This is a genomic window from Caballeronia sp. ATUFL_F1_KS4A (assembly GCF_023630905.1).
Taxonomy (GTDB): Bacteria; Pseudomonadota; Gammaproteobacteria; order Burkholderiales; family Burkholderiaceae; genus Caballeronia; species Caballeronia zhejiangensis.
In genome coordinates this window covers 1-56,247 of record NZ_JALQEB010000010.1, presented here as the reverse complement: position 1 = coordinate 56,247, position 56,247 = coordinate 1, and the positions used below count along the sequence as shown (strand labels likewise).

The window sequence follows — 56,247 nt, the reverse complement described above, 5'->3', positions numbered from 1 at the left end:
CCGCGCACGCCGACGGGAATCGCAGCGCCGATGCGCGGTGCGCGCCGCACGACGACGAACGGCGCGCGCGCGAGCGACGCGGCGACCCACGCCGGCGCGTTGTCAAAGGCGGCCGTCCCGGGCGCGATCCGCAGCAAATCGTGCGGACGCGGCGCGCGCTCCATCACGCGGTCCATCAAACGCTCCACTGCTCGCGCATGCGCCTGCGCACCTCGATCGATGCGGCGCGCGTGCGTTTCGCATCGGCGGAAGAGAGCCGGTTCGACAGATCGCGCGGACCGTTGCGCGCATCCTTCACCGCCGCCGCGAGCGATGCCTTCACGCGCTCGATGTCGGCGGAAGAGGGCGCGTCGGCGTCGACGCCTTCGATCAGTTCGTGCAGCAAGCCGAGCTTCGCGTAGGCGCTCATCTTGTACGACATCGGCAGGACCGCGTCGCCGAGCGCGTCGAGGCTTTCGACGCTGCGCCGCGTAACGCGCGCGGCGGCTTCCTTGCCCATCGCGTGGACGGCCGTGCCGGGCGCGTCGAGCGCGACGATGCGATTCGCCTGATAGCCGTGCGCGAGATACGCGCCCGACATCGCCGGTCCGACGATCAGCGCGATCACCGGATGGCCCGCGAGCCGCGCGCTCGCGTAGGCATCGACGGCGGCGGCGCACGCGAGATGAATGCCGAGCAGTTCTTCGCGACGTCCGTACGCCTGGCTCTTCACATCGACGACGGCGACGATGGCGCGCTTCACCTCGGCATCGCGATCGGCGTCGATCGTTTCGCGCACGGCGCGTGCGAGCAGCCAGCCCTGTTCGAGGCCGACGACGTTATCGGTCGCGCGCGGGAAGCGGTTCTGCGGATCGGGCACGACGGCAAAGAAGCTCGCGCGTTCGCCATCGAGAGCGCCTTCGCGCACGCGGATCGGCCCGCGCTCCGATTGCGTCGACGCAGAAGTCAGCGCGTCGAGCCAGCGCTCGCCGCGGGAAAGTGTGTCGGTCATGATGCGCCCCACAGTTTGCGCAAGGTGTCGGGATCGATGACGTCGGGGTTCACGTCGGCGAGCCGCGCGATGAAGCCATCCACGTTCTCCGTGCGATGCCGCGGCGGCACGCCGCGCCTGAACGCCGCGAGCACGGCGTCGCGCACGTGCTCGGTATCGTCTTCGACGAGCGTGTCCGCAAGACCGACCGCGACGCGTTCCTCGCCGCCGATCATCGACCAGATGAGGCGCCGGTCGCCCGAATCGAGTTCCTCGATGCCCGCTTCCTGCTCGATCACCTCCGGCCCGTTCATGCCGAGGCGCGCCTGCCGCGTCATCACCAGCTCGGTACAGAGCGCGGCCGCGAGCGACATGCCGCCGAAGCAGCCGACCATCCCGCCGATCACCCCGACGACAGGCACATGAGCCCGCAGCGCGACGATCGCCGCCTGAATTTCGGCGATGGCCGCGAGCCCGAGATTCGCTTCCTGCAGACGCACGCCGCCGGTTTCGAACAGCACGACGGGACGGATCGCGCGCCCGGCTTCGAATTCGCTCAAGGCCATTTCGAGCGCGGCGGCGATCTTCGCGCCGGATACTTCGCCGATGCTGCCGCCCTGAAACGCCGGCTCGATCGCGGCGATCACCGCCGGTTCGCCGCCGAGCATGCCGCGTGCGATGACCGCGCCGTCATCCGCCTGGCAGACGATGTTCTGCATCGCGAGCCACGGCGATTCGATGCGGTCGAACGGGCCGAGCAGTTCGCGGAACGTGCCTTGGTCGAGCAGCGCGTGCGCGCGTTCGCGCGCCGTCATTTCGATGAAGCTGTGCCGCGCGAGAAACGTGTCGTGCGCGTTCATGGCGTGTCTCCTTCGCTTTCGCTTGCTTCGACGGCTTCGTTGAGTCGCAGCATGACGACGCCGGGCGTCGCGCCGAAATCGTTCAGTTCGATTTTCGCCGCGCCGTCGTAGCGCTGGAAGAAGCGGTCGAGCACGCTTTTCCAGACATGGCCGTAGCCATCGACGCTCGTGCGGATCACCACTTCCGCGTTCGCACTTTGTGACGGCGAAAGCAGCACTTCGAGATCGCCCGAGCCGACGACGCCCACGTGCGCGCGGCGCGTGACGGGCCGTTTGGCCGGATATTCGTATCGCATGTTTTCCATCGTTCGTTCCTCTTCAGGGCAAGCGCCTGAGACTGTCGAGAAAGAGTGTCGCCGCGAGCAGGTCGGCCGCGCCGCCGGGCGATGCGTTCAGCTTCATCAGTTCTTCGTGAAGCGCCTCGAGCGCGCGACGGCCCGCGACGCTCGCCGCTCCGCCGCAAGCGATCACATCGCGCGCGCCGCGTTGCGCTGCTTCGAGCGCGGGCATTCCGCCGCGATGCAGAAGACACGTATCGTCCAGCGACGCGATGATCGCGACGAGCGCATCGAGCCGCGCGTCGGATTCGGCGAGTCCGCTTGCGCGCGCGGCGTCCAGCGCGGGCAGGCCGACGAGCCGCGCGTGCGGAAAACCATCGCGCGCTTCGCCGCGTGCGCCCGCCACGCGATAGCGTTCGCTGACGCGCGCACCGTGGCTCTTCGTTGCCGTTAGCGGCGCGTAGCGATCGTCGAAACGGGCGATCTTCGCCGCCGAGAAGCAGATCGCGCCGCTGTCGTCGGGCGCGTGCATCGCCGCGCCCGCGCACAGCAAACCGATGATCCAGATCGCGCCGCGATGCGCGTTGCTGCCTTCGGTTGCGCGCATCATCGCGGATTCGCCTTCGCGGCCGATGCGCGCCAGTTGCTCGCGCAAGATCTGCGACGGCTCCGCGTGCGACGCCGCGCGCGCGATCGCGAGAAACGTCGGATGCAGGGCGCGAGCGGAACGCAGCATCGTGTCCAGATCGAGATCGCGATGCGCGCCGCTGCCGCGTTCATCGACGAGCGCGGGCTTCGGCGTGAGACGCGCCTCGGCGATCAGCGCATCGACGGCGCATTGCGCGATGAGCGGCGGCGACGCGACCGCGCGCGCAAGTTCGCGAAGAGCCGGCTTCATCACCAGCTCCGGAAGCGCGCGGGCGGCACGTACAAGCCGCCCGACCACGCGACGAGATCGTCGATGCTGCGCGCCGCGAGCAGCGAGCGCTTGGCTTCGCCGCGCCGCACGCCCAGATCTTCCGGATACGCGACGATGCCGCGCCGTCTCAATTCCGCCGTCTTCGCGGGATCGGCGCGCATGCCGATCGGCGTCACGCCCGCGACCGCCGCGAGCGCGGCGCGGCGCTCGTCGACGCCTTCTGCCGCGTGCAGATACGCGATGCCTTCTTCCGTCACGACGTGCGTGACATCGTCGCCGTAGATCATCACGGGCGCGATCGGCATGCCGCTTTTCTCGCCGACGGCAATCGCGTCGAGCGCATCGACGATGGTCGGCTCGCCGCCTTTCTTGTACGTCTCGGCCGTCTGCACGACGAGCTTGTGCCCGCGCGCGATCTTCGGATTCGGGCCGTCGTCCTTCAGGAGCTTGAGCCACGCTTCGCTCGAATGACGCCGGCCGCGCGGATCGTGTCCCATGTTCGGCGCGCCGCCGAAGCCCGCGAGCCGCCCGAGCGTGACCGTCGACGAATTCGCGTCGGCGTCCATCTGCAAGGTCGAGCCGATGAAGAGATCGACACCGTATTGCCCCGCGAGCTGGCAGAACACGCGATTCGAGCGCAGGCTGCCGTCGCGGCCGGTGAAGAACACATCGGAGCGCGCCGCGATGTAGTCCTCCATGCCGACTTCGCTGCCGAAGCAATGCACGCTGTCCACCCAGCCGGATTCGATCGCGGGAATCAGCGTCGGATGCGGATTGAGCGCCCAGTTCGTGCAGATCTTTCCTTTGAGGCCGAGCTTCTCGCCGTATGTCGGCAACAGCAGTTCGATCGCGGCCGTATCGAAGCCGATGCCGTGATTGAGCGCCTTGACGCCATAGCGCTCGTAGATGCCGCGGATCGTCATCATCGCCATGAGAATCTGCAATTCGCCGATGTGACGCGGATCGCGCGTGAAAAGCGGCTCCACGGCGAACGGACGATCGGCCTCGACGACGACATCGACCCACGAGCCGGGAATATCGACGCGCGGCAGTTCGTCGACGATTTCGTTCACCTGCGCGACCACGATGCCATGCCGGAACGCGGTGGCTTCGACGATCGTCGGCGTGTCCTCGGTGTTGGCGCCCGTGTACAGATTGCCATGCCGGTCCGCCTGCACCGCGCACACGAGCGCGACCTGCGGCGTCAAGTCGATGAACATGCGCGCATACAGTTCGATGTACGTATAGATCGCGCCGATCTCCAGCATGCCGTCTTCGAGCAGTTGCGCGACGCGCAGGCTTTGCGGCCCGGCGAACGCGAAATCGACCTTGTGCGCGATGCCTTGCTCGAAGAGCGCGAGATGCTCGGGACGGCTGATGCTCGAGATCAGCAGATGGATGTCGTGCACGCGGTCCGGATCGAGCTTCGCGAATGCGCGCGAGAGAAAGTCCGCCTGCTTCTGATTGTTGCCTTCGAGCGCGACACGGTCGCCGGTGACGATGAGCGCACTCAACGCATCGACGATGTGCGCGGCATCGAGCACGGAGCCGTTCATCCACGGCTCGATCAGCTTAAGACGCCGCGCCTTTTCCTGCGCGCGCGTGTTCCAGTTGCGGGTTTCAGCGATGACGTCGTTCATTGGTCGGCCTTGACGGAATTCGATCGGGAAGATGCGCGGCGTTTCTTCTTCTTGACGTGGCTCGATTGCGCGAGCGCCTGGGCATCGGCGAGAAAGCGGTAGAGCAGGTCGCCCGTCGCGAGCAGATGGCGCGCGACGAGCGTCTGCGCCTGTTCGATATCGCGCGCGGCGAGGGCATCGAAGATCGCGCGGTGCTCGGCATCGGATGAATCCTTGTGGATCGGCAGACCGAGCTTCAGCCGCAAATAGCGTTCGCCGCGCCGATGCATCTGGCCGATCAGCTCCATCAGCCGAGGACGGTCGGCGGGCGCGTAGAGCGCCATGTGGAACTGCTCGTTGCGCACGACGTAGAGCGTCGGATCGGGCTCGTTCTCGGCGGCTTCGAGCAGGCGTTTCGCGTCGGCAAGCGTTTCGGGCGTGTGATGCGCGATCGCAATGCCGATCGCGAGACTTTCGAGCGATGCGCGAATCTCGTAGATCTCGCGCGCCTCGTCGGCCGATTGCAGACTGACGGCCGCGCCGCGATTCGGCTCGATTGTCACCCAGCCTTCGCTTTCGAGCTGGCGGAACGCTTCTCGCACCGGAATGGCGCTGACCGAAAACTGCCGGGCGATCGCGTCCTGCCGCAGCGGCTCGCCCGGCAACAGCGAGCCATCGACGATGGCGGCGCGCAGCGCATCCGCGATGAAGCGCGACGTGCTCTGGCGCGGTTCGAACTGCGCGTCGCGAAATGAGGCCGGAGTCGATCCGGCTGAGAGATCTGTCGGCATGGCTAGGTGAAAGTGCGGACTTGTCGTGTCTCGATGTTCAAATATTATATATAAAAACGCACACGGTACTTCGGTGCTTTCCCTAGACGCCATAACAAACATTTTTAACCGGCGCGTCGCTAATTCCTTTGGAGACATGGCCATGCCCAGCACGCTGGATCGACAGATAAGCGCCACGCGCGCCACGAAGACACCGCTCAACCGGTCGCAGATCACCGGTTTCTGGGGTGCGTGGGCCGGCTGGACGCTCGACGGAATGGATTCGTTCATCTACGCGCTCGTGCTCGCGCCGGCGCTCACCGAATTGCTGCCGCGTTCGGGCTATGATGCGACGCCGGCGAACATCGGGCTTGCGGGCTCGATTCTCTTCGCGCTCTTTCTCGTCGGATGGGGACTGTCGTTCATCTGGGGACCGCTCGCCGACCGTTTCGGACGCACGAAAGTGCTCGCGGCGACCATCTTCACGTTCGCGATCTTCACCGGCCTTGCGGCGACCGCGCATAACGTGTGGGAGCTCGGCTTCTATCGGTTTTGCGCGGGCGTGGGGATCGGCGGTGAATGGGCGCTCGCGGGCACGTATGTCGCGGAAGCCTGGCCGGATGACCGCCGGAAGATGGGCGCGGGTTATCTGCAGACCGGCTACTACGCGGGCTTCTTCCTCGCCGCCGCGCTCAATTACACGATCGGCGCGACGTTCGGCTGGCGCGCGATGTTTCTCGTCGGCCTGTTTCCGGTCGTGGTGTCGATCATGGTGCTCCTGCGCGTGAAGGAAACCGACAAGTGGGAACGCGCCGAAACCGCTCATCCGCACGTCAAGCACGAGAGTTCGCTGAAGGCGATCTTCAATGCGCAATATCGCAAGCGGACGATCGTCGCGGCCGTGCTGCTGACGGTGGCGATCATCGGCTTGTGGGCGGGCGCGGTGTATGAACCGTCGGCGGTCGTTCAGCTCGCGACGAAGGCGGGCATGGACAAGCACGATGCCGCGCGCATGGCGTCGATCGCGACGGGGCTGCTTTCGATCGGCACGATCGTCGGCTGTCTCGCGCTGCCGCCGATGGCCGAAAAGATCGGCCGCAAAAAGACGCTCGCGGTGTATTTCGTCGGCATGGCAGCGTCGATCGCGCTCGCGTTCGGCTGGGCGTTCTATCTGCCGAACGGCCTGGTGCCGTTCATCGCGCTGCTCGTCGTGCTGGGCTTCTTCGGCGGCAACTTCGCGCTCTTTTCGCTGTGGCTGCCCGAGCAGTTCGAAACCCGCGTGCGTGCGACGGCCTTCGCGTTCTGCACGTCGGTCGGGCGCTTCTTCGGCGCGATCGTGAACTTCGGCATCGGCGCGATGGTGCTCAACATGAAGACGCTCGGCGTGCCGATTGCCATTACCGCGATTGCGTTTCTCATCGGTCTCGCGGTGATCCCGCTCGCGCCGGAAACCAAAGGCCAGGAACTGCCGAACTGATCTTCGCTGCGCCTCTCACGAACGGCGATCTTCGCGATGCGAGGGCCGCCGTTTTTCCATCTGCACGAGCTTACTTTTCGTAAGTTTTTCCTCAGTAATAGCAGGTTACGAAGTCGAACACTCGATGCGGCATCCGTCCGATATAGTCCGGTCAACACAACAAACAACCCATCGGGGTGGGGCTTTACATGAACAAGGTATCGAAGGCTTCCGTGCTGGCTGGCGCCGTGATGTTCGGCGGTCTGATGGTGTCCGGCGCGGCCAATGCGGGTGTGTCCGTGGGCGTGAACATCGGGGTGCCCGCGCCCGTGTACGTCGCGCCCGAGCCGGTCTATGCGCCGCCTCCGCCGCCCGTCGTGTACGCGCCGCCTCCGGCGCCGGTCTACGTGCAGCCGGCCATCGTGGTCGGCTGGCATGGCGATCGTTACTGGGATGGCCGTCGCTACTGGGATCGCGACGATTACTATCGCCACTACGATCATGGCCGCGGCCACGATCACGACGGCCATGACCACGGCCGTCACAACGGCTGGCGTTGATCGTCCCGCGCCGCCCGGCGTCCGTCGCCGAAAGCCACTCGTTCGTCACGGGTGGCTTTTTTGTTGCCGCTTGAACGTGGAAGGGCGAATTCCCAGTAAAACAACAACGCCGCGAATTCTCACCCGCGCGATGTAACAAAAGGTAAGGTTTCTCCAGACGTAAAGCGCGAGCAGGCAATAACTTACAAAGCTGAAATATTGCGTCGAAAGGTTTTCGTTATATTTGAGCGCAAGCGAACAAGTACAAAGCGAGGTCCGGTTGCATATGAAAAAGAAGTTCTCGGGACGAATCGTGGCCGGTGTGCTGACCATGGCGGCGCTGAGCGCGACGGGCATCGCGCGCGCGGCGGATGTTCATGTCGGCGTGAATATCGGCATTCCGGCGCCGGTCTACGTCGCGCCGACGCCGGTCTATGCACCGCCTCCGCCGCCCGTCGTCTACCAGCCCGCGCCGATGTACGCGCCGCCGGTCGTCATCGGCTGGCATGGCAGCCGGTACTGGGACGGCCGACGCTATTGGAGCCGCAACGACTACTATCGTCATTACGGGCACGGCCGTCCGCCGCCTCCGCCGCGCCCGCATGGTCCGCCGCCGGGGCACGGTTACGGACATGGCAACGGGCACGGCAACGGACATGGCGGCCCGCACGGCTATCGTTGAGCGCAGGGCGCGGTCATCGCGGCAAATAAAAAACGCCGCTCACCTGAAGTGAGCGGCGCTTCGTTTTGAAGCTGCGAACGGGCGCTTATTCCGCGTCGCCGCCCATTCCGCCGACGACCGCATGGAATCCGGCATCGACGTGGACGACTTCCGCGCTCATGCCGCTCGACAGATCCGACAGCAGGAACGCGGCGACATTGCCCACTTGCTCGATCGTCACATTGCGCTTGAGCGGCGCATTCTGTTCGACGAAGTTCAGAATCTTGCCGAAGCTCTTGATGCCGCTCGCCGCGAGCGTCTTGATCGGGCCGGCCGAGATGGCGTTGACGCGTACGCCCTTGGCGCCGAGCGACTGCGACGCCGCCATGTAACGCACGCTCGCCTCGAGCGATGCCTTCGCGAGGCCCATCGTGTTGTAGTTCGGCAGCGCGCGCTCGGCGCCGAGATACGACAGCGTGAGCAGCGACGAGCCGTCTTTCAGCATCGGCAGCGCGGCTTTCGCAAGCGCGGGGAAACTGTAGGCGGAGATGTCGTGCGCAACGCGGAAGTTCTCGCGCGTCATGCCGTCGAGGAAATCGCCCGCGATTGCCTCGCGCGGCGCGAAGCCGATGGAGTGCACGAGGCCGTCGAGCGAGTCCCAGCGTTCTTTCAGCGACGCGAACAGCGCATCGATTTGCGCGTCGTCGGCGACGTCGCACGGATAGACCATGTCGCTGCCGAACTCGGTCGCGAACTCGGTGATGCGCTCCTTGAAGCGCTCGCCGACATACGTGAACGCCAGTTCCGCGCCTTCGCGCTTGCAGGCCGCGGCGATGCCGTAAGCGATCGAGCGGTTGGACAGCAGGCCCGTCAGCAGAATTCGTTTTCCAGCGAGAAAGCCCATGAATGCTCCTTCTTTGATGTCAGTGTCGCGGCGCGCACCGGTTGTCCGATGCCGCGCGGGGTCGTGCGTGGCGCGATCGGCCAGTCGACAACCCTTGGGTCGCAGGCCGAGCGGTGCGTGATTTTGGGTAGAATTCTCTCACATCGCAATGCCTCGCCTTAAGATTCCCGCGGCTCGCGCTTCGGGTTTCCGGCCGGGTCACTCCATCGCGTCACACACTCAAATCGCGCCCAGAGGCACATGACGATCCGTTTATGCAGCGCCTCACGCTTGGTCCTGACCTGGTCGCTGGCCGCATCGGCTGCATGGCTCGCGAGTCCGGCTTACGCGGTGCATGCCATCGCGCAATACGGCGAGCCGAAATACCCGGCCGGTTTCAAGCACTTCGATTACGTGAATCCCGACGCGCCGCGCGACGGCACGCTCGTCCTCGCGAACCCGAACCGGCTGACGAGCTTCGACAAGTTCAATCCGTTCACGTTGCGCGGCAATCCCGCGCCCGGTCTTTCGCTGATGTTCGAGAGCCTGACGACAGGCAGTTCCGACGAAGTGTCGACCGCTTACGGCCTGCTCGCCGATGACATTTCCGTCGCGCCCGATGGCATGTCGACCACCTTCCACATCAATCCGAAAGCGCGCTTTTCCAACGGCGATCCGGTCACGGCGGAAGACGTGAAGTTCTCGTTCGAGATGCTCAAGAGTCCGCTTGCCGCGCCGCAGTTCTCCGTGTACTTCGGGCAGATCGCGCGCGCGGTGATCGTCGATCCGCAGACGATCCGCTTCGAGTTCAAGATCGCGACGCGCGAGATGCCGCTGCTCGCGGGCGGCATTCCGGTGTTTTCGCGCAAGTGGGGCATGAAGCCGGACGGCACGCGCATTCCGTTCGACAAGATCGCGTTCCAGAAGCCCATCGGCAGCGGGCCGTATCTGATCGATCGTTACGACAACGGCCGCACGATCTCGTACCGGCGCAATCCGGATTACTGGGGCGCGGCGCTGCCGGTGCGTGTCGGCACGTTCAATTTCGCGCACATCGACTACAAGCTTTACGGCGATCCGACCGCGCGCCTCGAAGCGTTCAAGGCGGGCGAGTACGACGTGCTGGTCGAGTACGTCGCGCGCAGTTGGGTGCGGCGCGATATCGGCAAACGCTTCGACAGCGGCGAGCTCATCAAGCGCGAGTTCCCGCACCACAACGGCACCGGCATGCAGGGCTTCTTCATGAACACGCGCAAGCCGCTCTTCAAGGACGTGCGCGTGCGTCAGGCGCTCGATCTCGCGCTCGATTTCGAGTGGCTCAACCGGCAACTGTTCTTCAATCAGTACAGGCGCATCGACAGCTTTTTCGTCAACACGGATCTGCAGGCGAAGGGATTGCCGAGCGAAGGCGAACTCGCGATATTGAACCCGCTGAAGAAGCAGCTCGATCCTTCCGTGTTCGGCGAGATGCCGCGTCAGCCGGACACCGATCCGCCCGGCTCGCTGCGCGCCAATCTCATCAAGGCGCGCGAATTGCTCGCTCGAGCCGGCTGGACGTATCGCGACGGCGCGCTGCGCAACGCGAAGGGCGAGCCGTTCGTCTTCGAGATTCTCGACGACACCGGCGGCGGCGCGTCGATGGAGCCGGTCGCGGCCGCGTTCGGGCGCAATCTGCAGAAGCTCGGCATCACGATGAACTTTCGCACCGTCGATTACGCGTTGATCCAGAAACGTCTCGATGCGTTCGACTTCGACATGACGAGCGTGCGCATGCCCGACGTGCAGGTGCCGGGCACCGAGCAGGTTTCGCGCTTCGGCAGCAAGTCCGCGGACGAGCAGGGCTCCGACAATCTCGCAGGCGTGAAGTCGCCGGCCGTCGATGCGATCCTGCAGACAGTGATCTCCGCGCAGACGCGCGAGCAACTGGTGGACGCGACGCACGCGCTCGATCGCGTGCTGATCAACGGCTACTATGTGGTGCCGCACTGGTACTCGGCGACGCATCGCGTGGCGTATCGGAATACGCTGGCGTACCCGTCGACGCTGCCGCTGTATTACGGCGCGGAAGAGTGGGTCATATCGACGTGGTGGGCCAAATCCGGGCCCGCCGCGCACGCGGCGAAGTAACGAGGACGCGCCATGTGGAGCTACATCCTTAAACGCATTCTCTTGATGATCCCGACGCTCATCGGCGTGTTGACGCTCACGTTCGTCGTGATCCAGTTCGTGCCGGGCGGTCCGGTCGAACAGGCGGTGCACGACTTGCGGCGCGGACAGTCCGAAGGCGGCGGCGGCTTCGGGCTGCGCACGCATACGGGCGTCGATGCGCAGCAGGTCGAGCAACTGAAGAAGCTCTACGGCTTCGACAAACCGCCGCTGCAACGCTACTTTCTGATGCTCGGCAAGTTCGCGCGCTTCGATCTCGGCGAGAGTTATTTCAGGCATCAGAGCGTGTGGTCGCTGATCGTGTCGAAGCTGCCGGTGTCGATCAGCATCGGCTTGTGGACCTTCTTCATCACGTATCTGATATCGGTGCCGCTCGGCATCGCCAAAGCCGTGAAGAACGGCTCGAAGTTCGATGTCGCGACGAGTCTCATCGTGCTCGTCGGCTTTGCGATTCCGGGCTTCGTGCTCGGCGTGCTGCTGCTCGTGCTGTTCGGCGGCGGCACGTTCTGGCAACTGTTTCCGCTGCGCAATCTCACGTCCGACAACTGGGCGACGCTCTCGCTCGGCGGCAAGATTCTCGATTATCTGTGGCACATCACGTTGCCGGTCGTGGCGTCGGTGGTGGGCAGCTTCGCCGTCGTCACGATGCTCACGAAGAACGCGTTCCTCGACGAAATCCGCAAGCAATATGTGCTGACCGCGCGCGCCAAAGGCTTGAGTGAGCGGCGCGTGCTGTGGAAGCACGTATTCCGCAACGCGCTCTTGCCGCTGATCGTCGGTTTTCCGGCGGCGTTCATCGGCGCGTTCTTTACGGGCAGCCTGCTGATCGAGACGCTCTTTTCGCTCGACGGCCTCGGACTGCTCTCGTACGAATCCGTCGTGCGGCGCGACTATCCGGTCGTGCTCGGCACGCTTTATCTCTTCACGCTGATCGGCCTCGCGACGAAGCTCATCTCGGACCTCTGTTACGTCTGGGTCGATCCACGCATTCAATTCGAACAACTGGAGCGCTGATTTGAATCGAGCCGCTTCACCGGAATCGTCACGGCGCGGTGCCAACGGCAGCGATGCGCAACCGCTGCGCGGCGCGGCATCGGTGCCGCCAGGACGGCGCGTATGGCTGCGCTTCAAGCGAAACAGGCTCGGATACTGGAGCCTGATCGTGTTCATCGCGGCGTTCGTCATCAGTCTCGCGGGGCCGCTGTGGTCGAACGACAAGCCGCTCGTCGTGCGCTATCAGGGCCACTTTTACTTTCCGCTCGTGAAGACGTATGCGGAGACGACCTTCGGCGGCGACTTTCCGACGCCCGCCGATTATCTCGATCCGTTCGTGCGCGATCGCTTCAGCGCGCCCGGCAACTTCGCGATCTATCCGCCGAATCACTACTACTACGACACGCTCAACTATTTTTCGAAGGGCTCGAACCCGGCGCCGCCGTCGCGCGAGAACTGGCTCGGCACCGACGATCGCGGCCGCGACGTGTTCGCGCGCCTCGTCTACGGCTTTCGCGTGTCGGTGCTGTTCGCGCTCGTGCTGACGGCGATCGGCACCGTGCTCGGTGTCGTCGCGGGCGCGGTGCAGGGCTACTTCGGCGGCAGGATCGATATCACCGGGCAACGCCTGATCGAAATCTGGAGCGCGTTGCCGGAGCTTTATCTGCTGATCATCTTCGCGTCGATATTCGAGCCGAGTCTCATTCTTTTGATCATCCTGCTGTCGCTGTTCGGATGGATCGGCCTGTCGGATTACGTGCGCGCGGAGTTTCTGCGCAACCGCACGCAGGACTATGTCCGCGCCGCGCGCGCGATGGGTTTGTCGAACTGGCAGATCATCTGGCGGCACGTCTTGCCCAATAGCCTGACGCCCGTCATCACGTTCCTGCCGTTTCGCATGAGCGGAGCGATTCTCGCGCTCACGAGCCTCGATTTTCTCGGCCTCGGCGTGCCGTCGCCGACGCCGTCGCTCGGCGAGTTGCTCGCGCAGGGCAAGGCCAATCTCGACGCGTGGTGGATTTCGCTGTCGACGTTCGGCGTGCTCGTCGCGACGCTGCTCCTGCTGACCTTCATGGGCGACGCCTTGCGCAACGCGCTCGATACGCGTATTTCCGATGCCGTGAAAGCCGGAGGCGGGCAGTGACGGAGCCGCTACTTTCGATCGAAGACTTGCGCGTGCGCTTCGGCGACACGCTCGCGGTCGATGGCGTCAATCTCGACATTCGCGCGGGCGAGCGTGTGGCGCTCGTCGGCGAATCGGGCTCGGGCAAGAGCGTGACGGCGCTGTCGGTGTTGCGCCTCGTGCACGAGGCCGAAGTGAGCGGATCGATCCGCTTCAACGGCGAGGAATTGCTGTCGAAAAGCGAACGCGCGATCCGAGGTCTGCGCGGTTCCGACATCGCGATGATCTTTCAGGAGCCGATGACCGCGCTCAATCCGCTCTACACGGTCGGGGACCAGATCGGCGAGACGATCCGCCTGCACGACGGCACGAGCCCGCGGGAGGCGAGAAAACGCGCAATCGCGCTGCTCGCGCGTACCGGGATCACCGAGCCGGAAAGGCGCGTGGACAGTTATCCGCATCAGCTTTCGGGCGGACAGCGTCAGCGCGTGATGATCGCGATGGCGCTCGCCTGCCGGCCGCGGCTTCTGCTCGCCGACGAACCGACCACCGCGCTCGACGTGACGATCCGCGCGCAGATCGTCGAGTTGCTGCTCGAACTTCAGCGCGATGAAGCCGAAAAGCGCGGCATGGCGGTGCTGCTCATCACGCACGACCTGAATCTCGTGCGGCGCTTCGCCGAGCGCGTCGCGGTGATGGAGAAGGGCGTGCTCGTCGAAAGCGGCACGGTGGAGGCCATTTTCGCGTCGCCGCAGCATCCGTACACGAAGCGGCTCATCGAGAGCAAGCCGAAGCGCAGCGTGCTGCCGGTGCTGCCCATCGCCCCAGTGCTGCTCGATGCAAAGGATGTGTCCGTCGATTACCCGACGCGTCTGCCGGGTTTCGCGGGCTGGTTCCGGCGCGGCCGCTTCAAGGCCGTCGACGACGTCACGCTGACGGTGCGCCAGGGCGAGACGCTCGGCATCGTCGGCGAATCGGGTTCGGGGAAATCGACGCTCGCGATGGCGCTACTCGGCCTGCAGCGCATCTCGAACGGCGCGGTGGAGTTCCAGGGGCGCGCAATCGGCGATTTTCGCGGACGCGAAAAAACCGTGCTGCGCTCGAACCTGCAAGTGGTGTTTCAGGACCCGTTCAGCTCGCTCTCGCCGCGGCAGACGGTGGAGCGCATCGTCGGAGAAGGGCTCGCGCTGCATCGACCGGAACTCGATGCCGCCGCTCGACGGGCGAAAGTGATCGCCGTGCTGCGCGAAGTCGGCATGGAGCGCGCGGCGCTCGATCGCTATCCGCACGAATTCTCCGGCGGACAGCGCCAGCGCATTGCGATCGCGCGCGCGCTCGTGCTCGAACCGAGCATCCTGATCCTGGACGAGCCGACCAGCGCGCTCGATGTTTCCATTCAAACTCAAGTGCTTGCGCTTCTGGCCGATATTCAGAAGAAGCACAATCTTGGTTACGTTTTCATAAGCCACGACCTGCAGGTGATCGGCGCGATGGCTCATCGCGTCGCGGTCATGCGGAATGGTTTTGTCGTGGAGTCGGGGGAAGTAGAGAAGATTTTTGCGAACCCTTCTGACGAATACACAAGAAAGCTTCTGAAAGCATCGCTAGTTTCCTAAAAATCTTTCTTTTTCGCCAATTGGGTGCGCGTCTCAATTGTATTTTTCTATTTCTTTTGACAGTTAAATACTTTATGGCTAGTATCCCTCCAAACTTTCACGTATCTCCCTGATTTAGCAGCTTTTAATTGTAAAACCTACCGACCGATGCAGCCACTAACGATGACTCAGACATGTGCGCGCGCCGCCGCGAGCATGTTAATCGGCCTTCTGATGACAACAACTTCCGGCGCGTTCGCCGACGAAGTCAGCAGTAGCAGCCAAAATGCCAACAACGGCATTTTCTCCAGCAAATCCAGCGATGCAGCAAGCGCAGACGCCGCCAGCAATCCGGGCGGCGCGAAGTCGTTTCTGTCGGGCGTGGCGAGCAAGGCGGGCGACGTCGTCGTCGGCGCGCTCAACATGATCGGCGTGCGTTATCGCTGGGGCGGCAACACGCCGGATTCCGGTCTCGATTGCAGCGGCTTTGTCCGCTACGTTTTCCAGGACACGCTCGGCATGACCTTGCCGCGCCGCGCCGAGGAAATGAGCCGGGTCGGCGAGAAAGTGACCGTCTCCGATCTGAAGCCGGGCGACCTCGTGTTCTTCAATACGATGCGCCGCTCGTTCTCGCACGTCGGCATCTATATCGGCGACAACAAGTTCGTGCATTCGCCGTCGACCGGCAGCACGATCCGTGTCGACGACATGGAAGACGGCTATTGGGAAAAGCGTTTTCAGGGCGCGCGTCGCATCGAGAACGCGCAAGTCGGCGACGGCGCGGAACTGCGCCAGCGCGTGAGCGCGTCGATCGGCGGTTACTGATCGTCTGTCGGCATCGAAAAAAGCCTGCCTCCTTTGCGGACGCAGGCTTTTTTGTTTTGCGTTCGGGCGCGAGGTAAAGTCAATCGGCGCAATCGGAAAGCCTCATTGCACACGTCATCAAAAGTCGTTATAGTTTTTGAATGAACTTTTTCACGTTCCCCTTCTCGTTGTTTCCGGCTAGTGCGTCGCTACGCGCACTATCGCTGCTAGCGCGCCTACCGCGCTGATCCTTCACGCCTCCCGTCTGCTCGTCCATTCAGGTTTTCGACGCCAGCGGTGGCGCGAACACCCGAATTCCCTTTTGAGTTTCGTCTCGATATCTCCAACAATCGATAAATCTCCCCACAGGAGCCCAACATGGCAGCAGACAAGTTGATCATCTTCGACACGACCTTGCGCGATGGCGAGCAGTCCCCCGGCGCGTCGATGACGAAGGAAGAGAAGATCCGCATCGCGAAGCAACTGGAACGCATGAAGGTCGACGTGATCGAGGCCGGCTTCGCGGCCAGCTCGAACGGCGACTTCGACGCGATCCACACCATCGCGGGGCTCGTGAAGGACAGCACGGTCTGCTCGCTCGCCCGCGCGAACGACAAGGACATCCAGCGCGCCGCCGATGCGCTCAAGCCCGCCGGCCAGTTCCGTATCCACACGTTCATCGCGACGTCGGCGCTGCACATGGAGAAGAAGCTGCGCATGACGCCGGAGCAGGTCTACGACCAGGCGCGCCTCGCGGTGCGTTTCGCGCGCAAGTTCACGGATGATGTCGAATTCTCGCCGGAAGACGGCAGCCGCTCGGATATCGATTATCTCTGCCGCGTGCTCGAAGCCGTGATCGACGAAGGCGCGCGCACCATCAATATCGCGGATACGGTCGGCTACGGCGTGCCGGAGCTCTACGGCAATCTCGTCAAGACGCTGCGCGAGCGCGTGCCGAACTCCGACAAGGCGATCTGGTCGGTGCATTGCCACGACGACCTCGGCATGGCGGTCGCGAATTCGCTCGCGGGCGTGCAGATCGGCGGCGCGCGTCAGGTCGAATGCACGATCAACGGTCTGGGCGAGCGCGCGGGTAATACGTCGCTCGAAGAAATCGTGATGTCGGTGAAGACGCGCAAGGATTACTTCGGCCTCGATCTGGGCATCGACACGACGCAGATCGTGCCGACCTCGAAGCTCGTCTCGCAGATCACCGGTTTCGTCGTGCAGCCGAACAAGGCGGTCGTCGGGGCGAATGCGTTCGCGCACGCTTCGGGCATCCATCAGGACGGCGTGCTGAAGGCGCGCGACACCTACGAAATCATGCGCGCGGAAGACGTGGGCTGGAGCGCGAACAAGATCGTGCTCGGCAAGCTGTCGGGCCGAAATGCGTTCAAGCAGCGTCTGGAAGAACTGGGCGTGACGCTCGAATCCGAAGCCGATGTGAACGCGGCATTCGCGCGCTTCAAGGATCTCGCCGACCGCAAGGCCGAAATCTTCGACGAAGACATCATGCAGATCGTCTCCGAGGAATCCGCCGAGGCGCAGGCGAAAGAGCACTTCCGCTTCGTGTCGATGAAGCAGCATTCGGAAACCGGCGAGCAGCCGCAAGCGAAGGTCGTGTTCGCGGTGGAAGGCACCGAAGTCACGGGCGAAGCGCGCGGCAACGGTCCGGTCGATGCGACGCTGCACGCGATCGAATCGAAGGTCGAGAGCGGCGCGGAGCTCGTGCTGTATTCGGTCAACGCGATCACGACCGGCACGCAGGCGCAGGGCGAAGTCACCGTGCGTCTGTCGAAGAGCGGTCGCATCGTGAACGGCGTGGGCACGGATCCGGACATCGTCGCGGCGTCGGCGAAGGCGTACATCGCCGCGTTGAACAAGCTGCATTCGAAGGTCGAAAAGCTCAATCCGCAGCTTTGATTCGATCGGTCGAAACGCAAAAAAGCCCTCTTCGCGAGGGCTTTTTACATGGCGTCGATGCGCTCAGAACAGATTGCGCCGATCCGGATCGTGCAACGGATCGGGCGTTTTCTGCGTCATGCGCAAGATGCCCTGCTCGTCGAAATAGAAGTTGTACATCAGATACCAGATGTTCGCCTCCATGTAGCGATAGGTCCAGACTTCGCGCTTCATCAGCGGAAAGTACGACGTCTCCACGGGCCGCCCGAAGTTCACGAGCACGTCCTGCCTCGTCCAGGTGCCGATCTGCGCCTTGTAGAACTCGTTTTCGTCGAGCACTTGCCGAACATTGACGATCTTGCCGGAAGCGTCGATATCGGCGGCGGTGGTGAATTCGCCGAGCGGTTGCGTCGGCCACATCAGGCGCTTGCCGCCATTGGGCAGATCGTAGATTTCGCGCGGCGGGCCGAGGCGGGCGGTGATCGTCGAGGCATCCGCGCCAGCCTGATAGTTCTGCCACGGCTGCGCGCAGGCGGACAGAAGGAGCGCGACCCCGGCGCATGTCAGCGATGCGCGCATGCGGTTGAGTATGTGCAGCATTGAAGCCTCCACGTGCTTGCTCCTCGCGGCGGCGAGCAGCGTTTGTTCGATGTTTCCCGTGATTTTGACATGCGCGCGCGGCAAAGCATTCTCCGATACGTCGCGGCATTCAAGCCGATGTGTCGGCAATCGCGACTTGCGCGGGGCGCGCGCTGCAGCCTATGATCCGCGCTTTCGGCGGATCGGCGGAAACTCATGAAGGACGGAACCAGCGCGCGCGCGATGCAATGGCTGCGCATCGCGGCATCGGCGTGTCTTGCCTTGTCCATGACGGCGCGGGCGGCCGAATTGCCACCCATCAAGCTCGCGCTGATCGAAGGCATGTCCGGCCCGTTCGCGAACGCCGGCGCAATGGTCGAGCGCAATCTGCGTTTCGGCGTCGAGCGCGTGAACGCGCAAGGCGGCGTGAAGCTCGCGGACGGCGCGCATCCGCTGCAACTCGTCGTGCTCGATGGCAAGGGCAGCAGCGAGGCGAGTCTCGTGCAGCTGCGTGCGGCGATCGACGAGAAGATCGGCTTCGTCATGCAGGGCAACAGTTCGGCGGTGGCGGCGGCGCTCGTAGCGGCTGTCGACCGCCAAAACGCTCGCGAGCCGGATCGCCGCGTGCTGTTCCTCAATTATTCCGCCGACGATCCCGCGCTCACCAACGACGCGTGCAGTTTCTGGCATTTCCGCTTCGACGCGCACGCCGGCATGCGGATGGATGCCCTCGCCGATGCGCTGAAAGACGATCGCGCGGTGAAGAAGGTTTATCTGCTCAATCAAGATTACAGCTTCGGCCACGATGTGAGCCGCGAGGCACAGCGCGCGCTCAAGGAGCGGCGCCCGGATATCGCGATCGCGGGCGACGAATTTCATCCGATCGGGCGCGTGAAGGATTTCGCGCCTTACATCGCGAAAATCCGCGCGAGTGGAGCGGACGCGGTAATCACCGGAAACTGGGGCAACGATCTGACGCTTCTCGTCAAAGCCGCGCGCGAGCAGGGGCTCGACACGAAGTTCTACACGTTCTACGGCAACAGTCTGGGCGCTCCGGCCGCGCTCGGCGATGCCGGCGTGAAGCGCGTGATCGCCGTGGCGGACTGGCATCCGAACGCGGGCGGCGCTGCGTCGGACGCGTACTATCGCGCGTTCAGAGCCCGCTATCCTGCCGCCGCGGACGATTACCTTGTCGCGCGTATGCCGCTGATGGTAGAAATGCTCGCCGCCGCGATGACGCGCGCAAAAAGCGCGGACCCGCTCGCGGTGGCGCGCACGCTCGAAGGCATGAAGTTCGACGGCGAAGGCTTCCACCCGATGACCGTGCGTGCCGAAGATCATCAGGTGATCCAGCCCCTTTACGTCATGGAAATGGACAAGGCGGGAACGAAAGGCGTCGCGCTCGATAACGAAGGCTCGGGCTACGGCTTCCGCACGCTTCTGAGCGTCCCCGCCGACAAGACCGCGCAACCGACGACGTGCCGCATGTCGCGCCCGCCGCGCTAAGGCGCCGATTCGCCCCGCGCAGAAGTGCTTCGGCGAGACATTGCACTGTGCTATACTCTGCGCTTCGTTTTTGGCGCATTGCCGGAAACGATTCACTTTTTGTAAATCCACGGCACGGCCTTTCTTCCGTGACCGCCTGTCTGTATCAAAGGAAAAGCAAATGTCCGTAGCAGAAATCAAGAAATCCGACATCGTCGCTGAATACGCACGCGGCGCAAACGACACCGGTTCTCCCGAAGTGCAAGTCGCACTGCTGACGAGCCGCATCAACGAACTCACCGTCCACTTCAAGTCGCACTCGAAGGATCACCACAGCCGCCGCGGTCTGCTGCGCATGGTGAGCCGTCGTCGTAAGCTGCTCGACTACCTGAAGGGCAAGGACGCGGATCGTTATCGCTCGCTGATCGAAAAGCTGGGTCTGCGCAAGTAATTGGCGCCAAGCGTGGCTTTGCGGCCAACGTCCTAATGAAGTGCCTGTGTCAGTCCGCTGATACAGGCACTTTGTTTTTGTGCGTTTCGGTCGCGAAGTGGTGCCCGATCGTGTTTTCGGCAATCGGCGCCCATAGTTGCCACGCAGTCGGAAGTTTCGGCAGTTCATAAGCTTTATCCCGGATGAGTCCATCCGGTCCGACACTCGGTCCAGCCTCGCAGCGGAGCTTTGTGTCATTCCAGCGCGACGACGTTCATCGAAACGCATCGCGCTGGAATGGCATAACACACCTCTCAAGCGCGGCTCCGGACCTTCCCGCACGCGCCAGTCGACCGGCGCGGCGCAAACGTAGAAGGAGTCGAAATGTTCAATAAGATCGTCAAAGAGTTCAAGTGGGGACAGCACAACGTCCGCCTCGAAACGGGTGAAATCGCCCGTCAGGCGAGCGGCGCGGTGATCGTCGATGTCGAAGATACCGTCGTGCTCGCAACCGTCGTCGGCGCGAAGACCGCCAAGCCGGGCCAGGACTTCTTCCCGCTGACCGTCGACTACCTCGAAAAGACCTATGCCGCCGGCAAGATCCCGGGCGGCTTCTTCCGCCGCGAAGGCCGTCCGTCGGAAGGCGAAACGCTGATTTCGCGTCTGATCGACCGCCCGCTGCGTCCGCTGTTCCCGGAAGGCTTCTATAACGAAGTTCAGGTCGTGATCCACGTCCTGTCGCTGAACCCGGATGTCCCGGCCGACATTCCGGCGCTGATCGGCGCGTCCGCCGCGCTCGCCGTGTCGGGACTGCCGTTCAACGGTCCGGTCGGCGCGGCACGTGTCGCGTACATCAACAACGAGTACGTGCTGAACCCGACGCGCCCGCAGATGAAGGAATCGGCGCTCGATCTGGTCGTCGCGGGCACGGAGCGCGCGGTGCTGATGGTCGAATCGGAAGCGCAGCAGCTGTCCGAAGAAGTGATGCTCGGCGCGGTCGTTTTCGGCCACGAGCAGATGCAGACCGCCATCGACGCGATCCATGAACTCGTGCGCGAAGGCGGCAAGCCCGAGTGGGACTGGCAGCCGGCGCCGAAGAACGAAGCGCTCATCGCGCGCGTCACGGAAATCGCCAAGCCGGAACTCGAAGCGGCTTATCAGTTGCGCAACAAGCAGGCGCGCTCGGCCAAGCTGAAGGAAGTCTACGCGGCGACGTCGGCGAAGCTGGCGGAAGAAGCCGCGACGGGCGGCACGGTCGCGGCCGATGCGGCGACGGTCGGCAACGTCCTGTTCGATATCGAAGCGAAGATCGTCCGCACGCAGATCCTGAACGGCGAGCCGCGCATCGACGGCCGCGACACGCGCACCGTCCGTCCGATCGAAATTCGTACGGGCGTATTGCCGCGCACGCACGGCTCGGCGCTCTTCACGCGCGGCGAAACGCAGGCGCTCGTCGTCGCGACGCTCGGCACGAAGGGCGATGAGCAAAGCATCGACGCACTCGAAGGCGAATACCGCGAGCGCTTCATGCTTCACTACAACATGCCGCCGTTCGCGACGGGCGAAACCGGCCGCGTCGGTTCGCCGAAGCGCCGCGAAATCGGCCACGGCCGTCTGGCGAAGCGCGCGCTGGTCGCGTGCCTGCCTAGCGCCGACGAGTTCGGCTATTCGATTCGCGTCGTGTCGGAAATCACTGAATCGAACGGTTCGTCGTCGATGGCTTCGGTCTGCGGCGGCTGCCTCGCGCTGATGGACGCCGGCGTGCCGATGAAGGCGCACGTCGCGGGCATCGCGATGGGCCTGATCCTCGAAGGCAACAAGTTCGCGGTTCTGACCGACATCCTCGGCGACGAAGATCACCTCGGCGACATGGACTTCAAGGTGGCCGGCACGTCGCAGGGCGTCACGGCGCTGCAGATGGACATCAAGATCCAGGGCATCACGAAGGAAATCATGCAGGTCGCGCTGGCGCAGGCCAAGGAAGGCCGCATGCACATCCTCGGCAAGATGACCGCCGCCGTTCCGACGACGAATACGGAACTGTCGGACTACGCGCCGCGCATGATCACCATCAAGATCAATCCGGAGAAGATCCGCGACGTGATCGGCAAGGGCGGTTCCGTGATCCGCGCGCTGACGGAAGAAACCGGCACGACCATCGACATTTCGGACGACGGCGTCGTGACGATCGCGAGCACGAGCGCGGAAGGCATGGCCGACGCGAAGAAGCGCATCGAGAACATCACGGCGGAAGTGGAAGTCGGCCAGGTCTACGAAGGCCCGGTGCTCAAGCTGCTCGATTTCGGCGCGATCGTGAACATTCTGCCGGGCAAGGACGGTCTGCTGCACATCTCTGAGATCGTCAACGAGCGCGTGAAGGACATCAACGACTATCTGAAGGAAGGCCAGATCGTGAAGGTCAAGGTCATCCAGACGGACGAAAAGGGTCGTGTGCGTCTGTCGGCGAAGGCGCTTCTGAACGAAGGCGCGCAGCAGGCAGAACCGACGCACCCGCAGCAGTAATGCGGTAATGTGTAGACGGCCGGCCGCTTCAGCGAGCCGGCCGTTTTCATGTATGACGCTTGGGACGCTATGCATTGTCCGACGCGTCATCGGACTCGATGGCAGTGTGTGGAGCGCGGATTGCTTCGAGGCGCGCGCAGTGCCATCCGGTTCGGATGCACACTAACTCTGGGCGGCACAGGGAGAGCATATGAAGGCCATCGAAATCACTGAGTTCGGCGCACCTGAAGTTCTCAAACTCGGCGAGCGTCCGACGCCTGCGCCGGGCAAGTGCGAGGTGTTGATCAAGGTGGCCGCTTCCGGCGTCAACCGGCCGGACGTGTTCCAGCGCAAGGGCGCTTATGCGCCGCCGCCGGGCGCGTCGGATCTCCCGGGGCTGGAGGTTGCCGGTGAGATCGTCGATGGCGATTTCGATCCGAAGCACAACCCGTTCGGTCTGAAAAAAGGCGATCGTGTGTGCGCGCTGCTCGCGGGCGGCGGATACGCCGAATACGCGGCGGCCCCGCTCGAACAGTGTCTGCCGGTGCCGAAGGGTCTGTCGGACATCGAGGCGGCATCCTTGCCGGAGACGTTCTTCACGGTGTGGAGCAACGTGTTCGAACGCGGTCAGTTGGGCGCGGGCGAGAACGGCGAGGAAGAAACGCTGCTCGTGCAGGGCGGGTCGAGCGGCATCGGCGTGACGGCGATTCAGATCGCCAAAGCGCTCGGCTTTCGCGTGTTCGCCACGGCCGGCACCGATGAAAAGTGCCGCGCGTGCGAAGCGCTCGGCGCGGAGCGGGCGATCAACTACAAGACGGAAGATTTCGTCGAAGTAGTGAAGTCGCTGACGAACGATCGCGGCGTCGACGTCATTCTGGATATGGTCGCTGGCGACTATCTCCAGCGCGAGCTCAAGGCGCTTGCCGACGGCGGGCGCATCTGCGTGATTGCGCTGCTCGGCGGCGCGAAGGCGGAGATCAATCTGAACGACGTGCTGCGCCGGCGTCTCGTCATCACGGGTTCGACGCTGCGTCCGCGTCCCGTCGCATTCAAGGCGAAGCTCGCGGCGAAGCTGAAGGAGCGCGTCTGGCCGGAAATCGAGGCGGGGCGCATCAAGCCGGTGATCCATCAGGTGTTCCCGGCGCGCGATGCAGCCGCCGCGCACGCACTGATGGAAAGCAGTACGCACGTCGGCAAGATCGTGCTCGACTGGCGCGACGACGCGTGAAATTCGCCGGGAGCGAGCGTTTCATGTTGCGGCTCGCTTTTGATGGTTTGACCGGTTTCGTCGTAACACAGTAAAATCGCCTGTTTTGCAGGCAGTTTGCGGTTCGTAGCGGTTCATTCTTATAACAGGGCGGCTGACCACGTGCATGCAACAAGCCGCCACCGACTGACGAGACATATGTCCAGAGAACGAGCGAAACTGGTGGTGGGCAACTGGAAGATGCACGGCCGCATCGGAGAAAATGCGACCTTGCTGATCGAGGTCGCCGCGGGCGCATCGGCTTTGCAGAAGGGCGTGAGCGTCGGCGTGTGCGTGCCGTGTCCGTATCTCGCGCAATCGCAAGCGCTGCTCAGCGGCTCGGTGGTGCGCTGGGGCATTCAGGACGTGTCGGCGCATACGGGCGGTGCGTTCACCGGCGAAGTCGCGGCCGAGATGGCGGCGGACTTCGGCGTCACGTACGCGATCGTCGGGCATTCGGAGCGACGCGCGTATCATCGCGAAAGTCCGGAACTCGTCGCGTCGAAAGCGCAGCGCGCGATCGAAGCGGGCCTTACGCCGATCGTCTGTGTCGGCGAGACGCTGGAAGAACGTGAGGCGGGCACGACGGAGCGGATCATCGGCACGCAGCTCGAAGCCGTGTTGCAGGCGCTCACGGAAGAGCAGGCGGCGGGCATCGTGGTCGCGTACGAACCGGTCTGGGCGATCGGTACGGGCAAGACCGCGCGGCCGGGGCAGGCGCAGGATGTTCATGCGTTTCTGCGTCACAAGCTGCTGGAGAAGGGCGCAACGGTTGCGAACGTGCCGCTCTTGTATGGCGGCAGCGTGAAGCCGGAAAACGCGGAAGAGCTGTTCGGGCAGAAAGACATCGACGGCGGGCTGATTGGCGGCGCGTCGCTGAAGTCGAAAGATTTTCTGGCGATCTGCCGGGCGGCGCAAACCGTGACGCATTGAGCGTCGAACGGCGAGCGGGCAGGGCAGGCGAAAGAGCATAGTGCGACACGAAGGTGTCACGGAAACATCAGGAATCGGGTGAGTTGAAATGCTGTATTTGAAGACATTGATTATCGTCGTTCAGTTGCTGTCGGCGTTGGGTGTAATCGGCCTCGTGCTGCTCCAGCACGGCAAGGGCGCGGACATGGGCGCGGCGTTCGGTAGCGGCGCATCGGGCAGTCTGTTCGGTGCGACGGGCTCGGCCAACTTTCTGTCGCGTACCACGGCCATTCTCGCCGCGATCTTCTTCGTGACGACGCTGGCGCTGACCTATCTCGGAAGCTATAAGCCGCAGACGTCCGCGGGTGTGTTGGGCGGTGCGGCTCCTGTGCCGGCATCGGCTCTGGCCGTGGCCGCATCAGGAGCGTCTGCGCCTGTGTCGGCACCGGTTGCATCGTCGGCGCCGGGCGCTGACGTGCCCAAATAACGACGGAACAGATTTTTCGCGGATTTTGCATTTTGTGCGTTGAACAATTCCAAGGGCCCAGTTATAATTCAAGTCTTGAAGCGATTCGCGGCAATTAAGAAGTAGTTTTCCCGGATTGCAGTACAGTGCCGACGTGGTGAAATTGGTAGACACGCTATCTTGAGGGGGTAGTGGCGAAAGCTGTGCGAGTTCGAGTCTCGCCGTCGGCACCAAAGTTATCCAATGCCAGCCGCTTGCATCGCTTCGGCTGGCATTGTCACTTCTGGAGTACGCTTACGTTTTTACGGCGGCATCGACAACATCAAAGCGGTTGTCACGTTGTGCTGATATCGTGAGCGGTCCCAAGTGATATCTCCTGCCGGGTGGTCCGTCCCGGCTGAAGCGCCCCAATCAATTACAGGCCACATCTACCGATCTGAGGATAGCCTTGAACCTCGCACCCTATTACCCCGTCTTCTTGTTTCTTCTGGTGGGCCTTGGTTTAGGTATAGCGTTGGTCAGCATTGGCAAGATCCTCGGTCCCAACAAGCCCGACACCGAGAAAAACGCGCCGTACGAGTGCGGCTTCGAAGCGTTCGAAGACGCGCGTATGAAGTTCGATGTGCGTTACTATCTCGTCGCGATTCTTTTCATCATTTTCGACCTTGAGACGGCGTTCCTGTTCCCGTGGGGTGTTTCCCTGCGCGATATCGGCTGGCCTGGTTTCATCGCGATGATGATTTTTCTGCTCGAATTTTTGCTCGGTTTCGCCTACATCTGGAGAAAGGGCGGGCTCGACTGGGAATGACAGTTAGATCACCGGATTCATGGGCGGCTTTGGCTGGCTGCTCATCTGGAGTGGAAAACAAATGAGTATCGAAGGGGTCTTGAAGGAAGGCTTTGTCACCACCACGGCTGACAAGCTCATCAACTGGACGCGCACCGGCTCCCTGTGGCCGATGACGTTCGGTCTCGCATGCTGCGCGGTCGAGATGATGCACGCGGGCGCCGCCCGTTACGACCTGGACCGTTTCGGCGTGGTGTTCCGCCCGAGCCCGCGCCAGTCGGACGTGATGATCGTCGCCGGCACGCTCTGCAACAAAATGGCGCCCGCGCTTCGTAAGGTGTACGACCAGATGGCCGAGCCGCGCTGGGTCATCTCCATGGGCTCGTGCGCGAACGGCGGCGGCTACTATCACTATTCGTATTCCGTCGTGCGCGGCTGCGACCGGATCGTCCCGGTCGACGTCTACGTTCCCGGTTGTCCTCCGACCGCCGAGGCGCTGGTCTACGGCGTGATCCAGTTGCAGGCGAAGATTCGCCGCACCAACACCATCGCCCGTCAGTAAGGGCCTGAGTCTCCCCAAACTATGGCAAGCAAACTCGAGACCCTCAAAGCGAACCTCGAGACGGCGTTTGGCGGCCGTCTCCAGAGCATTACCGAGTCGCTGGGTCAGGTGACGGTCGTCGTCAAGGCGGCCGACTATCTGGACGTCTGCAAGCAGTTGCGCGATGACCCGTCGCTGCGCTTCGAGCAGCTCATGGACCTCTCCGGCGTCGATTATTCGACGTATGGCGACGGCGTCTACGACGGTCCGCGTTTCGCGGCAGTCAGTCATCTTCTCTCGATCACGCACAACTGGCGCGTGCGCGTGCGCGTATTCGCTCCGGACGACGAAGTGCCCATCGTGGCTTCGGTGGTCGATATCTGGACGTCGGCGAACTGGTACGAGCGCGAAGCGTTCGACCTCTATGGCATCGTATTCGAAGGCCATCCCGATCTGCGCCGCATTCTCACGGACTATGGTTTCATCGGCCATCCGTTCCGCAAGGACTTCCCGATTTCCGGCTACGTCGAAATGCGCTACGACCCGGAAGAGAAGCGCGTGGTGTACCAGCCCGTGACGATCGAACCGCGCGAAATCACGCCGCGCGTGATTCGCGAAGATCGCTATGGCGGTCTGAAACATTAAGAGAACGCCATGGCAGAGATCAAGAATTACACGCTGAACTTTGGCCCGCAGCACCCGGCAGCGCACGGCGTGCTGCGCCTCGTGCTGGAACTCGACGGCGAAGTGATCCAGCGCGCCGACCCGCACATCGGTCTGCTGCATCGCGCGACCGAGAAGCTCGCCGAGACCAAGACCTTCCTGCAGTCCGTGCCGTACATGGACCGTCTCGACTATGTGTCGATGATGGTCAACGAGCACGGCTACGTGCTCGCCATCGAGAAGCTGCTCGGCATCGACGTGCCGATCCGCGCGAAATACATCCGTGTGCTGTTCGACGAAATCACGCGCGTGCTGAACCATCTGATGTGGATCGGCTCGCACGCGCTCGACGTTGGCGCGATGGCGGTCTTCCTTTACGCGTTCCGCGAGCGCGAAGATCTGATGGACGTCTACGAGGCGGTGTCGGGTGCGCGCATGCACGCGGCGTACTATCGTCCGGGCGGCGTCTATCGCGATCTGCCGGACGCGATGCCGCAATACAAGGCGTCGAAGATCCGCAACGCGAAGGCGCTCGACAAGATGAACGAGAACCGTCAGGGCTCGTTGCTCGACTTCATCGAGGACTTCTTCAATCGTTTCCCGGGCTGTGTCGACGAGTACGAAACGCTGCTCACCGACAACCGCATCTGGAAGCAGCGTCTCGTGGGCATCGGCGTGGTGAGCCCGGAGCGCGCGTTGCAGATGGGCTTGAGCGGCGCGATGCTGCGCGGCTCGGGCATCGAGTGGGACTTGCGCAAGAAGCAGCCGTACGAAGTGTACGATCAGCTCGACTTCGACATCCCCGTCGGCGTGAACGGCGACTGCTACGACCGCTATCTGGTGCGCGTGGAAGAAATGCGCCAGTCGACGCGCATCGCCAAACAGTGCATTGCGTGGCTGCGCAAGAATCCTGGCCCTGTGATGGTCGATAATCACAAGGTTGCACCGCCGTCGCGCGTCGGCATGAAGAGCAACATGGAAGAGCTGATTCACCATTTCAAGCTCTTTACCGAAGGCTTCCATGTGCCGGAAGGCGAAACGTACGCTGCGGTCGAGCATCCGAAGGGCGAGTTCGGCATCTACCTGATCTCGGATGGCGCGAACAAGCCGTATCGCCTGAAGATTCGCGCGCCGGGCTATGCACACCTCGCAGCGCTCGATGAAATGGCGCGAGGCCACATGATCGCCGACGCAGTGACGATCATCGGTACGCAAGACATCGTGTTCGGCGAGATCGATCGCTGATTCATCGGCGCCTGCGCGGTCGGCTCGCCGAGCCGCTGCGCAAGAAACGCGAAAGCAATAACAGGAACCCGCAGGAACGCCAGGTCTGCCGCAATACGAAGGGCGCGGCAGGTTTTCGTTCGGTAGGAATTGAAAGAGTCGTGTCTGAAAATGATCTCAGCTGAAGGCCTGAAAGAAATCGATCGCGCGGTCGCGAAGTATCCCGCCGAGCAAAAGCAATCGGCGGTGATGGCGGCGCTCGCTGTCGCTCAGGAAGAGCATGGTTGGCTCTCGCCCGAAATCATGCAGTTCGTGGCCGATTACCTGAGCATGCCGCCGGTCGCGGTGCAGGAAGTCGCCACGTTCTACACGATGTACGAGCTGAAGCCGGTCGGCAAGCACAAGATCACGCTCTGCACGAATCTGCCCTGCCAGCTCGGCCCGGATGGCGGTTCGGACAGCGCTGCCGAATATCTCAAGCAAAAGCTTGGCATCGATTTCGGCGAGACCACGCCCGACGGCAAGTTCACGCTGAAAGAAGGCGAGTGCTTCGGCGCGTGCGGCGACGCACCTGTGCTGCTCGTGAACAACCATCGCATGTGCAGCTTCATGAGCCGCGAGAAGATCGACCAGTTGATCGAGGAACTTTCGAAATGACGTCACTCCACGATCGTCACATCAAGCCGCTGATCCTCGCTGGCCTCAATGGCGAGAACTGGCATCTCGAAGATTACGTCGCGCGCGGCGGCTACAAGCAGTTGCGCCGCATTCTCGAAGAAAATATTCCACCCGAGCAGGTGATCGCCGACGTCAAGGCGTCGGGTCTGCGCGGCCGCGGCGGCGCGGGCTTTCCGACCGGCCTGAAGTGGAGCTTCATGCCGCGTCAGTTTCCGGGGCAGAAGTATCTCGTCTGCAATTCGGACGAAGGCGAGCCGGGCACGTTCAAGGATCGCGACATCCTGCGCTGGAATCCGCACGCGCTGATCGAAGGCATGGCCATCGGCGCGTATGCAATGGGCATCACCGTCGGCTACAACTATATCCACGGCGAGATTTTCGAAGTCTATCGCGTGTTCGAAGCGGCGCTCGAAGAAGCGCGTCAGGCCGGCTATCTGGGCGCGAACATCCTGGGCTCGGGTTTCTCGTTCGAGCTGTACGCGCACCATGGTTACGGCGCGTACATCTGCGGTGAAGAAACCGCGCTGCTCGAATCGCTCGAAGGCAAGAAGGGCCAGCCGCGCTTCAAGCCGCCGTTCCCGGCGAGCTTCGGCGTGTACGGCAAGCCGACCACGATCAACAACACCGAGACCTTCGCGGCGGTGCCGTTCCTGCTGGAAATCGGCCCGCAGAATTACCTCGAGATCGGCAAGCCGAACAACGGCGGCACGAAGATTTTCTCCGTCTCGGGCGATGTGAACCGTCCGGGCAACTACGAGATTCCGCTCGGCACGCCGTTCTCGACGCTGATGGAACTGGCGGGCGGCGTGCGCGGCAAGTCGATCAAGGCCGTGATTCCGGGCGGCTCGTCCGCGCCGGTCGTGCCGGGCGACATGATGCTCGCGACCGACATGGACTACGACTCGATCGCGAAGGCCGGCTCGATGCTGGGCTCGGGCGCGGTCATCGTGATGAACGAAACGCGCTGCATGGTGCGCTCGCTGTTGCGCCTGTCGTACTTCTACTATGAAGAGTCGTGCGGCCAATGCACGCCGTGCCGTGAGGGCACGGGCTGGCTGTATCGCGTCGTGCATCGCATCGAGCACGGTCTCGGCCGCAAGGAAGATCTGGATCTGCTGAACTCGGTCGCCGAGAACATCATGGGCCGTACGATCTGCGCGCTCGGCGATGCAGCGGCGATGCCCGTGCGCGGCATGCTCAAGCACTTCTGGGACGAATTCGAATATCACGTCGAGCACAAGCATTGTCTCGTCGGCGGGCACGCGCATCACGCGCCGTCCGAAGCGCTTACCGCGTAATCAGGCGCGCAGTCAGATGCGCGACAACGCTCGAGAAGGGTTGAGGATCTTTATCCATCATGGTTGAACTAGAAATTGACGGCAAGGCGGTCGAGGTGCCTGAAGGCAGCATGGTGATCCAGGCTGCGCACAAGGTCGATACGTACATCCCTCACTTTTGCTATCACAAGAAACTGTCGATCGCGGCGAACTGCCGGATGTGCCTCGTCGAAGTCGAAAAGATGCCGAAGGCCGTTCCCGCCTGCGCCACGCCGGTATCGAACGGCATGATCGTCCGCACGACGTCGGACAAGGCCGTGAAGGCCCAACAGTCGGTGATGGAATTCCTGCTGATCAACCACCCGCTCGATTGCCCGATTTGCGATCAGGGCGGCGAGTGCCAATTGCAGGATCTGGCCGTCGGTTACGGCAAGTCGCAGTCGCGCTATAGCGAAGAAAAGCGCGTGGTGTTCCACAAGAACGTCGGTCCGCTCATCTCGATGGAAGAGATGTCGCGCTGCATCCACTGCACGCGCTGCGTGCGCTTCGGCCAGGAAGTCGCCGGCGTGATGGAGCTCGGCATGCTGGGCCGTGGCGAGCATTCGGAAATCACGTCGTTCGTCGGCAAGACCGTGGATTCGGAGCTGTCGGGCAACATGATCGACCTGTGCCCGGTCGGCGCGTTGACGAGCAAGCCGTTCCGCTACAGCGCCCGTACATGGGAACTGTCGCGCCGCAAGTCGGTGAGCCCCCACGATTCCGTCGGCGCGAACCTCGTGGTGCAGGTGAAGAACAACCGCGTGATGCGCGTTCTGCCGATGGAGAACGAAGCCATCAACGAATGCTGGATCTCCGACAAGGACCGCTTCTCGTACGAAGGCCTGAACAGCGACGAGCGTCTCACCACGCCGATGCTGAAGCAGGGCGGCAACTGGATCGAAACCGACTGGCAGACCGCGCTCGAGTACGTCGCGAAGGGCCTGAAGGGCATCAAGGCGGATCACGGCGCGAATGCCATCGCCGCTTTGGCCACGCCGCACAGCACGGTCGAAGAACTGCATCTGCTGAAGACGCTGGCTGAAGGCGTCGGCACGCCGAACGTCGATTTCCGTCTGCGTCAGAACGATTTCTCGGCGCCGGTCGGCGTCGGCGCGCCGTGGCTCGGCACGAAGATCGCGAATCTGTCGACTATCGACACTGCGTTCGTCATCGGCTCGTTCCTGCGTCGCGATCATCCGCTGTTTGCCGCGCGTCTGCGTCAGGCCGCGAAAAACGGCGCGAAGCTCACGTTCCTCAACGCAAGCAACGACGACTCGCTGATCCCGACCGCGCATCGCCTGGTCGCGGCGCCGTCGGCGTGGCTCGATCAGCTTGCGGGCATCGCTGCGGCGGTTTCGGAAGCGCGCGGCGTCGCGCTGCCGGACGCATTCGCGGGTCGCGAAGTGTCGGCCGCGGCGAAGGACGTCGCGGCGTCGCTGTCGGCGGGCGAACAGCGCGTCGTGCTGCTCGGCAACCTCGCGGTTCAGCATCCGGATTTCGCGCAGATTCAGGCGGCCGCGCAGTGGATCGCCGACAATACCGGCGCGACGCTCGGCTTCCTCACGGAAGGGGCGAACTCGGTCGGCGCGCATCTCGTCGATGCATTGCCGGGCGAGGGCGGTCTCAACGCGCGCGAAGTGTTCGAGCAGCCGCGCAAGGGCTACGTGCTCTTCAACGCGGAACCGGAATTCGATACGGCCAATCCGGCGCAAGCCATCGCCGCGCTCAAGGCGGCGGAAATGGTCGTCGTGATGTCGCCGTTCAAGCACGGCATGGACTACGCGGACGTGCTGCTGCCGATCGCGCCGTTCACGGAAACGTCGGGCACGTTCGTCAACGCGGAAGGCACGGCTCAGTCGTTCAATGGCGTCGTGCGCGCGCTGGGCGAGACGCGTCCGGGCTGGAAGGTGTTGCGCGTGCTGGGCACGATCCTCGGCCTGCCGGGTTTCGAGTTCGACACCGCTGACGAAGTGCGTGTCGCGGCGTTGGGCACGGGCGATCTGACCGCGCGTCTGTCGAACAAGACGACGGTGCAGGCCAAGCGCGCTGCATCGAACGTCGTGTTGAACGGCAGCGGCCTGCAGCGTCTCGCCGATGTACCGATCTATCACGCCGATGCGCTCGTGCGCCGCGCGCCCTCGTTGCATTTGACGGCAGCCGCACGCGATGCGAACGTGGCGGGCCTCCCGACCGCGCTCTTCGACAAGCTCGGTCTGAAGGATGGCGAAGCAGTGCGTATTCGCCAAGGCAATCTGTCGGTGACGTTGCCCGCGGTCCGCGATGCGAATCTCGCAGAATCGGTGGTCCGCGTGTCGGCGGGCACGACGGCTGGCGCCGCGCTCGGCGGCCTGTTCGGTGAACTGGTAGTGGAGAAGGCGTAAAAATGGGCTTGTTCGATACGATCAACGCAGGCGGCACGCAGCTTCTGGGCGTCGCATGGCCGACGGTGTGGGCGGTGGTCCGCATCCTGGTGGTTTCGGTGGTCATCCTGCTGTGCGTGGCCTACCTGATTCTCTGGGAACGCAAGCTCATCGGCTGGATGCACGTGCGTCTCGGCCCGAACCGCGTCGGCCCCGCAGGCTTGCTGCAGCCGATCGCCGACGTGCTGAAGCTTCTGCTCAAGGAAGTCATCCAGCCGACGGCTGCGAGCAAGTGGATCTATGTGATCGCACCGATCATGACCGTGGTGCCGGCGTTCGCCGTGTGGGCGGTGATCCCGTTCCAGGCGAAAGCGGTGCTCGGCGACATCAACGCGGGTCTGCTGTACATCATGGCGATTTCGTCGATCGGCGTGTACGGCGTGATTCTGGCGGGTTGGGCGTCGAACTCGAAGTACGCGTTTCTCGGCGCGATGCGCGCCGCGGCGCAGATGGTGTCCTACGAAATCTCGATGGGCTTCGCGCTCGTCGTGGTGCTGATGGTCGCGGGCACGCTGAACATGTCCGACATCGTGCACTCGCAGCAGCGCGGCATGTTCGCGGGCTGGGGCATCAACTTCCTGTCGTGGAACTGGCTGCCACTTTTGCCGATGTTCGTCGTGTACTTCATCTCGGGCATCGCGGAAACGAACCGTCACCCGTTCGACGTGGTGGAAGGCGAATCGGAAATCGTCGCCGGTCACATGATCGATTACTCGGGCATGGCGTTCGCGCTGTTCTTCCTCGCCGAGTACATCAACATGATCGTGATCTCGGCGATCGCAGCGACGCTGTTCCTCGGCGGCTGGGATGCACCGTTCGGCTTCCTGTCGTTCATTCCGGGCGTATTCTGGTTCGTTTTCAAGGTTTTCCTGCTGCTGTCGGTCTTCATCTGGGCGCGCGCGACATTCCCGCGTTACCGCTACGACCAGATCATGCGCCTGGGCTGGAAGGTGTTCCTGCCGGTGTCGGTGATCTGGGTGGTCGTGGTCGGTTTCTGGATCATGTCGCCGCTCAACATCTGGAAGTAAGCGAGCGCGGACGAAAACATCATGAATGCTATTCAGAACTTCTTTAAGACCTTCTTCCTGACCGAGTTGCTCAAGGGTCTTGCGCTGACGGGACGTTACACGTTCCAGCGCAAGATCACGGTGCAGTTCCCGGAAGAAAAGACGCCGATCTCCCCGCGTTTTCGCGGTCTGCACGCGCTGCGCCGCTATGAGAACGGCGAAGAGCGCTGCATCGCCTGCAAGCTGTGCGAAGCGGTGTGCCCGGCGATGGCGATCACGATCGAATCGGAAACGCGCGCGGACAACACCCGTCGCACCACGCGTTACGACATCGACCTGACCAAGTGCATCTTCTGCGGTTTCTGCGAGGAGAGCTGCCCGGTCGATTCGATCGTCGAAACGCACATCCTCGAATATCACGGCGAAAAGCGCGGCGACCTGTATTTCACGAAGGACATGCTGCTTGCGGTGGGCGATCGCTACGAAACGGAAATCGCCGCATCGAAGGCGGCCGACGCGCCTTATCGTTGATATGCGTCCGATGCCCGAGCCTCATGTTCCGGCATCGCACCGTAGCGATTTTGTTGTTGCTGTTTGGCACACTGCGGCGCGCGCCGAGGGCGGCTCTTGTCCGAAAGCGCCGACACACCATGCCTGATGATGGCCTAACGATGAACCGGTAATCATGGAATTCACAACCGTACTGTTCTATATCTTCGCGCTGCTGCTGGTCGTTTCCGCGCTGAAGGTGATCACTTCGCGCAACCCGGTGTCGTCCGCGCTCTTCCTCGTGCTCGCGTTCTTCAACGCGGCCGCGATCTGGATGCTGCTGCAAGCCGAATTCCTCGCGATTCTGCTGGTTCTCGTATATGTCGGCGCCGTGATGGTGCTGTTCCTGTTCGTGGTCATGATGCTCGACATCAACATCGATGTCCTGCGCAAGGATTTCAGGCGCTTCGTGCCGCTCGCGAGCATCGTCGGCGCGATCATCGTGATCGAGACCGCGCTGATCCTTTGGCACGGCTACGGCGGCACGATCACACCCGAAACGTCGACGGCGGTGACGGGCGCAGCGGCGATGTCGAACACGCAACTGATCGGCAAGGTCATCTACACCGACTACATCTTCGCGTTCGAAATCGCCGGCCTCGTGCTGCTGGTTGCGATCATCGCGGCGATCTCGCTCACGATCCGCGACAAGAAGGACAAGAAGACCCAAACCGTCAGCCAGCAGGTCAAGGTGCGCCGCGAAGACCGCGTGCGCCTCGTGAAGATGCAGGCCGAAACGCAGGCGCCCGACGCCTCCACGGAACCTGCCGTGACCGGCAACATCGGCGCGGGCACGGTCGACAACAAGGGCTGAGCGCGAAGGAGAAATCGAATATGTTGAGTCTTGCCCATTACCTCGTGCTCGGTGCGATCCTCTTTGCGATCAGCATCGTCGGCATCTTCCTGAACCGCCGCAACGTCATCATCATCCTGATGGCCATCGAATTGATGCTGCTCGCGGTGAACACCAATTTCGTCGCGTTCTCGCACTATCTGGGCGACGTGCACGGCCAGATCTTCGTGTTCTTCGTGCTGACCGTCGCCGCCGCTGAAGCCGCGATCGGTCTCGCGATTCTCGTGACCCTGTTCCGTAGCCTCGACACGATCAACGTCGAGGACCTCGATCAGCTCAAAGGTTAATTTCAGGCTAGGCTGTTATGTCCACGACACTCAATGAAAACCTCCTGCTCGCGGTTCCGCTGGCGCCGCTTGCCGGCTGTCTGATCGCGGGGCTGTTCGCGAAATGGGTAGGGCGCAAGGGCGCGCATCGCGTCACGATCCTCGGCGTCTTCATCTCGTTCATTCTTTCGGCGATCGTCTTCAACGACGTGATGCACGGCGCGAGCTTCAACGCGACCATCTACGAATGGATGAGCGTCGGCACGCTGAAGATGGAAGTCGGCTTCCTGGTCGACTCGCTCACGGCGATGATGATGGTCATCGTGACCTTCGTCTCGCTGATGGTGCACATCTACACCATCGGCTACATGGCGGACGAGGAAGTCGGCTACGAGCGCTTCTTCTCGTACATCTCGCTCTTCACGTTCTCGATGCTGATGCTCGTCATGAGCAACAACTTCCTGCAGCTGTTCTTCGGCTGGGAAGCGGTGGGCCTCGTGTCGTACCTGCTGATCGGCTTCTACTTCACGCGTGAGAGCGCGATCTACGCCAACATGAAGGCGTTCATCGTGAACCGCGTGGGCGACTTCGGCTTCCTGCTGGGCATCGGCCTGCTGCTCGCGTTCGCCGGTTCGCTGAACTATGGCGACGTGTTCGCGCAGGGCGACAAGCTCGCGACGATGACGTTCCCCGGCACGCAATGGGGTCTGCTGACGGTCGCGTGCATTTGCCTCTTCATCGGCGCGATGGGCAAGTCGGCGCAGTTCCCGCTGCACGTCTGGCTGCCCGACTCGATGGAAGGCCCGACGCCGATCTCCGCGCTGATCCACGCGGCAACGATGGTGACGGCCGGCATCTTCATGGTGACGCGCATGTCGCCGCTCTTCGAGCATTCGGATGCGGCGCTTTCGTTCGTGACGGTCATCGGCGCGATCACGGCCTTGTTCATGGGCTTCCTCGGCGTCGTGCAAAACGACATCAAGCGCGTGGTCGCGTACTCGACGCTCTCGCAGCTCGGCTACATGACGGTCGCGCTCGGCGTCTCGGCGTATCCGGTCGCCGTGTTCCACCTCGGCACGCACGCGTTCTTCAAGGCGCTGCTGTTCCTCGGCGCGGGCTCGGTCATCATCGGCATGCACCACGATCAGGACATGCGCAACATGGGCGGCCTGCGCAAGTACATGCCGATCACCTGGATCACATCGCTGATCGGTTCGCTCGCGCTGATCGGCACGCCGTTCTTCTCGGGCTTCTACTCGAAGGATTCGATCATCGAAGCCGTGAAGTACTCGCATCTGGCGGGCTCGGGCTTCGCGTATTTCGCGGTGGTCGCGAGCGTGTTCGTCACGTCGCTGTACTCGTTCCGTATGTACTTCATGGTGTTCCACGGCGAAGAGCGCTTCCGCGGTCCGAAGCATCCCGACTCGCCGATGGGCCAGGCGGAAGCGCACGGCCACGGTCATGATTCGCACGGTCATCACGACGATCACGGTCACGGACACGCTCACGTCCCGCACGAAACGCCTTGGGTCGTGACGCTGCCGCTCGTGCTGCTCGCGATTCCGTCGATCATCATCGGCGCGATCATGATCGGCCCGATGATCTACGGCGACTTCTTCTCGCACGGCGTCGTGTTCGACAAGGTGATCTACATCGCCGAGAACCACGAAGGCCTGAAGGAAATGGCCGAAGAGTTCCACGGCTGGATTGCGATGGCGCTGCACGGCATCATCACCCCGGGTCCGGTGTGGCTCGCGGCGCTCGGCGTGATCGTCGCGTGGTTCTTCTACATGAAGCGTCCGGACCTGCCAGCGGTTGTCGCGCGCACGTTCCGGCCGATCTACGTGCTGCTCGACAACAAGTACTACTGCGACAAGATCAACGAGGTCGTGTTCGCGAAGGGCGCTGTCGCCATCGGCCGCGGCTTGTGGAAAGAGGGCGATGTGGTCGTCATCGACGGCATCGTCAACGGCAGTGCGCGGTTCATGGGCTGGTTCGCCGGTGTGATCCGCTTCCTTCAATCCGGTTACATCTATCACTACGCGTTCGCCATGATTATCGGCATGTTGGGGCTCTTGACCCTGTTTGTGACGCTCGGCGGCAAATAAGGCGAGGGATCCTATGCACTCTTTTCCGATTCTCAGTGTCGCGATCTGGCTGCCGATCGTTTTCGGCCTGCTCGTGCTCGCAGTTGGTAACGACCGCAACCCGGCGCCCGCGCGCTGGGTCGCGCTGGTCGGCTCGGTGCTCGGGCTGATCGTCACGATTCCGCTCATCACCGGCTTCGATACGTCGACGGCCGCGCTGCAGTTCGTCGAACAGTCGAACTGGATCGAGCGCTTCAACATCACGTATCACCTCGGCGTCGACGGCATCTCGATGTGGTTCGTCGTGCTGACCGCGCTCATCACGGTGATCGTCGTGATCGCCGGCTGGGAAGTGATCACCGAGCGCGTGTCGCAGTACATGGCCGCGTTCCTGATCCTCTCGGGCATCATGATCGGCGTGTTCTCGACGGCGGACGGCCTGCTGTTCTACGTGTTCTTCGAAGCCACGCTCATTCCGATGTACATCATCATCGGCGTGTGGGGCGGCCCGAACCGCGTGTATGCGGCGTTCAAGTTCTTCCTGTACACGCTGGCCGGCTCGCTGCTGATGCTGGTCGCGCTGCTGTACCTCTACACGCAGACGCACACGTTCGATCTGGCGACGTGGCAAGCCGCGAAGCTCGACATGACGCCGCAGGTGCTGCTGTTCATCGCGTTCTTCCTGGCGTTCGCCGTGAAGGTGCCGATGTGGCCGGTGCACACGTGGCTGCCGGACGCGCACGTCGAAGCGCCGACGGGCGGTTCGGTCGTGCTGGCGGCGATCATGCTGAAGCTCGGCGCGTACGGTTTCCTGCGCTTCTCGCTGCCGATCGCGCCGGACGCGAGCCATTTCCTCGCGCCGGTGGTCATCACGCTGTCGCTGATCGCGGTGATCTACATCGGTCTCGTCGCGATGGTGCAGTCCGACATGAAGAAGCTCGTCGCGTATTCGTCGATCGCGCACATGGGCTTCGTCACGCTCGGCTTCTTCATGTTCGGTGCGTCGAGCCAGCTCGCGGTCGAAGGCGCGATCATCCAGATGATCTCGCACGGTTTCGTATCGGGCGCGATGTTCCTTTCGATCGGCGTGCTGTACGACCGCGTGCACTCGCGCCAGATCGCGGATTACGGCGGCGTCGTGAACACGATGCCCAAGTTCGCGGCATTCGTGATGCTCTTCGCGATGGCCAACTGCGGCCTTCCGGGTACCTCGGGTTTCGTCGGCGAATTCATGGTGATTCTGGCAGCGGTGAAGTACAACTTCTGGATCGCTTTCCTCGCGACGTTCACGCTGATCCTCGGCGCGGCCTACACGCTGTGGATGTACAAGCGCGTGTACTTCGGCGCGGTCGCGAACGACCACGTCGCGAAGCTCAAGGACATCAACGGGCGTGAATTCCTGATGCTCGCCATCCTTGCGCTGTTCACGCTGTACATGGGCCTGCATCCGAAGCCCTTTACCGACGTGATGCACGAATCCGTGGCAAACCTGCTCTCCCACGTCGCGCAGTCCAAGCTGCCGCTGGCTCAGTAACGTCGTGCGGAGGAACTAAAAGATCATGCAAAACGCCTCTATGAGTATTCTTTGGCCTGACGCGGTCCTGATGGCGTCGGTCGTTCTGGCCTGGCTCAACGACACGATGTTCGGCCCGAAGAGCCGCGGCACGACGTATCTGATCGCGCTCGTGTCGACGATCGTCTGCGGCGTGTGGTTCGCCGTCACCGCGCTCGACCCGACGCCGCATTTCTTCTTCACGCGCATGTATATCGTCGATCCGTTCGCGAGCGCGATGAAGGCGGTGGTGTGTCTCGGCTACGCGGTGTCGATCATCTACTCGAAGAAGTATCTGGAAGACCGCGACCTGTTCCGCGGCGACTTCTTCCTGCTCGGCCTGTTTTCGCTGCTCGGCCAGTGCGTGATGATTTCGGGCAACAACTTCCTGACGCTGTATCTCGGCCTCGAACTGATGTCGCTGTCGCTGTACGCGGTGATCGCGCTGCGCAAGGACGTGCCGCAGTCGAACGAGTCGGCGATGAAGTACTACGTGCTCGGCGCGCTCGCATCCGGCTTCCTGCTGTACGGCATCTCGATGATCTACGGCGCGACCGGCTCGCTCGATCTGAACGAAGTGCTGAAGACCGTCGCTTCGGGCCGCATCAACGACGCCGTGCTGCTGTTCGGCGCGATCTTCATCGTTGCGGGCGTGGCGTTCAAGATGGGCGCGGTGCCGTTCCACATGTGGGTGCCTGACGTCTACCAGGGCGCGCCGACCGCGATGACGCTGCTCACCGGCGGCGGACCGAAGGTCGCGGCGTTCGCGTGGGGTCTGCGCTTCCTGGTGATGGGCCTCTTGCCGCTCGCGGTGGACTGGCAGGAAATGCTCGTGATCCTCGCGGCGCTGTCGCTGATCGTCGGCAATATCACGGGTATCGTGCAGAAGAACATCAAGCGGATGCTGGCTTACTCGGCCATCTCGAACATGGGCTTCGTGCTGCTGGGTCTGCTCGCCGGCGTGGTCGACGGCAAGCTGACGGGTGCGGCGGGCGCATACAGCTCGGCGATGTTCTACAGCATCATCTATCTCGTCACGACGCTCGGCACCTTCGGCGTGGTCATGCTGCTCGCGCGCCGCGACTTCGAAGCCGAAATGCTCGAAGACTTCAAGGGCCTGAATCAGCGCAGCCCGGTATTCGCGTTCGTCATGATGATCATGATGTTCTCGCTCGCCGGCATCCCGCCGACGGTCGGCTTCTACGCGAAGCTCGCCGTGCTCGAAGCGACGATGAACGCCGGTCTCACATGGCTCGCCGTCCTCGCCGTGATGACCTCGCTCGTGGGCGCGTTCTACTACCTGCGCGTCGTCAAGCTGATGTACTTCGATGCGCCGACGGACGCATCGCCGATCCTCGCCGGCGGCCTGAACCGCTCGCTGCTCGCGTTCAACGGCCTGGCCGTTCTGGTGCTCGGTCTGGTGCCGGGTCCGTTGATGAGCGCGTGCCTCACGGCGATCTCGCATACGCTGCCGCTGTAATGTCGGCGGCAGGCTGGTTCATCGTGCTGTTGGCGCTCGTTCTCGCCAACGTGCCGTTCCTGAATCAGCGCCTCTTCGCCATCGTCCCGTTGCCGCTTCCGGCGTCGACGGGACGCAAGGCGGCGAAGAAGAGCGCGTGGATTCGCATCGGCGAGCTCGTCGTTCTTTACTTTGTGGTCGGTGCGCTCGGCTTCATGCTCGAAGCGCGCGCCGGCAACCGATTCGATCAGGAATGGCAGTTCTATGCCATTACCTTCAGTCTCTTCGTCGTGTTCGCCTTTCCGGGCTTCACGTATCAATATCTCGTCAAACGCCGCTGACCGCTTCGTGCTGTCAGCGGCTTGTTTGCTTCAACAGCACAGGGCTCAAGATGGCAGATCATTCCTCGATTCCCGGTAACGACGACGGCCTCATCGAAAAGAAGGTCGAAAGCGTCACGCTGCACGAGGGCAAGTTCCTCACGCTGAAACGCGATACCGTTGAATTGCCCGATGGCAAGCACGCGACGCGCGAGTTCGTCGAGCATCCCGGCGCGGTGATGATTCTCCCGGTCTTCGACGACGGACGCGTGCTGCTCGAACGCCAGTTTCGTTATCCGGTGGGCCGCGTGCTGCTCGAATTTCCGGCGGGTAAGCTCGATCCGGACGAAGACGAGCTGACGTGCGCGAAACGCGAGTTGCAGGAAGAGACGGGTTACACCGCGCGTGAATGGACGTTCCTCACGCGAATCCATCCGGTGATTTCGTATTCGACCGAGTTCATCGACATCTATCTTGCGCGCGGCCTCAATGCCGGCGATGCGAAACTCGACGAAGGCGAATTCCTCGAGACTTTCGTCGCCGACGAAGCGCAGTTGATGGCCTGGGTGAAGGACGGCAGCATCAGCGACGTGAAGACGATCATCGGCGTGTTCTGGCTGGAGAAGATCCGCTCGGGTGAGTGGAAGCTTGGTGAGTCGATCGAGGATTGAGCGCTCGTCACACGGATGCGTGCAAAAGCGGCCTCGATGGCCGCTTTTGTCGTTTTTGCGTCGTCAAAGGCGCCCTTCGGGCCGAGCGGCTAGAATGAGTAGTTCAGCGTTTGACGGCCACTGCACATTCCTGCAGATTTGCGAACGACCGTTCATAAAGCGCGTTTTTGAGATAAACTTCAACGAAGCCCCATCAGCATGAAGGTCCTCGATTTAAAGTGCTCGCACGATCACCGGTTCGAAGGCTGGTTCGCCTCGACCGAAGAGTTCGAGTCGCAATTGTCGCGCAAGCTGGTTGCTTGTCCGGTTTGCTCGGCGACCGATGTGAGTCGTATGCCGTCCGCGCCACGCTTGAATTTGTCGTCCGCGCGAGGTGAGGCGGCTTCCCAGCCTGCGCAGGCGCAAGCCGCGCCTGAAGCGGCGGCATTGCAGGCGCGCGCGCTGCAATTCATGCGCGAGCTGATCGAGAAGACCGAAAACGTGGGCGACCGGTTTGCCGACGAGGCGCGGCGCATTCATTACAACGAGGCGCCGGCGCGCAACATACGCGGCGTCACGACGCCCGAAGAGACGCACGCGCTGCTCGAAGAAGGGATCGACGTGATGCCGTTGCCTGTTCCGGACGCGCTGAAAGAGCCGCCGCAGTAACGTTCTTGCGCGGTGTCTTTTCGGGCTCCGGAAGGGGCCGTGAAGGAGACACTGCGCATGGACCTCAGTTTTTCTCACCGACGCCAGTCCTCCGCGCGTTCTGCGCGACCGTGTTCTCCGTTTTCAGAATTTGCCGCCACGTAAAGGAGAACGCATGACCTACGCTTTTGAGGATTTCGAAATCGGCAGCGCCGTGACGCTGGGCGCGCACACGTTCACGAGAGAGGAGATCGTCGGATTTGCGGAGCGTTACGATCCGCAACCGTTTCATCTCTCCGAGGCGGCGGGCGAGGCGTCGCATTTCGGCGGGCTCGTCGCGAGCGGCTGGAACACCTGTTCCGCGATGATGGGCATCCTCGTGCGCGACATGTTGCGCGGTTCGACCTCGATGGGCTCGCCCGGTCTCGACAACATCCGCTGGATCAAGCCCGTGCGGGTCGGCGATACCGTGCGCCTCACCGTGCGCGTGCTCGACAAGCGCGTGTCGAAGAGCAAGCCGGATCGCGGCATCGTGCAGACGCGCTGGGAAGCGCACAACCAGAACGGCGAGCTCGTGCTGACCGTCGATTCCGCCGCGCTTTTCGGCCTGCGCAATCCTGTCGATTCAGGCGCTTCAGCCGCCTGACGCGTATTTCCCGAGTTCGAGCTTCGCGATCGCATTTCGATGCACTTCGTCGGGGCCGTCGGCTAAACGCAGCGTGCGCGCCGATGCATATGCATAAGCAAGCGGAAAGTCGTCGCAGACGCCTCCCGCGCCGTGTGCCTGGATCGCCCAGTCGATGACCTGGCACGCGACGTTCGGCGCGACGACCTTGATCATCGCGATTTCGCCGCGCGCGCCCTTGTTGCCGACGGTGTCCATCATGTACGCGGCCTTGAGCGTCAGAAGCCGCGCCTGCTCGATCATGATGCGCGCCTCGGCGATACGCTCCTGCGTCACGCCATGCTGCGCGATCGGCTTGCCGAACGCGACACGCGCGAGTGTGCGTCTCGTCATCAACTCGAGCGCGCGTTCGGCGAGTCCGATCAGACGCATGCAATGATGGATGCGCCCGGGCCCGAGCCGCCCCTGCGCGATTTCGAAGCCGCATCCTTCGCCTAACAGCATGTTCGTCGCGGGCACGCGCACGTTGTCGAGCGTGATGTCCATATGGCCGTGCGGCGCGTCGTCGTAGCCGAAGACGTTCAACGGCCGATGCACCGTGATGCCGCTCGCATCGGCGGGCACGAGAATCATCGATTGCTGCGCGTGTTTCGGCGCGTCGGCGTCGGTCTTGCCCATCACGATATACACCTTGCAGCGCGGATCGCCCGCGCCCGACGACCACCATTTGTGGCCGTCGATCACGTAGCTGTCGCCGTCCCGCGCGATGCTGCAGCGGATGTTCGTCGCATCCGATGACGCAACTTCCGGCTCCGTCATCAAAAACGCCGAGCGGATTTCGCCGCGCAACAGCGGCTCGAGCCATTGGGCTTTTTGCGCATCGGTGCCGTAGCGTTCGATGGTTTCCATGTTGCCCGTATCGGGCGCGCTGCAATTGAAGACTTCGGGCGCCCACGGCACGCGACCCATGATTTCGCACAAGGGCGCGTATTCGAGATTCGTGAGCCCCGCGCCGCGCGCCGATGCGGGCAGGAAGAGATTCCACAGTCCCTCGGCGCGCGCTTGCTCCTTCAAGCCTTCGATGAGGCGCGTCGGAATCCACGCGTTGCCAGCCGCGCGATTCGCCGCGATTTCATCGGCGTAAGCGCCTTCGTTGGGATAGATGTGCGCGTCGAAGAAAGCGAGCAGCTTCTCGCGCAACGCCTGCACCTTGGGCGTGTAGTCGAAGTTCATGCGCTTGTCCCCACTTTTTGTGCGTATGTCCACGCGAGTTCGGCCATCGGCCGCGCGCGCTTGCCCGCATCGACGGCTTGCGCGCTGGCGGCGGTGCCATCGACGACGCGCTTCATGATGCCCTGCAGGATCGCGGCGATGCGGAACATGTTGTAGGCGAGATAGAAGTTCCAGTCGCCTTCGATTGCGAAGCCGGTGCGCTCGCAATAGCGTTTCACGTACGCGGCTTCGTCGGGAATGCCGAGCGCCGCCCAGTCGAGTCCGGCGATGCCGCGAAACTGCGATGGGTCGACATGCCACGCCATGCAGTGATACGCGAAGTCGGCGAGCGGATCGCCGAGCGTCGACAGTTCCCAGTCGAGCACGGCGAGCACGCGCGGCTCGGCCGGATGAAAGATGAGATTGTCGAGCCGGAAGTCGCCGTGCACGACGCTGACTTTCGGTTCGCGGGACGCGGGAATATGCCGCGGCAACCAGTCGATCAGGCGATTCATCGCGTCGATCTTCTCGGTTTCGGACGCGACGTATTGCTTGCTCCAGCGTCCGATCTGCCGCTCGAAATAATTGCCCGGCTTGCCGTAGCCCGATAACCCGGCGGCCTCGACATCGACGGTATGGAGCGCTGCGATCACGCGATTCGTTTCCTCATAGATCGCGGCGCGCTCGACGGGCGTCATGCCGGGCAACGACTGATCCCACAGCACGCGGCCCTGGACGAACTCCATCACATAGAACGCGCGGCCGATCACGCTTTCGTCCTCGCATAACGCGAGCATGCGCGCGACGGGAACGTCGGTGGCGGCGAGCGCGTGCATCACGCGATACTCGCGCTCGATCGCATGCGCAGACGGCAAGAGTTTCGCCGCGGGTCCGGGCTTCGCGCGCATCACGTAACTGCGCGCGGGCGTGACGAGCTTGAATGTCGGATTCGACTGGCCGCCGGCAAATTGTTCGATGGTCAACGGGCCGTCGAAGCCATCGACGTTCGCCGCGAGCCACGCTACGAGCGCATCGGTATCGAAACGCTGTTTGTCCTGCACGGGCCGCGTTCCTTCGAACGCGGAGAAATCGGACTGCTTTTGCGTCTCGTTGTTCTGCATCGTCTCCTCCGGACTGCGGTTTTCAGTTCATGTCGCCGGCCTTGTAGCGAACGAATTGGGCGTAGAGCAGTTCCATCGTCGTATTGCGCACGTCGGCGTGCAGCGGCGAGGGCGGCGAATGATTGATCGCGTGCACGACCCAGTCGGCCGGCTTGTCGCCGACATCGAGCGCGTTGATGCAGCCCGTCGCCTGCGACAGATGCCCGAAGAACGCGCGCCCGCCCGCGGTGATCGCGTGCGAGAGCAGCGCGCGATTGACGCCACCGTGCAGCACGAGCAGCGCCGTGTCCCACGATCGATCTTCACGCAGACGCGCGACCGCAGGCAGCACGCGGTCGAGCAATTCGCCGATGGTTTCGCCGCCGAGGAATTGCGTCTCTTCCGGCACGACGCCATCGAACACCGAGAGAAACGCGCGCTCGATGTCCGACACCGTCAGATCCTTCAGCTTGCCGCCGCGAATTTCCTGCCACTCGGGCCACACTTCGATGTCGATGCTTTGCCCCGTCGCGTCGAGCACGCGTTGCGCGGTTTCGATCGTGCGCGGCAATCCGCTCGCGATCACGCGATCGAAGCGCACGTTCTGCGCGGCGAACTCGCGGCCCGCGGCGCTCGCTTCCTCGCGTCCGCGCTCGTTGAGCGGCACGCTTTCGGGATCGATCGCGCGGCCGCTGTCGTCGAAATAGGTGACGTCTCCATGACGCATCAGAAAGATGCGCCGGCGCTTCGGCAATTCGTAGTGAGCCATGAGCTTAGCGATAGTTCGGCTGGCGCTTTTCGAGGAACGCGGTGATGCCTTCGAGCGCGTCGCCGTGATGCAGCGCATCGACGAAACTGTCGCGCTCCATGTCGAGATGCGCGGCGAGCGGCTGCAGCTCGGCGGCGTTGATGAGCGACTTGATGCGCGCCATCGCTTTCGGCGACACGCTGCCGAGATCGTCGGCCCACGCGATAGCCGCATCGAGCGCGATGCCTTTCTTCGTCAGCCGGTTCACGACGCCGACTTCATGCAGCCGCGCCGCGCCGATCGGCTTCGCTTCGAGCAGCACTTCGCTCGCGAGCGTGCGCGGCAGCGTGCGTGACAGAAACCACGATGCGCCGCCATCGGGCGTCAGGCCGACGCGTGCATACGACATGACGAATCGGGCGTCATCGGCGGCGACGATCAGATCGCACGCGAGCGCGAGCGAGAAACCCGCGCCGGCCGCCGCGCCTTCGACGGCGGCAATGACCGGTTTCGTCGATGAGCGCAACGCGCTGATCCATTCCGCCAGCAGATCGATGCTTTCGCCTTGCACCGACGGATCCTTCGCGCGGTTTTCCAGCAGGCGATTCAGATTGCCGCCCGCGCAGAAGAAGTTGTCCGCGCCGGTCAGCACGATCGCGCGCACGCTGTTGTCGCGCTCCGCCGTGTTCAACGCCTCGATGCCGGCCGCGTACATGTCCGGATGCAGCGCGTTGCGCGCGCCGGGATTGGACAACTTGAGCACGAGCGTGGTGTCGCTGCCCGCGGGACGGTCTGTCAGAAGTTCGGCGCTCATCTGAGCTCCTCGGTATGGGTAAGCGAAAGTCCGAGCTGCGCGCGCCGCGTGAGCCACGGCGAGGGCCGGTAGCGCGGATCGCCGAGCGCGGTGCAAATGTTACGCAGGATCGTGAGGATCGTCGTCGCGCCGAGCGTATCGCCGAGCGCGAGCGGACCTTGCGGATAGCCCAGGCCGAGCATCACGGCGAGATCGATGTCCTCGGGCGTCGCGATGCCTTGCTGCGCGATATCGCAGCCGATATTGACGATCGTCGCGACGACGCGTTGCGCGACGAAGCCGGTCGAATCGCGGATCACGGAGACCGGCACGCCGTCGAAAGCGAGGAGGGCGTGCGCGGCGTCGCGCATCTCGGGCGAGGTCGCGGGCGTCGTCATGATCGTGCGGCGCGCGACCGTATCGAGCGGGAAGAGCGTATCGACGGCGACGACGCGCGTCGCATCGAGATGCTCGTTGACCGCGGCGGTGGTCGCATCGAAACCGAGCGGCGTCACGATGATGAGCGAATCCGGCTCCGGCGTGTGGCCCGCGTCGATGTGCACCGAGCAATCGCATTTGGCGATCAGCTTCAGCACTTGCTCGCGTCCTTCGTGCGATGCGCGGCTGATCCACACGCGCGTCGGCAGTTCGGTCGGCGCGGCGGGTTCGGGCGGCACGTCCTGCTTGCCATCGACATAGCGATAAAAACCTTCGCCTGCCTTGCGCCCGATGAGCCCGCCCGCGAGCCGCGTGCCCGTGATCGGCGACGGCTTGAAGCGCGGCTCCTCATAGAACTGGTGATAGATCGACTCCATCACCGGATGCGATACATCGAGCGCGGTGAGATCGAGCAGCTCGAACGGTCCGAGCCGAAAGCCTGCCTGCTCGCGCATGATGCGGTCGATTTCCGCGAAGCTCGCGACGCCTTCGCTCGCCACGCGCAGGCCTTCGGTGTTCATGCCGCGCCCGGCGTGATTGACGATGAAGCCCGGCATGTCCTTCGCGCGCACGGGCGTATGACCCATGCGGCGCGCGAGGTCCATCAATGCGTCGCCTGCGCGCGGGTCGCCGCGCAGTCCGTCGATGACTTCGACGACGCGCATCAACGGCACCGGGTTGAAGAAGTGAAAGCCCGCGACGCGCTCGGGATGCGCGCATCCGGCGGCGATCGCGGTGATCGAAAGCGACGACGTGTTCGACGCCAGAATGCAGCGCTCGCCGACCACGGCTTCGAGCTCGCGAAACAGTTCGCGCTTGAGGTCGAGGTTCTCGACGATCGCCTCGACGATGGCGTCGCAATCGGAGAGCTCGCCCGTGTCGCCCGCATCGCGGATGCGCGCGAGCGCCGCGTGCGCGTCGGCTTCCTTGAGCTTGCCTTTCGCGATGAGCTTCGCGAACGTGTCCGACAGATACTCGCGCGCCGCAGCGAGCGCTTTCGGATTCGTATCGTAGATGCGCACGCTGAGCCCGCCGAGCGCCGCGATCTGCGCGATGCCGCGCCCCATCGCGCCGCTGCCGACGATGCCGAGCGTTTCGATCTTGAAGTCTTGCGTACTCATGTTCCGTTCGACTCCTCGTTGTGGCGGTTATGGCGCGTGCGCCGCGGTTCAAAGCTTCGCGAGACGTTCCAGCGCGAGTGCGAGCGTTTCTTCCTTCTTCGCGAAGCAGAAGCGCACGACGCCCGATTCATGGCTCTCGTGATAGAACGCCGAAACGGGAATCGCCGCGACGCCGATCTCGCTCGTGAGCCATTGCGAGAACTCGGCTTCGGGCATGTCGCTGATCTTCGAATAATCGACGCACTGGAAGTAAGTGCCTTCGGACGGCAACAGCGAGAAGCGCGTCTTCGCGAGACCTTCGCGGAAGAAATCGCGCTTCTTCTGATAGAACGCGGGCAGTTCGAGATACGGTTTCGGGTCTTCGAGATAATGCGCGAGACCGATCTGCATCGGCGTGTTCACGGTGAACACGTTGAACTGATGCACCTTGCGGAATTCGGCCGTCAACGCGGCGGGCGCGGCCACATAGCCGACTTTCCAGCCGGTCACATGAAACGTCTTGCCGAAGCTCGACACGACGAAGCTGCGTTTCGCCAGCTCCGGATAGCGCGACACGCTTTCGTGCGGCGCGCCGTCGTAGACCATGTGCTCGTAGACTTCGTCGGAGACGATCAGCACATTGGTGTCGCGAACGATCTCTTCGAGCTTCTTCATGTCCTCCGCGCGCCACACGCGGCCGGTCGGATTGTGCGGCGTGTTGATCATGATGAGGCGCGTCCTCGGCGTGATCGCGGCGGCGATCTTGTCGAAGGGCAGCCCGTAGTCGGGCGCTTCGAGCGACACGAACACCGGCTTGCCACCCGCGAGTTCGATCGACGGCACATAGCTGTCGTACATTGGCTCGATGACGATGACTTCATCGCCCGGATGCACGCAGCACAGGATCGCCGTGAGCAGCGCCTGCGTCGCGCCGGCGGTCACGGTGATTTCGGTGTCGGGGTTATACGCGCGGCCGTAGAACGCGTCGATCTTGCGCGCGATCGCCTGGCGCAACGGCGCGGCGCCCGCCATCGGCGGATATTGATTGTGGCCGTCGCGCATGGCGGCCGCGACGGCATCGACGATGCGGGCGTCGCAATCGAAATCGGGGAAGCCCTGGCCGAGATTCACCGCGCCTTTTTGCGTGGCGAGCGCGCTCATCACGGTGAAGATGGTCGTGCCCACGTTGGGCAGACGCGACGGGAAGGAAAGTTCGGGCGGTGTCGGCGGCAATTCGTGCGTCGTGTTCATGGTCGGATGGGCGTTGAATTTGGCTCGCGACTATTTTAAGACACCGTCAGCCGATGGCCGCCTGTGCCTCGAATTCGATGACGAACGGCTTCGGCTCGGCGATGCGAAACGTGAAATCGCGCGCGACGCGCCGCGCGAGCTTCAGCACCGCGCGGTCTTTCGATACGAGCCACTGTGCGCCCGATGCGTGCGCGAGTTCGAGAAACTTCTGGTCGTCGCGGTCCTTGCATTGGGGCAGCGGACGCCCGTTTTCGTCGATGGTCGCGGCCACGAGCGTCGACAGGCGCGCGACGCTCGCGAGCGCGGCGGTCTTGTCGACGTCCATTCGCACGAATTGCGGATAGTCGAGCACGCGCGTGAGTTCCCTGAGACAGCGCTCGTCGATGAGCGCTTCGAGCGTGCGGGCAACGAGTGCGGCGTGAATCGGACGCGTGGCGGGGTCGTCGAATACGAGGATGTCGATCCACACATTCGAATCGAGCACCACGCGCGTGGAGCCAGGCTGCGGCGCGGCGGAATTGTCCATTCGATACAATCAGGGGTTTATGCCAATGATCGCCGGCGGCGTGCCGGCGAGCCTCCATGATAATCGTTCTCTCGCCCGCCAAATCGCTCGACTACGAGACGCCTGCCCATATCAAGAAGCACACGCTGCCGCAATTCGTCGATGACGCCGCGGAACTGATCGACGGACTGCGCGAACTTTCGCCGCAGCAGATCGGCGGCATGATGAGCATTTCGGACCCGCTCGCGGCGCTGAACTTCCAGCGTTACGCGGACTGGTCGAAGACCTTCGACACGAACAATTCCAAGCAGGCGGTGCTCGCGTTCAACGGCGACGTGTACGAAGGCTTTGCCGCGAAGTCGCTGTCTGCCGGCGATCTCGATTTCGCGCAAAATCATGTGCGCGTGCTGTCGGGGCTGTATGGTTTGTTGCGGCCGCTCGATTTGCTGCAGCCGTATCGGCTCGAAATGGGCACGAAGTTTCCGAATGCGCGCGGCAAAGACCTCTACGCTTTCTGGGGCGAGCGCATTACGGCGGCGCTCAACGAGCAGTTGCAGAGGCAGCGCGGCGCGCGGGTGCTCGTGAATTGCGCGTCGGAGGAATATTTCAAGTCGGTCAAGCCGAAGCTGCTGGCGGCTCCGGTCATCTCGCCCGTGTTCGAGGACTGGAAGGGCGGGCGCTACAAGATCATCAGCTTTCATGCGAAGCGCGCGCGCGGAATGATGGCGCGTTATGCGGTCGAGAACCGCATCGACGAACCGGAAGCGCTCAAGGGCTTCGACAGCGAAGGCTACAAATTCGATGCAAAAGCATCGAACGACACGACCTATGTATTTCGTCGCCGCGTCGCGGACTGAGATCCACGCGGCAAGCACGCAAGGAAACGCAGATGACTCTCTCTATCTCAAGCAACTTCGACGCGGGCGCGATCGAAGTCCTCAACGCCGACGATCCCGCCGACATTCGCCTGCGCATTCGTCCCGATTCGCACGCGGATTTCGCGCAATGGTTCTATTTCCGCGTGTCGGGCGCGCGCGGCGAGCGTCTCGTGATGACCTTCGAGAACGCGGCGCAGTGCGCGTTTCCCGAAGGCTGGCGCGACTATGAAGCGGTCGCCAGTTACGACCGCGTGAACTGGTTCCGCGTGTCGACGGAGTACGACGGGCAGGTGATGAAGATCGATCACACGCCTGACTTCGATCGCATCTATTACGCGTACTTCGAGCCGTACAGCGAAGAGCGCCACTCGGAGTTTCTCGGCGCGGTCCAGCAGATGCCGCTCGCGACGCTGACCGAGCTCGGCAGCACGGTTCAGGGCCGCCCGATATCGGTGCTGTCGCTCGGCATCCCGGATTTCGGCGACGCCGAGCCGAAGAAGAAAGTCTGGATCATCGCGCGTCAGCATCCGGGCGAGACGATGGCGGAATGGTTCGTCGAAGGACTCGTGAAGCGTCTCGCCGGTTTCGGCGACTGGGCGGGCGATCCGGTGGCGCGCGCGCTCTTCGAGCGGGCCATTTTCCATATCGTGCCGAACATGAATCCGGACGGCAGCGTGCTCGGCAATCTGCGCACCAACGCGGCGGGCGCGAACCTCAACCGCGAATGGATGGAGCCGAGCGCGCAACGCAGTCCGGAAGTGCTGGTCGTGCGCGAGGCGATCGAGGAGACGGGCTGCGACCTGTTCTTCGATATCCACGGCGACGAAGCCATTCCGTACGTGTTCGTCGCGGGCTCGGAGATGCTGCCGGGCTTCACCGAGCAGCAGGCGAAGGAGCAGAAGGCGTTCGTCGATTTCTTCAAGCAGGCGAGCCCGGATTTCCAGGACGTCCACGGCTACGAGTCGAGCAAGTATCAGACAGATGCGCTCAAGCTCGCATCGAAGTACATCGGCAACGAGTATAAATGCCTGTCGCTTACGCTCGAGATGCCGTTCAAGGACAACGCGAATCTGCCCGACGAGAGCGTCGGCTGGAACGGCGCGCGCAGCGCGGCGCTCGGCGCATCGATGCTGCAAGCCATTCTGTGGCATCTGCAGGCGTTCGGCGCCTGAGCGCCGCCGACTTGCCGCCGATGTGAAAAGGGCGTGGCCGCTTCATGCAGCCACGCCCTTTTTTGTCGTGTCTTCGTCGCAGGACGAAGGGAGCTAGTGCTTCTTGGTGGTCTTTTTCGTCGACTTGGTCGAGGACTTCGACGTGCTCTTCGACTTACCCGACGACGCCTTCGTCTTCGCGCCGTGCTTGCCCTTCGTGGCGTGCGTCGAGCGAGGTTCAGCGCGCGCGCGCAATGGCGGGACGGGATCGTTCCAGCCGAAAGCGAGCATCTGACTGCCGACATAACCGCAGCGGAACTTGAGCGGAGTGGGATCGTTCCCGCCGTCCTTCGGCATGCCTTGACCTTCGACGGTCACGACATTGTCCACTTTGATTCGCTGCTTCTTCTCGTCGAACGAATCGTTCCACGGCTCGATCGCGGAATGCGAGGCATCGAACGAGGCAGGCGGAAATTCGACGTGATCGAACGCCGACGACGTGCTGGCGATGAAGTTGCCATGTGCAGCGCAATCCGCGACGAGCGGGTTGGCTTTGAAATCGGTGACGAAGTGGTGAATCAGTTCGTTGCGCTCGTCGAGCGAATCGGCAAAAGCGGACACGGCGCATGCCAACGATGCACATACCGCCAACCGGCCGACGAGCCGCAGGAGCCGGCGCGGTGCGAAGTTACTTTCCATCAAGTCTGGCGCTAAGAAGACACGGGCAAGTAAGATGCGCCGTGTGGGGAGGGAGTTCAATCTTATCGTACTTTGTGCGTGTACCCATCGCCCGGAGTCCGATATCCGACTCCGCCAGTAGCAGTGAATTGATACGTTTCGCGCAACCTAGACGCGCGGGCCGCGGTCCAGGCGATAGCGGCGCACGTCATAGGTGGTGATCCAGGCGGGCTTGTACACCGTGATCAATATGGTGAGCAGGCCCGTGAAGAGCGCCTCGCCGGCGCCCAGCAGCAGCGAGCCGCGCGTGAATGCCGGAGGCACGATGACCGGGCCGCCGGCAAGCGCCATCTCGAGCCCGACGGTCGCGCCACAAGCGGCGGCCACCGCAACCGCCGACGTGATGAACCCGTGTCCGGCGATGAAGGTAAAGAGATTGCGCGGCAAGCATAGGTTGCTCAAGCGCTGCAGCAATGTCGACACAGCGACGGGCACTGCGCCGAAGAGAAGATAGGTGGTCGCGACCGACAGCCACGATGCATCGAGCACGACGGCCGCGAGACCCGTGGTCGCGGCCGTGCCGATGAGCGCGAGCCGCCAGTCGAACAGCGTGACCATCAACGTTGCGCCCAATAGATGGATGACGGGTCCGTCATCGAACCATGCGTTGCATGCCCATAGCACCGAGATCGCGACGATGACGCCAAGCCACACGTTTTGCAGCGTGGCGTCCTGCAGGCGAGCGAACGGACGCTGCAGCATTGCGAGCGCGAGCAGCCCCGCGGCGGCGATCCAGCTGCCGACGGTTAGCCAAAGCGGTAGCGGTGTGTAGAAGAACCCCATGCCTTGCATATTACTCGTTGCGCGTAAAACGTGTGCGCAAAGGACGGACCCGTTTGCCTCGTTTGTTGCTAGAACGTTGATTCAGGCTCGGCGGCCATCGGCAGCGCGGCCGCATCGTTGTCGAGAAGCGACGGATAGCGCGTCCGCGGCCGGCGCAGCGGAATCACGCCTGGCTGGCCCGATACGACGCGCACCGGTTTCTCGCCTCCGCTGCGCAGAATCTCGAGATGCGAATTCTGCACGCCGTTGTAGATCGCGACCGCGGCCGCGCGATTTGTCGCGCCCAGCTGCTGGAAGATACTTGCAAGGTGGATTTTCACCGTGCCTTCGCTGATACCGAGCGTCTTCGCGATCATCTTGTTCGTGCTGCCCATGTGCACGCAGCGCATGATCTGCTGTTGTCGCGGTGACAGCGTCGGATGATGGCGAATCTTCGGCAGCTTGGCACTGTTTCGAATGCGGCGGTTGGTGAGCTCAAGCGTCAGTTCCGGGTCGACCACGTCCGGCGGAATGTAATGTCCACCGACGAGGACCATCTCCAGCGCGCGGAGTATCAGGATGGGATCGAGGGCGCGCGGGATCACGCCCATTGCGCCGACGCTCATCAGCGCGTAGACCAGCGCGGCGCCGCAACGGTCGACCATGATGGCCGCTGGCACATCTGGGGCGTCGTCGAGCAGGATCTGCAGGTCGCCGGTGCGCAGTTCGGGCGCCCAGTCGATCACGATCATGTCAGGGGAGGAGCGCTTCAAGGCGGAACGGGCTTGTCTCCAATCCTTCGCCTCGATGAATTGCGCTTGGCGCGCAACGCGGCGCAGCAATGTTTTAAGGCCCGCCCGGCGTTCTGCGTCGGAACCAATGATGTTGATTATCATGCTTCACCTCTTGTCAATACACCGTCGCCTACCGGCTTCGGAACTCGGCGCCGGTTTGCATCGGCGCCAGTCGGTATGTTGACAAATTTAAGGTGATTTGGCCCCCTATCCGAATGGCATAGGCATAAATACACAAAACCCCGCACGCGGCGGGGTTCTTTTTGGCGTAAATAGCTGCTATCGAGCATCGTTAATGGAAATGTGGCTGCGCAGGATCAGCGTCTTCCGGCATTTCAGCGTGGACGATCTCGCCGAGCGGATCGGCATAGAGCGGCACGCCGCAGTCGTCGCAGAACTCCGGTTCGAAGCGTCCCGCATGGCGGCGTACGTCAGAGACACCTGTCTTCTTCAGCAACTCGACGATTTCTTCCACCGGTCCATTGGCGCCCTCGAGATCGACCGGATCCTCGTCCATTCCGAGTTCCCCGTTCTCGCGGCCGTAGAGCGGCCACACGACGCCGTAGATCACATCGTTGCTGCCGCGACGTGTAAAGCCGATGCGGTATTCGTCGATGCGCCGCTCGCCGAAGCCCGCGATGACCGCGCGCAAGTCCTGGGGCGCGGTGCCGAGCGTATCGAACAGATATCGGACGGCGGTACGTACGGTGTGCGGACGCACCTGCTCGTCGGCGTCGCGGCAGGCGGAGTAGTAGGCGTCAGGAAGCAAGCACTCGAACTCGCAGCCCGGCAGAATTGCCGCGAAGCTCGGTCCGCCTTGCGCGGCCCACTGTTCGAGGCATTGACCGCGCTCCACGCGGCTGCCGTTTTCGTCTTCCTGCCAGCGAAAGAACGCCGCACCGGCCGGTACGACGACCAGCGCCAATAGAAATCGCGGGTCCGCGAGAATCGGCGAGGTTTCCGGGAGGTCCGACAGATTCAGACGTGCGACGCTGCCGCTCGTCACCGTCTGCAGCAACTGTTGCGCGAGGCGCGACGTATCCACATGGTGGCGTGGCAACTGATCGATGCTGTACAGATAGGGCGCGACGGCTACCCGGGCATCGGCTGCGAGCACATGAGCCTGCATCTGCGTGCGCAGTGCGTCGACGGCATCGCCCTTGAGCGAGCCCGATGGAATCGCGTAGCGCGTCCACGCGAGCACCGGCGCGGCAATGAGCAAGGCTTCATGCGGTGCGCCTTCGATGTCGAATCTGAACGACTCGCTGTGCGTCTCGGCCATATCGGCGAGCGCGCCGTAGGCGTCCGGATGATTCTGCTGCAGATGGTCGAGCGCGGCGTCGAGCGTCGTCTGATTGCCGTTGCGCACGAGTTTGGCGATGAGCGTGTCGAGGCGAGCTTCCCAGAAGCGGTCCTCGACACGGCTGCCGGACGCGAAAAGCGCGAGGGAGAGGCTGACGAGCTTGTCTGCATCTGGGGGAATACGTTTTGCGATTCGCGAGCGCATATAGATACTAGAGTGAATTAGTGCGGTGAACCTTTGATTGTAGTCGCTCGGGCGATGCTTTTATCGTGCGGCGTTGCAACACGTCGATCGGAGGAGAGTGCAGGGTGACTTGGAGCGCCACGATAATTTCTTTGCATCCCCTTGCGGTGTCGGGATTCGCTCACTAGAATTCCGTTCCTTCGCGATTCGATGAACGCGAAGGAAGCGGGAGAGGGCGGTATCGGCGGTGTGCTCGGGGGTAGGTTGTAGAAGGCTCCGGGCGCGGATCGGCAAGAAAAAGAAACTTCGAATTCTTGTTGACACGAACCGAAACGTTCTTCATAATCTCGTTTCTCTGCTGCTGATGCAGCGACGCAAGACGGAAGTTGAAGTAAGGCTTGTCTTGCGATGTGCTCTTTAAAAACTAACAGCCGATAAGTGTGGGCGCTTGATGGCGAGTGCGGCTGGTTCTTCGGAATCGGCGATAG

55 protein-coding genes and 1 tRNA gene (1 of these 56 only partly in view) are annotated in these 56,247 nt (G+C 62.9%); 36 read left to right on the top strand and 20 right to left on the bottom strand.

Annotated features, from left to right (window positions below; translation table 11 throughout):
- The 7 genes in view from NCS03_RS09175 to NCS03_RS09145 are tightly spaced (at most 13 nt apart) and all read right to left on the bottom strand, a layout consistent with a single transcriptional unit that may run on beyond the window.
- Positions 1–176 carry the beginning of a malonate decarboxylase holo-ACP synthase gene (locus NCS03_RS09175; RefSeq protein ID WP_250521189.1) on the bottom strand. It extends 466 nt beyond the left edge of the window, so 176 of the gene's 642 nt are visible here — the first part of the coding sequence; its start codon is at positions 174–176; its stop codon lies off the left edge, out of view.
- Complete coding sequence (gene mdcE, locus NCS03_RS09170) at positions 176–991, bottom strand: biotin-independent malonate decarboxylase subunit gamma (RefSeq protein ID WP_250529082.1); 816 nt, start codon at positions 989–991, stop codon at positions 176–178. The genes NCS03_RS09175 and mdcE overlap by 1 nt, the downstream gene beginning before the upstream one ends.
- The gene (locus NCS03_RS09165; protein ID WP_175982692.1) at positions 988–1,830 is read right to left on the bottom strand and encodes a biotin-independent malonate decarboxylase subunit beta; all 843 of its coding nucleotides are present in this window, start codon (positions 1,828–1,830) and stop codon (positions 988–990) included. The genes mdcE and NCS03_RS09165 overlap by 4 nt, the downstream gene beginning before the upstream one ends.
- A complete protein-coding gene (locus tag NCS03_RS09160; protein ID WP_008341815.1) occupies positions 1,827–2,135 on the bottom strand; it encodes a malonate decarboxylase subunit delta in 309 nt (102 codons plus the stop codon). The genes NCS03_RS09165 and NCS03_RS09160 overlap by 4 nt, the downstream gene beginning before the upstream one ends.
- Before the next feature lie 13 nt (positions 2,136–2,148).
- Positions 2,149–3,006 carry a triphosphoribosyl-dephospho-CoA synthase gene (locus NCS03_RS09155; RefSeq protein ID WP_250529081.1) on the bottom strand — a complete coding sequence of 286 codons (858 nt, stop codon included), beginning with the start codon at positions 3,004–3,006 and terminating at the stop codon, positions 2,149–2,151.
- The gene (mdcA, locus tag NCS03_RS09150; RefSeq protein ID WP_250529080.1) at positions 3,006–4,667 is read right to left on the bottom strand and encodes a malonate decarboxylase subunit alpha; all 1,662 of its coding nucleotides are present in this window, start codon (positions 4,665–4,667) and stop codon (positions 3,006–3,008) included. The genes NCS03_RS09155 and mdcA overlap by 1 nt, the downstream gene beginning before the upstream one ends.
- Positions 4,664–5,437, bottom strand: a complete 774-nt coding sequence (locus tag NCS03_RS09145) for a GntR family transcriptional regulator (protein WP_244808122.1) — start codon at positions 5,435–5,437, stop codon at positions 4,664–4,666. Before NCS03_RS09145 ends, mdcA begins: the two co-directional genes overlap by 4 nt.
- 142 nt (positions 5,438–5,579) lie before the next feature.
- Here NCS03_RS09145 and NCS03_RS09140 point away from each other — a divergent pair, with 142 nt between their 5' ends.
- The 3 genes from NCS03_RS09140 (at position 5,580) to NCS03_RS09130 (ending at position 8,093) form a co-directional block, all read left to right on the top strand.
- Positions 5,580–6,893 carry an MFS transporter gene (locus NCS03_RS09140; protein WP_250529079.1) on the top strand — a complete coding sequence of 438 codons (1,314 nt, stop codon included), beginning with the start codon at positions 5,580–5,582 and terminating at the stop codon, positions 6,891–6,893.
- 188 nt (positions 6,894–7,081) lie between these two features.
- A complete protein-coding gene (locus NCS03_RS09135; RefSeq protein ID WP_008341804.1) occupies positions 7,082–7,432 on the top strand; it encodes a hypothetical protein in 351 nt (116 codons plus the stop codon).
- Positions 7,433–7,697: 265 nt separating this feature from the next.
- Positions 7,698–8,093 (top strand): hypothetical protein, encoded by a 396-nt coding sequence (locus NCS03_RS09130; RefSeq protein WP_008341803.1) that lies wholly within the window; start codon positions 7,698–7,700, stop codon positions 8,091–8,093.
- 85 nt (positions 8,094–8,178) lie between these two features.
- Here the strand turns inward: NCS03_RS09130 and fabI are convergent, their stop codons facing one another.
- Entirely contained in the window at positions 8,179–8,976 is a 798-nt protein-coding gene (fabI, locus tag NCS03_RS09125; RefSeq protein ID WP_008341802.1) for an enoyl-ACP reductase FabI, read from the bottom strand.
- 240 nt (positions 8,977–9,216) lie between these two features.
- Here fabI and NCS03_RS09120 point away from each other — a divergent pair, with 240 nt between their 5' ends.
- The 6 genes from NCS03_RS09120 to NCS03_RS09095 all read left to right on the top strand — a co-directional run bounded on the left by NCS03_RS09120 (position 9,217) and on the right by NCS03_RS09095 (position 17,559).
- The gene (locus NCS03_RS09120; RefSeq protein WP_250529078.1) at positions 9,217–11,082 is read left to right on the top strand and encodes an extracellular solute-binding protein; all 1,866 of its coding nucleotides are present in this window, start codon (positions 9,217–9,219) and stop codon (positions 11,080–11,082) included.
- A gap of 12 nt (positions 11,083–11,094) precedes the next feature.
- Positions 11,095–12,135 carry a microcin C ABC transporter permease YejB gene (locus NCS03_RS09115; RefSeq protein ID WP_008341800.1) on the top strand — a complete coding sequence of 347 codons (1,041 nt, stop codon included), beginning with the start codon at positions 11,095–11,097 and terminating at the stop codon, positions 12,133–12,135.
- 1 nt (position 12,136) lies between these two features.
- Positions 12,137–13,258: an ABC transporter permease gene (locus NCS03_RS09110; RefSeq protein ID WP_008341799.1), complete on the top strand. Its 1,122-nt coding sequence runs from the start codon at positions 12,137–12,139 to the stop codon at positions 13,256–13,258.
- Positions 13,255–14,853: an ABC transporter ATP-binding protein gene (locus tag NCS03_RS09105; protein ID WP_175982685.1), complete on the top strand. Its 1,599-nt coding sequence runs from the start codon at positions 13,255–13,257 to the stop codon at positions 14,851–14,853. Before NCS03_RS09110 ends, NCS03_RS09105 begins: the two co-directional genes overlap by 4 nt.
- A 147-nt stretch (positions 14,854–15,000) precedes the next feature.
- Positions 15,001–15,657, top strand: coding sequence for a C40 family peptidase (locus tag NCS03_RS09100; protein ID WP_008341795.1), 657 nt, complete (start codon positions 15,001–15,003; stop codon positions 15,655–15,657).
- Positions 15,658–16,014: 357 nt separating this feature from the next.
- The gene (locus tag NCS03_RS09095) at positions 16,015–17,559 is read left to right on the top strand and encodes a 2-isopropylmalate synthase (RefSeq protein ID WP_008341793.1); all 1,545 of its coding nucleotides are present in this window, start codon (positions 16,015–16,017) and stop codon (positions 17,557–17,559) included.
- A 63-nt stretch (positions 17,560–17,622) separates the two neighbouring features.
- On the opposite strand, the gene NCS03_RS09090 is transcribed toward NCS03_RS09095, so the two are convergent.
- Positions 17,623–18,138: a hypothetical protein gene (locus NCS03_RS09090; RefSeq protein ID WP_033535784.1), complete on the bottom strand. Its 516-nt coding sequence runs from the start codon at positions 18,136–18,138 to the stop codon at positions 17,623–17,625.
- Between the two features lie 195 nt (positions 18,139–18,333).
- Here NCS03_RS09090 and NCS03_RS09085 point away from each other — a divergent pair, with 195 nt between their 5' ends.
- From NCS03_RS09085 to NCS03_RS08965, 25 genes are all read left to right on the top strand, one after another.
- Positions 18,334–19,623 (top strand): branched-chain amino acid ABC transporter substrate-binding protein, encoded by a 1,290-nt coding sequence (locus NCS03_RS09085; protein ID WP_250529077.1) that lies wholly within the window; start codon positions 18,334–18,336, stop codon positions 19,621–19,623.
- A gap of 160 nt (positions 19,624–19,783) precedes the next feature.
- On the top strand, positions 19,784–20,053 hold the full coding sequence (gene rpsO, locus NCS03_RS09080) for a 30S ribosomal protein S15 (RefSeq protein ID WP_008341789.1): 270 nt from the start codon (positions 19,784–19,786) through the stop codon (positions 20,051–20,053).
- Between the two features lie 363 nt (positions 20,054–20,416).
- Positions 20,417–22,555 carry a polyribonucleotide nucleotidyltransferase gene (pnp, locus tag NCS03_RS09075; protein WP_008341788.1) on the top strand — a complete coding sequence of 713 codons (2,139 nt, stop codon included), beginning with the start codon at positions 20,417–20,419 and terminating at the stop codon, positions 22,553–22,555.
- A gap of 190 nt (positions 22,556–22,745) precedes the next feature.
- The gene (locus NCS03_RS09070; RefSeq protein ID WP_250529076.1) at positions 22,746–23,762 is read left to right on the top strand and encodes an NAD(P)H-quinone oxidoreductase; all 1,017 of its coding nucleotides are present in this window, start codon (positions 22,746–22,748) and stop codon (positions 23,760–23,762) included.
- 177 nt (positions 23,763–23,939) lie between these two features.
- A complete protein-coding gene (gene tpiA, locus NCS03_RS09065; RefSeq protein ID WP_008341786.1) occupies positions 23,940–24,713 on the top strand; it encodes a triose-phosphate isomerase in 774 nt (257 codons plus the stop codon).
- 88 nt (positions 24,714–24,801) lie between these two features.
- Positions 24,802–25,179: a preprotein translocase subunit SecG gene (gene secG, locus NCS03_RS09060; RefSeq protein WP_250529075.1), complete on the top strand. Its 378-nt coding sequence runs from the start codon at positions 24,802–24,804 to the stop codon at positions 25,177–25,179.
- A gap of 127 nt (positions 25,180–25,306) precedes the next feature.
- Positions 25,307–25,391: transfer RNA gene (locus NCS03_RS09055), tRNA-Leu, on the top strand.
- 215 nt (positions 25,392–25,606) lie between these two features.
- Positions 25,607–25,966, top strand: coding sequence for an NADH-quinone oxidoreductase subunit A (locus NCS03_RS09050; protein ID WP_008341784.1), 360 nt, complete (start codon positions 25,607–25,609; stop codon positions 25,964–25,966).
- A 61-nt stretch (positions 25,967–26,027) separates the two neighbouring features.
- Positions 26,028–26,507: a NuoB/complex I 20 kDa subunit family protein gene (locus NCS03_RS09045; protein ID WP_006052903.1), complete on the top strand. Its 480-nt coding sequence runs from the start codon at positions 26,028–26,030 to the stop codon at positions 26,505–26,507.
- Positions 26,508–26,528: 21 nt separating this feature from the next.
- Positions 26,529–27,131, top strand: a complete 603-nt coding sequence (locus tag NCS03_RS09040; protein ID WP_008341743.1) for an NADH-quinone oxidoreductase subunit C — start codon at positions 26,529–26,531, stop codon at positions 27,129–27,131.
- Positions 27,132–27,140: 9 nt separating this feature from the next.
- Positions 27,141–28,394 (top strand): NADH-quinone oxidoreductase subunit D, encoded by a 1,254-nt coding sequence (locus NCS03_RS09035; RefSeq protein ID WP_008341742.1) that lies wholly within the window; start codon positions 27,141–27,143, stop codon positions 28,392–28,394.
- A gap of 150 nt (positions 28,395–28,544) precedes the next feature.
- On the top strand, positions 28,545–29,030 hold the full coding sequence (gene nuoE, locus NCS03_RS09030; protein ID WP_008341741.1) for an NADH-quinone oxidoreductase subunit NuoE: 486 nt from the start codon (positions 28,545–28,547) through the stop codon (positions 29,028–29,030).
- Positions 29,027–30,349: an NADH-quinone oxidoreductase subunit NuoF gene (gene nuoF / locus NCS03_RS09025; RefSeq protein WP_250529074.1), complete on the top strand. Its 1,323-nt coding sequence runs from the start codon at positions 29,027–29,029 to the stop codon at positions 30,347–30,349. Before nuoE ends, nuoF begins: the two co-directional genes overlap by 4 nt.
- A 59-nt stretch (positions 30,350–30,408) precedes the next feature.
- Complete coding sequence (gene nuoG / locus NCS03_RS09020; RefSeq protein WP_008341739.1) at positions 30,409–32,748, top strand: NADH-quinone oxidoreductase subunit NuoG; 2,340 nt, start codon at positions 30,409–30,411, stop codon at positions 32,746–32,748.
- Between the two features lie 2 nt (positions 32,749–32,750).
- Positions 32,751–33,815 (top strand): NADH-quinone oxidoreductase subunit NuoH, encoded by a 1,065-nt coding sequence (gene nuoH / locus NCS03_RS09015; protein WP_008341736.1) that lies wholly within the window; start codon positions 32,751–32,753, stop codon positions 33,813–33,815.
- Between the two features lie 21 nt (positions 33,816–33,836).
- Positions 33,837–34,325 (top strand): NADH-quinone oxidoreductase subunit NuoI, encoded by a 489-nt coding sequence (gene nuoI, locus NCS03_RS09010; protein WP_008341734.1) that lies wholly within the window; start codon positions 33,837–33,839, stop codon positions 34,323–34,325.
- Between the two features lie 154 nt (positions 34,326–34,479).
- The gene (locus tag NCS03_RS09005; RefSeq protein ID WP_008341733.1) at positions 34,480–35,157 is read left to right on the top strand and encodes an NADH-quinone oxidoreductase subunit J; all 678 of its coding nucleotides are present in this window, start codon (positions 34,480–34,482) and stop codon (positions 35,155–35,157) included.
- 20 nt (positions 35,158–35,177) lie between these two features.
- Positions 35,178–35,483 carry an NADH-quinone oxidoreductase subunit NuoK gene (gene nuoK, locus NCS03_RS09000; RefSeq protein WP_007588140.1) on the top strand — a complete coding sequence of 102 codons (306 nt, stop codon included), beginning with the start codon at positions 35,178–35,180 and terminating at the stop codon, positions 35,481–35,483.
- Positions 35,484–35,500: 17 nt separating this feature from the next.
- Positions 35,501–37,570 (top strand): NADH-quinone oxidoreductase subunit L, encoded by a 2,070-nt coding sequence (gene nuoL, locus NCS03_RS08995; RefSeq protein WP_008341714.1) that lies wholly within the window; start codon positions 35,501–35,503, stop codon positions 37,568–37,570.
- Between the two features lie 13 nt (positions 37,571–37,583).
- Complete coding sequence (locus NCS03_RS08990) at positions 37,584–39,083, top strand: NADH-quinone oxidoreductase subunit M (RefSeq protein ID WP_008341712.1); 1,500 nt, start codon at positions 37,584–37,586, stop codon at positions 39,081–39,083.
- Positions 39,084–39,108: 25 nt separating this feature from the next.
- Complete coding sequence (gene nuoN, locus NCS03_RS08985) at positions 39,109–40,581, top strand: NADH-quinone oxidoreductase subunit NuoN (protein WP_175983174.1); 1,473 nt, start codon at positions 39,109–39,111, stop codon at positions 40,579–40,581.
- Positions 40,581–40,901: a DUF2818 family protein gene (locus NCS03_RS08980; RefSeq protein ID WP_175983173.1), complete on the top strand. Its 321-nt coding sequence runs from the start codon at positions 40,581–40,583 to the stop codon at positions 40,899–40,901. The genes nuoN and NCS03_RS08980 overlap by 1 nt, the downstream gene beginning before the upstream one ends.
- Positions 40,902–40,951: 50 nt before the next feature.
- Positions 40,952–41,551 carry an NUDIX domain-containing protein gene (locus NCS03_RS08975; RefSeq protein WP_250481555.1) on the top strand — a complete coding sequence of 200 codons (600 nt, stop codon included), beginning with the start codon at positions 40,952–40,954 and terminating at the stop codon, positions 41,549–41,551.
- A gap of 198 nt (positions 41,552–41,749) precedes the next feature.
- Positions 41,750–42,199 (top strand): DUF1178 family protein, encoded by a 450-nt coding sequence (locus NCS03_RS08970; RefSeq protein WP_250529073.1) that lies wholly within the window; start codon positions 41,750–41,752, stop codon positions 42,197–42,199.
- Between the two features lie 154 nt (positions 42,200–42,353).
- Entirely contained in the window at positions 42,354–42,824 is a 471-nt protein-coding gene (locus tag NCS03_RS08965) for a MaoC family dehydratase (RefSeq protein WP_250521186.1), read from the top strand.
- On the opposite strand, the gene NCS03_RS08960 is transcribed toward NCS03_RS08965, so the two are convergent.
- From NCS03_RS08960 to NCS03_RS08930, 7 genes are read right to left on the bottom strand one after another with little or no spacing between them, the layout of a single operon-like run.
- Positions 42,813–44,036, bottom strand: coding sequence for an acyl-CoA dehydrogenase family protein (locus NCS03_RS08960; RefSeq protein WP_250529072.1), 1,224 nt, complete (start codon positions 44,034–44,036; stop codon positions 42,813–42,815). The genes NCS03_RS08965 and NCS03_RS08960 overlap by 12 nt on opposite strands.
- Complete coding sequence (locus tag NCS03_RS08955) at positions 44,033–45,136, bottom strand: phosphotransferase (RefSeq protein WP_008341699.1); 1,104 nt, start codon at positions 45,134–45,136, stop codon at positions 44,033–44,035. Before NCS03_RS08955 ends, NCS03_RS08960 begins: the two co-directional genes overlap by 4 nt.
- A gap of 22 nt (positions 45,137–45,158) precedes the next feature.
- Positions 45,159–45,884 carry a histidine phosphatase family protein gene (locus NCS03_RS08950; RefSeq protein ID WP_008341696.1) on the bottom strand — a complete coding sequence of 242 codons (726 nt, stop codon included), beginning with the start codon at positions 45,882–45,884 and terminating at the stop codon, positions 45,159–45,161.
- A gap of 4 nt (positions 45,885–45,888) precedes the next feature.
- On the bottom strand, positions 45,889–46,677 hold the full coding sequence (locus NCS03_RS08945; protein ID WP_008341693.1) for an oxepin-CoA hydrolase, alternative type: 789 nt from the start codon (positions 46,675–46,677) through the stop codon (positions 45,889–45,891).
- Positions 46,674–48,215 carry a 3-hydroxyacyl-CoA dehydrogenase gene (locus tag NCS03_RS08940; protein ID WP_008341692.1) on the bottom strand — a complete coding sequence of 514 codons (1,542 nt, stop codon included), beginning with the start codon at positions 48,213–48,215 and terminating at the stop codon, positions 46,674–46,676. Before NCS03_RS08940 ends, NCS03_RS08945 begins: the two co-directional genes overlap by 4 nt.
- A gap of 48 nt (positions 48,216–48,263) precedes the next feature.
- Positions 48,264–49,445: a pyridoxal phosphate-dependent aminotransferase gene (locus tag NCS03_RS08935; protein ID WP_250529071.1), complete on the bottom strand. Its 1,182-nt coding sequence runs from the start codon at positions 49,443–49,445 to the stop codon at positions 48,264–48,266.
- Positions 49,446–49,491: 46 nt separating this feature from the next.
- Entirely contained in the window at positions 49,492–49,971 is a 480-nt protein-coding gene (locus tag NCS03_RS08930) for a putative toxin-antitoxin system toxin component, PIN family (protein WP_250529070.1), read from the bottom strand.
- A 56-nt stretch (positions 49,972–50,027) separates the two neighbouring features.
- Here NCS03_RS08930 and yaaA point away from each other — a divergent pair, with 56 nt between their 5' ends.
- Together yaaA and NCS03_RS08920 are read left to right on the top strand one after the other, a co-directional pair.
- A complete protein-coding gene (yaaA, locus tag NCS03_RS08925) occupies positions 50,028–50,807 on the top strand; it encodes a peroxide stress protein YaaA (RefSeq protein WP_008341685.1) in 780 nt (259 codons plus the stop codon).
- A 32-nt stretch (positions 50,808–50,839) separates the two neighbouring features.
- Complete coding sequence (locus NCS03_RS08920; protein WP_008341683.1) at positions 50,840–52,000, top strand: M14 family metallopeptidase; 1,161 nt, start codon at positions 50,840–50,842, stop codon at positions 51,998–52,000.
- 93 nt (positions 52,001–52,093) lie between these two features.
- On the opposite strand, the gene NCS03_RS08915 is transcribed toward NCS03_RS08920, so the two are convergent.
- The 4 genes from NCS03_RS08915 to NCS03_RS08900 all read right to left on the bottom strand — a co-directional run bounded on the left by NCS03_RS08915 (position 52,094) and on the right by NCS03_RS08900 (position 55,780).
- Positions 52,094–52,678: a BspC domain-containing protein gene (locus tag NCS03_RS08915; RefSeq protein WP_250434875.1), complete on the bottom strand. Its 585-nt coding sequence runs from the start codon at positions 52,676–52,678 to the stop codon at positions 52,094–52,096.
- Positions 52,679–52,825: 147 nt separating this feature from the next.
- A complete protein-coding gene (locus tag NCS03_RS08910; RefSeq protein WP_033535783.1) occupies positions 52,826–53,500 on the bottom strand; it encodes a membrane protein in 675 nt (224 codons plus the stop codon).
- A gap of 68 nt (positions 53,501–53,568) precedes the next feature.
- A complete protein-coding gene (locus NCS03_RS08905; RefSeq protein WP_250439923.1) occupies positions 53,569–54,375 on the bottom strand; it encodes a helix-turn-helix transcriptional regulator in 807 nt (268 codons plus the stop codon).
- A gap of 190 nt (positions 54,376–54,565) precedes the next feature.
- Positions 54,566–55,780 carry a DUF2863 family protein gene (locus tag NCS03_RS08900; RefSeq protein WP_175983165.1) on the bottom strand — a complete coding sequence of 405 codons (1,215 nt, stop codon included), beginning with the start codon at positions 55,778–55,780 and terminating at the stop codon, positions 54,566–54,568.
- Positions 55,781–56,247: the final 467 nt, after the last annotated feature.

Coding starts and splice junctions, on each gene's coding strand:
- NCS03_RS09145 (WP_244808122.1), bottom strand. CDS start 5,437: ATGCCGACAGATCTCTCAGCCGGATCGACTCCGGCCTCATTTCGCGAC.
- nuoL (WP_008341714.1), top strand. CDS start 35,501: ATGTCCACGACACTCAATGAAAACCTCCTGCTCGCGGTTCCGCTGGCG.
- NCS03_RS08915 (WP_250434875.1), bottom strand. CDS start 52,678: ATGGAAAGTAACTTCGCACCGCGCCGGCTCCTGCGGCTCGTCGGCCGG.
- nuoI (WP_008341734.1), top strand. CDS start 33,837: ATGAATGCTATTCAGAACTTCTTTAAGACCTTCTTCCTGACCGAGTTG.
- NCS03_RS09140 (WP_250529079.1), top strand. CDS start 5,580: ATGCCCAGCACGCTGGATCGACAGATAAGCGCCACGCGCGCCACGAAG.
- mdcA (WP_250529080.1), bottom strand. CDS start 4,667: ATGAACGACGTCATCGCTGAAACCCGCAACTGGAACACGCGCGCGCAG.
- nuoK (WP_007588140.1), top strand. CDS start 35,178: ATGTTGAGTCTTGCCCATTACCTCGTGCTCGGTGCGATCCTCTTTGCG.
- NCS03_RS08935 (WP_250529071.1), bottom strand. CDS start 49,445: ATGAACACGACGCACGAATTGCCGCCGACACCGCCCGAACTTTCCTTC.
- NCS03_RS09045 (WP_006052903.1), top strand. CDS start 26,028: ATGAGTATCGAAGGGGTCTTGAAGGAAGGCTTTGTCACCACCACGGCT.
- pnp (WP_008341788.1), top strand. CDS start 20,417: ATGTTCAATAAGATCGTCAAAGAGTTCAAGTGGGGACAGCACAACGTC.
- rpsO (WP_008341789.1), top strand. CDS start 19,784: ATGTCCGTAGCAGAAATCAAGAAATCCGACATCGTCGCTGAATACGCA.
- NCS03_RS09135 (WP_008341804.1), top strand. CDS start 7,082: ATGAACAAGGTATCGAAGGCTTCCGTGCTGGCTGGCGCCGTGATGTTC.
- tpiA (WP_008341786.1), top strand. CDS start 23,940: ATGTCCAGAGAACGAGCGAAACTGGTGGTGGGCAACTGGAAGATGCAC.
- nuoG (WP_008341739.1), top strand. CDS start 30,409: ATGGTTGAACTAGAAATTGACGGCAAGGCGGTCGAGGTGCCTGAAGGC.
- NCS03_RS09160 (WP_008341815.1), bottom strand. CDS start 2,135: ATGGAAAACATGCGATACGAATATCCGGCCAAACGGCCCGTCACGCGC.
- NCS03_RS08910 (WP_033535783.1), bottom strand. CDS start 53,500: ATGGGGTTCTTCTACACACCGCTACCGCTTTGGCTAACCGTCGGCAGC.
- NCS03_RS08905 (WP_250439923.1), bottom strand. CDS start 54,375: ATGATAATCAACATCATTGGTTCCGACGCAGAACGCCGGGCGGGCCTT.
- NCS03_RS08920 (WP_008341683.1), top strand. CDS start 50,840: ATGACTCTCTCTATCTCAAGCAACTTCGACGCGGGCGCGATCGAAGTC.
- NCS03_RS08955 (WP_008341699.1), bottom strand. CDS start 45,136: ATGCAGAACAACGAGACGCAAAAGCAGTCCGATTTCTCCGCGTTCGAA.
- NCS03_RS09040 (WP_008341743.1), top strand. CDS start 26,529: ATGGCAAGCAAACTCGAGACCCTCAAAGCGAACCTCGAGACGGCGTTT.
- NCS03_RS08930 (WP_250529070.1), bottom strand. CDS start 49,971: ATGGACAATTCCGCCGCGCCGCAGCCTGGCTCCACGCGCGTGGTGCTC.
- NCS03_RS08950 (WP_008341696.1), bottom strand. CDS start 45,884: ATGGCTCACTACGAATTGCCGAAGCGCCGGCGCATCTTTCTGATGCGT.
- nuoE (WP_008341741.1), top strand. CDS start 28,545: ATGATCTCAGCTGAAGGCCTGAAAGAAATCGATCGCGCGGTCGCGAAG.
- NCS03_RS08975 (WP_250481555.1), top strand. CDS start 40,952: ATGGCAGATCATTCCTCGATTCCCGGTAACGACGACGGCCTCATCGAA.
- secG (WP_250529075.1), top strand. CDS start 24,802: ATGCTGTATTTGAAGACATTGATTATCGTCGTTCAGTTGCTGTCGGCG.
- NCS03_RS09070 (WP_250529076.1), top strand. CDS start 22,746: ATGAAGGCCATCGAAATCACTGAGTTCGGCGCACCTGAAGTTCTCAAA.
- NCS03_RS08940 (WP_008341692.1), bottom strand. CDS start 48,215: ATGAGTACGCAAGACTTCAAGATCGAAACGCTCGGCATCGTCGGCAGC.
- NCS03_RS08980 (WP_175983173.1), top strand. CDS start 40,581: ATGTCGGCGGCAGGCTGGTTCATCGTGCTGTTGGCGCTCGTTCTCGCC.
- nuoH (WP_008341736.1), top strand. CDS start 32,751: ATGGGCTTGTTCGATACGATCAACGCAGGCGGCACGCAGCTTCTGGGC.
- NCS03_RS09095 (WP_008341793.1), top strand. CDS start 16,015: ATGGCAGCAGACAAGTTGATCATCTTCGACACGACCTTGCGCGATGGC.
- NCS03_RS08970 (WP_250529073.1), top strand. CDS start 41,750: ATGAAGGTCCTCGATTTAAAGTGCTCGCACGATCACCGGTTCGAAGGC.
- NCS03_RS08900 (WP_175983165.1), bottom strand. CDS start 55,780: ATGCGCTCGCGAATCGCAAAACGTATTCCCCCAGATGCAGACAAGCTC.
- NCS03_RS09115 (WP_008341800.1), top strand. CDS start 11,095: ATGTGGAGCTACATCCTTAAACGCATTCTCTTGATGATCCCGACGCTC.
- NCS03_RS09035 (WP_008341742.1), top strand. CDS start 27,141: ATGGCAGAGATCAAGAATTACACGCTGAACTTTGGCCCGCAGCACCCG.
- NCS03_RS09165 (WP_175982692.1), bottom strand. CDS start 1,830: ATGAACGCGCACGACACGTTTCTCGCGCGGCACAGCTTCATCGAAATG.
- nuoN (WP_175983174.1), top strand. CDS start 39,109: ATGCAAAACGCCTCTATGAGTATTCTTTGGCCTGACGCGGTCCTGATG.
- NCS03_RS09085 (WP_250529077.1), top strand. CDS start 18,334: ATGAAGGACGGAACCAGCGCGCGCGCGATGCAATGGCTGCGCATCGCG.
- NCS03_RS08965 (WP_250521186.1), top strand. CDS start 42,354: ATGACCTACGCTTTTGAGGATTTCGAAATCGGCAGCGCCGTGACGCTG.
- NCS03_RS09100 (WP_008341795.1), top strand. CDS start 15,001: ATGCAGCCACTAACGATGACTCAGACATGTGCGCGCGCCGCCGCGAGC.
- nuoF (WP_250529074.1), top strand. CDS start 29,027: ATGACGTCACTCCACGATCGTCACATCAAGCCGCTGATCCTCGCTGGC.
- NCS03_RS09155 (WP_250529081.1), bottom strand. CDS start 3,006: ATGAAGCCGGCTCTTCGCGAACTTGCGCGCGCGGTCGCGTCGCCGCCG.
- NCS03_RS08990 (WP_008341712.1), top strand. CDS start 37,584: ATGCACTCTTTTCCGATTCTCAGTGTCGCGATCTGGCTGCCGATCGTT.
- fabI (WP_008341802.1), bottom strand. CDS start 8,976: ATGGGCTTTCTCGCTGGAAAACGAATTCTGCTGACGGGCCTGCTGTCC.
- NCS03_RS08960 (WP_250529072.1), bottom strand. CDS start 44,036: ATGAACTTCGACTACACGCCCAAGGTGCAGGCGTTGCGCGAGAAGCTG.
- NCS03_RS09120 (WP_250529078.1), top strand. CDS start 9,217: ATGACGATCCGTTTATGCAGCGCCTCACGCTTGGTCCTGACCTGGTCG.
- NCS03_RS09090 (WP_033535784.1), bottom strand. CDS start 18,138: ATGCTGCACATACTCAACCGCATGCGCGCATCGCTGACATGCGCCGGG.
- yaaA (WP_008341685.1), top strand. CDS start 50,028: ATGATAATCGTTCTCTCGCCCGCCAAATCGCTCGACTACGAGACGCCT.
- NCS03_RS09005 (WP_008341733.1), top strand. CDS start 34,480: ATGGAATTCACAACCGTACTGTTCTATATCTTCGCGCTGCTGCTGGTC.
- NCS03_RS08945 (WP_008341693.1), bottom strand. CDS start 46,677: ATGAGCGCCGAACTTCTGACAGACCGTCCCGCGGGCAGCGACACCACG.
- NCS03_RS09130 (WP_008341803.1), top strand. CDS start 7,698: ATGAAAAAGAAGTTCTCGGGACGAATCGTGGCCGGTGTGCTGACCATG.
- mdcE (WP_250529082.1), bottom strand. CDS start 991: ATGACCGACACACTTTCCCGCGGCGAGCGCTGGCTCGACGCGCTGACT.